Origin of the sequence: Parafilimonas terrae, from assembly GCF_900115755.1 — a bacterium.
GTDB classification, from domain to species: domain Bacteria; phylum Bacteroidota; class Bacteroidia; order Chitinophagales; family Chitinophagaceae; genus Parafilimonas; species Parafilimonas terrae.
In genome coordinates this window covers 57,672-115,342 of record NZ_FOXQ01000012.1, presented here as the reverse complement: position 1 = coordinate 115,342, position 57,671 = coordinate 57,672, and the positions used below count along the sequence as shown (strand labels likewise).

Genomic DNA, 57,671 nt, shown 5'->3' with positions numbered 1-57,671 from the left:
TTTGCCGATCCTTACCAGGAAAGAAGGGGGCAGAATATTTTATCCCAATTTGGATATGTGGCAGAGGGCCTGTTTCAGAGCCAGAAAGAGATTGATAACTGGGCCGACCAGACAGCATTGGGCAACCCTCGTGTAGGGGATATAAAATACAAAGACCTCAATGGAGACGGTGTTGTAAATATATATGATCAAACAAAAATAAGCAGGGGCGATGTGCCAAGCCTTACCTATGGTTTTGGTGTGAATCTTAATGTTGGCCAGTTTTATATCAGCGCTTTCTTCCAGGGGGTTTCAGGCGCTTACCGTACACTTGACGGTATTGCCAGGGTACCTCTCTCCGCCAGTGGTAATGATGGTAATTCTTATTCCAATGTTGTTGACCGGTGGACAGAAGAAAATCATGCCGAACACCCGTTTTATCCGCGTCTTGGCGTAGGAACAACCGTTAATAACAACAATCAGCCCAGCACCTGGTGGGTGAAGGATATTAGCTTCATAAGGTTTAAAACACTTGATATAGGATACAATTTGCCAAGCGGTTCATTTAAAAGCATAGGGCTGAAAAATGCACGCATTTACCTGTCAGGCGTTAATTTATTGTATTGGAGCCCCTTTAAATTATGGGACCCGGAAATGAACACCGGCAATGGCAATACTTATCCCAATACAAGAAATCTCTCTATAGGCCTGCAAATGAATTTCTAAACTGAAACTCCTAATTCAAAGCGTAATGAAAAATAAAATAATACTTGTTGCATTTATATTCAGCATTGTTTTGTTGGGTTCCTGTAAAAAGTCTTTTTTAGACCAGATACCTGATAATATTTTGCAGGAAGAAGACATATTTCAATCCCTTGCAAATACCAATGCTTACCTGGCACAGATATACACGAATATACCCGATGAATTTTCAAGCAGGTTTGCGCCCAGCCGTTATGCCGGCCCATGGACAGGCGCTTCGGATGAAGCCAATTACTGGTCTTTATCCTGGGTTATGTCAAATAGCCTCAATCAAAGCACATGGGACAATAATGCAGGTGGAACTTATTGGACAAACTGGTACAAGCCGGTAAGAACAGCCACCGATTTTATTAGTAAAATAGACAACGCAAACCCTGATGAAGTTTCTGCGTTGCTCAGGATGCATTACAAAGGCGAGGCAAGGGCTTTACGTGCCATATTTTATTATTGGATGATGCGTTTGTACGGGCCTGTAATTATTCTTAAAGATGTGGTGCCGGTAAATGGAACAGGCGATGAAATATTCTTTCCCCGCACCTCATTCGATTCCTGCGTGTTGTATGTAACAACCCAGTTAGACAGCGCTTATAATGAAATAAAACAGTCTGTTGCCGGCAGCCCGCAGTCTCCTGCCATGCCTTTGGATAATGAATGGGGCCGCATAACCACCGGTGTTTGTAAAGCTTACAAATTTCAAACATTAATGCTGGCTGCAAGCCCTTTGTTTAATGGTAATACAGAATTATCAACACTTAAAAATAAAGATGGCCAGCAACTTATCAACCAGACATACGATCCTAACAAATGGAAACTTGCCGTGCAGGCCGGTAAAGATTTTTTAGATGAATTTGTTGACGGCGGCACTTACGGTTTATATACAGAAAGTGATGCTGATCCTTATGTGGCGGCTTATAAATCTTGCAAAAATGTTATAACAAACGATTGGAACAAAGAATGGATATGGGGCAAGGCCATGTGTGATGGCGTTGGCGATTATCAATATGATATTACACCTAAGCTCGTTGGTTACGGTAGTTCTGTTTCAAAAGGCGCAGGCTTTCTTGCCGTAAACCAGTCTATGGTAGATGCTTATTTTATGAGGAATGGTTATCCTATAACCAATCCAAATTCAGATTATCAAAGTTCAGGTTTTTCCGATTTTAAATCTCCCTCTGATGTAAAAGAAAGATCAACCTTTAACCAGTGGACAAACAGGGAAGCACGTTTTTACGTTGGTGTTACTTACAACAAAAGTTACTGGCAAAACCAGGGGCAGAGCGCAGATGAAGTAATTCCTGTTTTTGAACAAAGTGGTAATTCAGGAAGAATACAAAGCACATGGGATGTAACCTCTACTGGTTATATAATCCGCAAACAACTTACAAATGATGGCAGCAGGAGAGGCTGGGTTTATTTAAGGCTTGCGCAAATTTACCTCGACTATGCAGAAGCTTTAAATGAAACAGACCCCGGCAATCCCGATATTTTGAAATATGTAAACCTGATAAGGCAAAGGGCTGGTATTCCGGTTTATGGCGGTGGTACGGGTGAAATTCCGGTACCAACAACCCAAACTGGTATAAGGGATATAATCAGGCATGAACGCCAGGTGGAACTTGCCTTTGAGAATGTACGTTATTTTGATTTGCGCAGGTGGAAAATAGCACCGCAAACAATGGGACAGGATGTTTATGGTATGAATGTATTTGCCAATGGGGATGATTTTTATGAAAAAACCCTGATTCAAAAAAGGCGCTTTTTACAAAGGGATTATTTGTGGCCCATACCTAACAATGAAATATTAAAAGACCAATACCTCGTGCAAAACCCGGGATGGTAAATTCTTGAAATAATATTTTGTTCAATCACAAATAAAAAAACAGATACATGAGTTGTTTAAACAAACAGGAAAAGTTGCCACGCAACTTTTCCTTCAATACAATTATATTTCTCCTTTTTGCACTGGTTATGGCAAGCTGTGTAAAAAATGACGACCTGGTTTCGCCGCAGGAAGGCACTATTTATATGCCGCAGGCCTACCAGGACAGGGCCACTATGACAATATATAAAGTTGATTCAATACAGGGAATAACTTTTGGAGCAGCTTATTCAGGATTTAAATCCGCTTCAACTGATATTACAGTAGAGTTTCGGGTTGATACCTCGCTGGTTACAGCATACAATGCAAGCAATGCTGCTTATTTAGGATACAGCTATCATGCAATACCGGCAGATGCCTATACCGTTACTTCCACCACCGGTATTATTCCTGCGGGCAAAACCAGCACCGATTCCATGCAAATAATGATTGATGGCAGCAAGCTCTCATTTGGTGTACGCTATTTGCTGCCTGTGCGCCTGGTTAGCGCATCTTCAGGTGCAATAGATTCATCCTTATCCATTGCTTATTTTAAGCTTGATACATTGTTAACCCGGTCGAGAGATCTTACATCAACCGGCACATTAACGGTGAGCGATGAAAACTCCGGTGGTGCAGATGCCGGTGAAGGTTCCAAAAAATTGGTAGATAATGATTATGGAACCAAGTTTTTATCATTCGATTATAATCCAAATTTCTGGACACAATTGCACCTGTCTTCTGCCCAGAAATTGGATGCTTACACAATTACATCCGGCAACGATGCGCCGGAAAGAGATCCTAAAACCTGGCAGTTTCAGGGCTCTAATGATGGTGTAAACTGGACAACTTTGGATACGCGGACAAACGAAAGTTTTTCTGACAGGTTACTGACGCGCCGGTTTGATTTCAGTACAACCGAAGCCTATTCTTATTACAGGTTATACATCACCGAAAACGGTGGTTCTGGCCTTATCCAGATAACAGAATGGAGATTGCTTCAGTATTATTAGCAGAAACTTTTTACACCTAAACAAATAGCAGTTTGGTTAAATATTTTAATAAGGTCAGCAGTCATACATCAACCCTGCCCTTTTTTATAATAGCTTTCTACAGTTTAGTATGAAGCCAAACTTGATAAGCAGCTTAATACACCGGAGATAAACAGATGAGTGCCATCCGGCAAATAAAAAATCAAAGAATATTTGGATGAAAAGAATATACATATTAATTGGTTGCATCGTTACTGTTTCATCATTAATGGCGCAATCATATAATCCGGCAAAAGAAAATCCAAGACAAAAAACAACCTTTCAAACAGCGCATGTTTGGATACCGGAAATAGATGTGCGGGCAGATGCGGCTATTGTTTATGGTGTGAGTGAAACAAACCAGGCGCCTTTTGAAGAACGTGTAAAATCGTGGAAAGAAAGAGGCTACCAGGTTGATTTTATGACGGGCATTGCATGGGGACAATACTTCGATTATTTCCTGGGCAAATGGGATGGACAAAATCATCTCGGCGTGGGCCAGGTAACCATAAAAGGTGATACCATCATGCACGGTCGTAACATGCCGTATGTGGTACCGGTGCAGTCATTTATTGATTACATGAAAGAGAAAGTTATTAAGCGTGTTATTGATGCAGGCATTACCAACATTTTTTTGGAAGAACCTGAATTCTGGGCGCGTGCCGGTTACAGCCAGCCATTTAAAGAAGAGTGGAAGAAATATTATGGTTTCGACTGGCGCCCGCAAGATGCATCGCCGGAGAATACCTATCTCTCCAATAAATTAAAATACCATTTGTTTTATAATGCTATAGACCAGGTTTCGGTGTATGCAAAGCAATATGGCAAAAGCAAGGGTAAAGAGGTGAAAGTATATATACCAACACATTCGCTGGTTAACTATTCATCGTGGCAGATTGTAAGTCCTGAAGCAAGCCTTGCATCATTGCCCGGCATTGATGGTTATATCGCACAGGTTTGGACGGGCACTTCGCGGGAGCCCGTTTATTTTAATGGAAAAAAAAGAGAGCGTGTTTTTGAAAATGCCTTCCTCGAGTATGGTTCTATGCTTTCCATGACGGCGCCTACAAAAAGAAAATTATTTTTCTTAACTGATCCTATTGAAGACTGGCCAAGAGATTGGGCAGATTATAAAAAGAATTACCAGGCCACATTCACGGCACAAATATTATATCCCACTGTTGATAATTACGAAGTGATGCCCTGGCCCGAAAGAATATATACACGTCCATATAAATTAGCTAACAGCGATTCTGCTGTGCTGATACCAAAATATTATTCAACGCAAATGCAGGTGATGATAAATGTGCTGAACAAAATGCCGTTATCATCCAACAAAATAAATGGCGTAAATGATATAGGTGTATTGATGAGCAATTCATTAATGTTTCAGCGTTTTCCAACGCATAACAGTTATGAAGACCCGCAGTTTTCTAATTTCTACGGTCAGACTTTACCGCTTGTTAAACGCGGTATTGCCGTGCAAACCGTGCATGCGGAAAACCTTGCTTATCCTGCTACGCTCAGCCAGATAAAAGTATTGGTGATGAGTTACAGTAATATGAAACCTGATAAGCCTGAAGTGCATCAGCATATTACAGACTGGGTAAAGAAAGGCGGCGTATTAATTTATGTTGGTAAAGATGATGACCCTTATCAATCTGTAATGGAATGGTGGAATACAAAAGACAATCAATACAAAACACCGTCAGCGCACTTGTTTAAGTTATTGAATATTGACCCATTATCTGGCAAAGAAAAATTTACAGTTGGTAAGGGAACGGTGTATGTGATAAAAGAAAATCCAAAAGAATTTGTGTTGAAGCAAAACAACGACACTGCTTATATGAATATTATTCAACAGGCTTATGAAGCAGATGCAAAAGCAGGAAAGCTTATAACAAAAAATAATTTTTATTTAGAGCGTGGTCCTTACGATATTATTTCGGTGATGGATGAAAATGCGGATGCAAAACCCTATCATATTAACGGTCCTGTAATTGATCTTTTCGATCCAAAATTGCCGGTGCTTGCATCCAAAGATGTGCAGCCCGGTGAGCAATCTTTGTTATTTGATATTAATCGCATTGCAGATAAAAGCAAGCCGCAGGTGCTGGCTTCCGCATCAAGAAATTACGATGAGAAGATTGAAGGAAGATCGTATTCATTCATCGCAAAAAGCCCTGTTAATACAAACAACGTAATGCGCATTTTGTTGCCGGAGAATGCAAAGCAAATTATTGTTACAGACAATAAAGGTAAGGTGATAAACAATGCTCAATCTTCGTGGGATGAAAGCTCCAAAACATTATTCCTTCAATTTGACAACAACCCTGATGGCGTAAAAGTTCAGCTGAAGTGGTAACACAAAATTTAAATGCAAGCTATGGTAAAGAAGATTTTGTTTATTGTTCTATGTTTTACTGCTGTGCAAACCTTTGGTCAAAACCTGTCGAAAGATACTGTTCCCGCGGAGTTGTATGGCGAATGGTACAATAAGAAAAACGGAGATTTGTTATACGGGTTTTACAATAAAGCTGTTGTGTACCATGAACAGGTTTGGAAATATGCCGTCATTAAAAAGAATGATAAGCAAGTGCTTATTGAAATTTTTAATGATGGTGGCCAAAAGATTGCGCTGAATATTAAAATAAAAAAATCAACAATAGTAATCAACCCTTCTGATGGCGAATCAGCAGCTTGTACAAATAAATTATCCGATTGTTATGTTACACACGATCTGCCGGAATTTACTGCACCGGTTTTCAAAGAAGGCTTTATATATTTTTCCGGATTGATTGCCGATTATGATGGCGATGCAAAAAACTTCATTGTTACTTCAGATCAGTTATTTGAAGGCCAGCAGAAACTTTATCTTGTAACCATTCAGCCGGATGGTTATTTTTCTGTTGAAATACCGCAAACAAACCCAACAGTTTTACTGGCATTTACGCCTGTTCAACCGGTGTTTCCTTATGTTGTACCAGGCAGCCATCTCTTTGTTATTATAAAACCTAATCATGAAATTGCTTTTAGCGGTAACGGTGCAGCATTGGCAAGAGAAGATCAATTTCTTAGAGAAACAAAGCAGGTTTACTTGTCTGATCCGGCAGATCATTTAGAGGAGATTAAAGGAGCGCCGCCCGAACAGTATAAAAAATATTTCCTCGCAGGGCAAAGAAAAGCGGAGGCAGTGCTTGATTCTATTTATGCAACAAAAACAATTAGCCCGGCAATCTACCAGATGCATAAGCTGGATATAAAATATGCCACATATCAATACCTGCTTAGCTATAATATTTATATGAAACAAGCCAATCAGCAATTTAAATCCGTTGAATTGCCTGTTTCTTATTTTGATTTTTTACACGGGTTGCAAGACGGCGAAACGGCTTCCATAGCGCAGGCATACCCAAGTTATTTAAATGTTTTAAATGCGGATGATAACCTGAATCAATTGTTCGCGCCTCTTTTGCATGATAAGCAATTTCAGGATTCCTTAAATCGTATAGGCGGTACAATTGAGACCATTGCATTGGTTTATCATTCTTTATATAATAAGTGGAAAGATGTTAACGAGCGGCAGGCGTCGTTGTTAAAAAATATTTATGAGGAAAGAAATAATAACACGCAGCTAAAAAGTATTATTAATAATAATCAAAAAGAAGTTGATGAAATCCTGAATAAATACAAGGATATTTCAATGTGTTATATCCTGGTCCCGGTATTTACAAAATATCTTAATGATTCTTTGGGCTGGCAACGTGGTGTAGCAACCGATTTGGTAATTCCTGCAAATATTGCCCGTAAGCTTATTAATGAGAATATCAAAATACCTGATGGGTATTTCGATGTGAGAGATGCTATGTTCACAGATACTTTTGTTGCACGATACATGAAAAAGATAAACGACACGCATGTGCCCACACCAACTACGCAAACCAAACAGCCAGACTTTGTAAATGACTGGTCGTACATAAGTAAGGAAGGAATTGTCTCAAATGATACGATTCATAAAAATGGGTACACGCTGATATTTATTAATAAATATCAAACCTTCCCGGACAGCACGAAGGCAAAAATGATCGATGCTTTCTTTAAAATTTATCCTGAAGAAGTAGCCATATATAATTCCCTTGCCCCGAAGCAGGTAACATTTGTGATCGATCCCGAATATACCGGTGTAGCGGCTTCCGGAGATAGCCTTACACGTTTCAATCCAAAATGGTACGAACAAAATCCGAACGATATAGATGTGGTTACACACGAAGTCATGCATATTGTACAGGCATACAGGAACCATTCTCTACCCTCGTGGGTTACGGAAGGCATCGCTGATTTTGTGCGTTATACATTGGGTGTAAACAATGCATCAGCGAACTGGTCGTTAACGCCGTTTAATGCCGGTCAGTCTTACACAAATAGTTATCGCATCACAGCGCGTTTCTTTGTGTGGATTGTAAATAAATATGATAAGGACTTTGTAAAAAAGCTTAATGCGGCAATGCGCGATAATATTTATGACCACACTTTCTGGGAAAAAATAACCGGTAAAACAGTGGATGAATTATGGTCGCAATATGCTGCAAGCCCGGCTATTCAGGAACTTAGATAAAGCTGGTTTAAAAGAAAATTTTGAAACACGTGTCTTATTGACTTTGCAGTAAATATTAATTTTAAACAGCTTCGTATTACAGGGCGCCCGTGTCAGAGCATATCATGCAGCACAAATTTTTTTATACACTCAATTATTTTAATGAAGAGAATTTTTACCAGCCTCCTGTTCCTCTTTGCATGTAAAGCGGCAACGGCGCAGGCGATTGATAATGCCACAAGCCTTGTTGACTATGTAAACCCGCTCATGGGTACGCAATCAAATTTCCAGTTATCAAATGGCAACACTTACCCGGCAGTGGCCTTGCCTTGGGGGATGAATTTCTGGACGCCCCAAACCGGCGAGAACGGTAATGGCTGGCAATACACGTATGATGCTATTAAAATAAGAGGTTTTAAGCAAACGCATCAGCCATCGCCGTGGATGAATGATTATGGTGTATTCAGCATTATGCCGGTTACGGGAAGTATTAAAGTTGACCAGGATAAAAGGGCAAGCTGGTTTTCACATAAAACAGAAGTGTCAACGCCTTATTACTATAAAGTTTATTTGGCAGATGCTGATGTTACCACTGAAATTGTTCCAACGGAACGCAGCGCACAATTCAGAATTACATTTCCGTCAGGCGATAGTTCAACCCTTGTAATTGATGCTTTTGATAAAGGTTCTTATATCAAAATAATTCCCGGTGAAAGAAAGATTATCGGCTATTCCACAAAATATGCAAGAGGGCCTTTAAAAAATTTCAGGAATTATTTTGTTATGTATGTTGATAAACCCATCACCATTGCACAAACCTATAATGATAGCGTTTTAAATAAGGGCCTTGAAACAACAACCAATCACGCATTAGGTGTTGTTGGATTTAAAACAAACAAAGATGAAGTGATACATGTAAAAATAGCATCATCATTCATAAGCTTTGAACAGGCAGAGTTAAACCTGCGGCGTGAACAGGGCAATGACGATTTTAATACGCTCAAATCAAAAGCAAAAGATATATGGAATAAAACATTGGGCCGTATACAAATAAGCGGTGGCACTATAGATGAAACAAGAACATTTTATTCCTGCCTGTACCGTATGCTCTTTTTCCCAAACAAATTGTATGAAATCAATAAAGACAACAAGATCATTCACTGGAGTCCATATACCGGTGAAACGCTTGATGGCTATATGTTTGCGGGCACTGGCTTCTGGGATACATTCCGTGCATTATATCCTTTCTTAAATTTAATGTATCCGTCTATTGTAAAAGAAATGCAGGAAGGTTTGATTAATGATTATAAAGAAGGCGGATGGCTGCCTGAATGGAGCAGCCCCGGTTATGCTGCCGTAATGGTAGGCAATAACTCTGCATCAGTTGTGGCCGAAGCTTATTTAAAAGGCTTGCGTGGTTATGATATTGAAACTTTGTTTGAAGCGCTTGTGCATGGCGCCAATGCTGAAGGCCCGAGAGCTACCGGCAGAACAGGCGTTGAATATTATAACACTTTAGGCTATGTGCCTTACGATGTGGGCATTAATGAAAATGCAGCAAGAACACTGGAATATGCTTACGATGATTTTTCTATTTATCAATTGGCAAAAGCCTTGAACAAGCCAGACTCTGTTGTTAATCTTTATAAGCAAAGAAGCATGAACTATAAAAATTTGTTTGATGCTTCATCAGGGCTGATGCGTGGCAAGAATAAAGACGGTTCTTTTCAATCGCCATTCAGCCCGTTTAAATGGGGCGATGCTTTTACCGAAGGCAATAGCTGGCATTATAGCTGGAGTGTTTTTCATGATGTGCAGGGATTGATTAATTTAATGGGCGGTGCAAAAAAGTTTACGCAAACACTTGATTCCATCTTCTCTATGCCACCGGTTTTTGATGACAGTTATTACGGCGGCGTAATACATGAAATACGTGAAATGCAGATTGCCGGCATGGGCCAGTATGCGCATGGCAACCAGCCCATTCAGCACATGATTTATTTATACAATTATGCAGGCCAGCCATGGAAAACACAATATTGGGCAAGGGAAACTATGAACAAATTATATAAGGCAACGCCTGATGGTTATTGTGGTGATGAAGACAACGGCCAAACATCTGCATGGTACGTATTTTCTGCGCTGGGTTTTTATCCTGTTTGCCCAACCAGTGCACAATATGTTATTGGTGCACCCTTGTTTAAAAAGGCAACGCTGCATCTTGAAAATGGAAAGGATGTTGTAATTAATGCACCGGCAAACAGTGCTAAAAATATGTATGTAAACAGCATTTCATTAAATGGTAAACCTTATAGCTACAACTGGTTTGATCATGCCACTTTAATGCAGGGCGGCGTTATCAATTTCAATATGCAGGCTGCACCTGATAAACAACGCGGCACACAGAAAGAAAGTTTTCCGTTTTCGTTATCGAAAGAGAAATAAAAAGATTACTCTTTATCTATTGAAAATATTTCTGATAGCTTTTTGTCCATGTCCTCAACCGTTGTATTATCATACAAAGAATATCTGCCGATTATTATTCCATCCTTATCAATTAATATCTGTGCAGGTATAGGCATAAGGTTATATAATTTTCTCAATTCTCCCTTAAAACTTGCTTCCATACTATTGTCATGAGTTTTTAAAAACTCCATGTCACTGTTTGTAAAAGCAAGAATATTGTGGAATGATTGAATGCTGTCCTGTTTAATTGCTTTATGCCAGGCATCATATTTTGCATCACAGGAAACAACAATAATCTCTAAACCTTTGGAATGATATTGTTTATAAATGTTTTTAATATGCGGTGTTTGTTTTCTGCAAGGCACGCACCAGCTTGCCCAAAAATCAAGTAATACATATTTACCTTTAAAATCAGATAAACGAAGCAGCTTGCTATTTACATCTTGTCGTATAAAGTCAGGAGCTGCATGGTTTATTCCGGAATTAATTGCATACCGGATATTTTGTTTTAATGTTTGAAATGAATATGTTTTCTTTAAAGTAGTATCAAGATTATCTAATAAATGTAAAATGGAGTCATTAGAAATCTCTACAATGTTTAAATCTGAAATGGCTTTGGCTGCAATTATTGAACGTGGATTTTCTTTAGAGAAATTAATGTGTATGTCAGCTATTTTTTTGCTGTAAAAGTTGAGCGAATCTTTTTGTTTTTCAGATAAGTTTTCAGTGGATTTATTCTTAAGAAGATAAAACCTACTGTACAATTCGTCAGTTTTCTCTGATAAAAGAAGCCAGTCATCATTTGTTTTACTTCCGGTGAGTTTAGCATTTTTAAAATCATTGGCAACAAGTGTAATTTTCATTGTCGCGGGATCCATATAAAATCCTTTATAAGCATTTTGCCTGCCGTCAATTGTTTGTTTATTATCAGTTATTGATGCCAATACCGGTTCTGATATAAACCCATTGAATTGAAATTGCCCATGTTGAATCCTGGCAGCTTCAACATTCCTTATTCCTGCATCAAAATATTTAAGGTAAATTGTTCCTGTATCTTCTCCTTTAATTTCTCCTGATAAAGAATATTTTTTTAAAGGCTGGGCTTGTAAAGAGTGAGCTATAACAAGTGTAATGAATGTGAATAGAGATACTTTCATAGCAAGCTTTTTAGGAGTCAAAACTTCTATGATGCAATTTTTTTAATAATCCATAAGCCTATTATTTTTTTTGATAATAAACTGAAATAACATGATGCTTTCAAAGCCCGGGTTTAGAAAATTGCAAATCATTTATTCAATAACATTTCAATTCTTTCTTTTATTTTTTCCACCGTTGGCAGCATGGCATTTTCAAGTACAATATTGATGGGTACTGCCGGTAAATCAAGCGCACCAAATACTTCCACAGGTGCATCGAGCCAGGTAAAACAATTATAACTGATACGATGCGCAAGCGCTTCTGCGAAAGAATTGGTTTGCTGCTCTTCAGTAAGCACAAGGCATTTACCGTGTTTTTTTACCGTTGAGAAAACGAGCGCCTCATCCATAGGATATAATGTTCTCAAATCAATTATTTCAACATTGCCTTTAAAATATAGTGCTGCAGTTTTAGCCCAGTAAACACCCATTCCGTAAGTAATAATGCAAACAGATTCGCCATTGCTTACCATTGCTTCATCAGCCTGTAAAATAATATTGCCTTTGCCAAGCGGCAGTATATAATCCTTTGCAGGTTCTATGGTTTTGGCATCTTCTGTGCCTGGCACTTTACTCCAATACAAACCTTTATGTTCAAGTATAACTACAGGATTAGGATCGTAATAAGCTGCTTTCATCAAGCCCTTCATATCCGCGGCATTAGATGGGTAGCAAACTTTAATGCCTTTAATGGAAAGCAGCGTTGATTCCACACAGCCGCTGTGATAAGGGCCGCCGCCACCATAAGCGCCAACAGGCACACGCAAAACCATGCTTACCGGGTATTTGCCATTGGTTAAATAATTGGATTTTGCAATTTCGCATACCAGTTGGTTTAAGCCGGGATAGATATAATCGCCAAACTGCACTTCAACAACAGGTTTTAAACCCACAGCGCTCATGCCTGCGGTTGAACCGATAATATAAGCTTCCTGGATTGCGGTATTAAAAACGCGGTGCATACCAAATTTATCGGCAAGTGTTGCCGTTTCGCGAAACACGCCGCCAAGCCTTTTGCCAACATCCTGGCCGTATAAAAGGCAACGTTCATCATCTTGCATTAATTCTTCAATAGCATGCAAACCTGCATCAACCATTAATATCTTTTCACCATTTGCCGGCTCACGTGTGCCGCGTTCTTCTTTAACAGGCGTTTCCGCAAAAACATTCAACGAAACGGAAGCGGGAGAGGGGTCTTCAGCCTGTTTAGCTTTTTCAAAGGCCTGTTGCACTTCTTCAAAAACTTCTTTTTCTATTTGCCCGATATGGCTTTCAACAAAATCATTTTCAAAGAGATAATTTTTAAGCTTTAAATAAGGATCATGTGCCTGGTGGCGTTCAAGGTCTTCCTTACTGCGGTAAAATTCTTTGCGTACGCCACTGGTATGATGGTTAAGCAATGGCACTTTTGCATGCACCAAAATAGGTTTGCGTTCCCTGCGCACAAAATCAATAGCGTAGTTCATAGCGCCATAAGCGTATTCAAAAACACTGCCATCAACCTTTAGCCGTTCAAGGCCTTTGTAGCCCATCGCAAAATCAAAAGCGTTCATGGCGCGGCCCTCTCTTGCCGTGGTGCTGATGCCCCACTCGTTGTCCTGCACGAGATAGATAACAGGCAAATGTTTCAGCACGGCAAACTGTAAAGCTTCACTTACTTCACCTTCTGTAATACTATAATCGCCAAAGCTGCAAACCACCACAGGGTTTTCGTTATTACTGCCTTTTTGCAAAAGATGTGGCAGGTATTGTTCAAGATGTTTAACGCCCTGTGCAATGCCGGTGGTGGGTATGGCCTGCATGCCGGTAGCGCTGCTTTGATGAATGATCTTAGGTTTATCTGCAGCATTGCTGCTGGCATGCGCATAATAAGAACGTCCCCCGGAGAAAGGGTCATCAGCCTTAGCTAACAATTGTAACATTAATTGGTATGGTGTAAAGCCAAGCGAAAGCAATAAACTGTCATCACGATAGTATGGGCTTACAAAATCACAGGACAGCAACTGCAGGCCGGTTGCAATCTGCAATGCTTCATGGCCTTTTGATGTAGAGTGAACATACTTACAAACCTGCCTGTTGGCCTCATAAATATCAGCCATACAGCGTGCAGTTACCATTAGCCTGAAGGCTTTGGCAAGAATCGCATTATCAAGCATAGCGCAAATATCAAATTACTCCGGAAAATACAGCAGGAAGAAGGCTGTTAATTATTTTATTTCAAATTCAAACACTTTTTCATCACCGAGGTGGCCAACCAGCACATCGCCAACCACGCATTCGCCCACGCCTGCAGGCGTACCGGTAAAAATAAGATCGCCTATGTTTAGGGCAAAGTATTGCGATACATCGGCAATAATACGGTTAAACGAAAACAACATATCCTTGCTGTTGCCCTGCTGAACAAGTTCATCATTCACTTTTAAAGAAAATTCAATAGGTTTCTTCAGCATATCGGTTGTTAATTCATGCATTCTGCCAACTACCGCAGAGCCGTCCCAGGCTTTAGCTTTTTCCCAGGGCAGTCCTTTCTTTTTCAATTCAGTCTGAATGTCCCTGGCTGTAAAATCTATACCTACTGAAATGCGGTCGTAATACCTTTGCGCCTGCGCTTCGGGAATATATTTGCCGTTTTTTGAAATGTATAAAACCAGTTCGGCTTCATAATGGAGCTCATTGGTAAATTCGGGATAATAAAATTGGGAACCGGGCATTAATAAAGCGCTCTTAGGTTTAAGAAAAATAACGGGTTCCGGAGGTACTTCGTTCTTTAATTCCTGGGCATGCTCTGCATAATTTCTTCCAACGCAAAAAATTTTCATAATGTTAGGTTTTGGTGTTACAGGGAGTGAATTTGTTTTAGTGATTGATGTTTGCCTGTTAAAAATAATAAAATAGATTTACTATTCTTCAATAGAGAATTTTTTTCCATTCACCAGGTTCATGGTTTTTTCAATGCCGGTGGTTGAAAAGCTTTCAATTACTTCTGTGCAATATTCTATCTTCTTCCAGATAAGCTTCAATTCTTCCGGGAACCATTTAGCCAGCACAAAATCTGCCTGCATGCCTTTGGGATAATTATTACCAATACCAAACCGCAGTTTGGGATATTTATCTGTACCCAGCATTAGCTGAATATCCCTTAAACCGTTATGGCCACCATCGCTGCCACCCGATCTTAACCGCAGGCTGTCAATCGGAATTGCCAGGTCGTCAACAATAGTGAGCGTGTTTTCCAGCGGAATTTTTTCTGCATCTAACCAATATTTAAAAGCCTTTCCGCTCAGGTTCATATAGGTGGTTGGTTTTATGCAGATAAATAATTTGCCCTTCCATTTCACCTCTGCTTTTTCTGCCAGCCGCACCGTTTGAAACATGCCATTATGTTTCAGCACAAATGCAGATACCACGTCAAAACCAATGTTATGGCGGGTATGGCGGTATTCATTGCCCGGATTGCCCAGGCCAACAATTAAAAACTTCTGCATAACTGAAAATAAATAAAAAGTCCCGCAGCAAAGGCGGGACCTGGTAGAATATTGAAAAAATTACTTTTTCTTTTCGTCTCCTTTTGGCGCCGCTTTTTCAGCAGCAGCTTCTTCCTGTTTCAACTGGCGTGTAAGTACAATAGAAGCGATAGGAATTCTGGGCGAATTCATGATCTCTATATTATCTGCCTTCACATCTTCCACGCGAATATTTTCATTCAGTTTAAGCTCGCTGATGTCAACCTCAATGTTTTCCCTTAAATGTTTGGGGAGGGTTTTTATTTTCAGCGATTTCATTTTTGTAATAAGCTTACCACCTTCTTTTACACCCACAGGCGTACCGTTGAATTTAAGCGGCAGGTTGGCTATTACTTTTTTGTTCTCAACCAGTTCCAGCAGGTCAATGTGAATCAGGTTGTCTTTAACCTTATCAAACTGCAAATCTTTTAAAATGCAGGTATAAGATTTGCCATCCACTTTTACTTCTGCCAACTGGAATTCTGATGTGTAAACAAGAGGCTTGAAAGCCTTTGCCGGAGCAGAGAAATTTACTTCCTGCGCACCCCCGTAAATTACACCAGGCACCAGTTCCTGAGAGCGAAGCTGGCGGGTGGCTTTTTTGCCAATTTCGGTCCTCAGTTGTCCTTCGATTGTAATTGTCTTCATTTTTTGAGATTTAATTATTAAAGAGCTAATGTAAAGCCATTGGCTTTGCATAAATATTTTTTGTAATCAGCTTTTGTATTTCATGGCATTCCGCCGCGGCGGATCACTCCTTTGTACTGCATATTTTCATTGCAGCTCCCAATTTCCCAATTCCTCAACCTTTCAACTTATCAACTACTTGTCCCTCATCTGCGAGTGTATAAACAGGCTGGTGATGCTTTTGTTTTCGTAAGCGTTTCTTATTGCAATGGCAAAAAGATCGGCCACAGAAATAACTTTTATTTTGGAAGAAGCATTTTCTTTAAGCTGAATCGTATCGCAAACCACCAGTTCTTCCAGCACACTGTTTTCAATGTTCTGGTAAGCATTGCCGCTTAAAACCGGGTGCGTGCATAATGCTCTCACACTTCTTGCACCATTTTCTTTTAAAAGAGCTGCGGCTTTCGCCAGTGTACCGCCGGTATCAATAATATCGTCAATTAAAACAATATCCTTATCCTGCACATCGCCTATCAGCACCATGCTGGCTATTTCATTTGCCCGTTTGCGATGCTTGTCGCAAATAACCATTTCTGCATTAAAATAGCTGGCAATTTCCCTTACACGGTTGGTACTTCCCACGTCGGGGGCGGCAAAGGTAAGGTTTGGCAGGTTAAGTTTTTCTATATAAGGTATAAAAATTGCCGAGCTGTCGAGGTGGTCAACCGGTATATCAAAGAAGCCTTGTATTTGCGGTGCATGCAAATCCATAGTGATCACACGGGTGGCGCCGGCTTTTTCCAGCAATGAAGCCACCAGTTTGGAACCTATGGCCACTCGTGGCCGGTCTTTACGGTCCTGCCTTGCATAACCATAATACGGAATAACGGCAATAATTTTATAAGCGCTGGCGCGTTTGGCGGCATCTATCATCAGCAATAATTCCATTAAATTATCTGTAGGCGCGCAGGTGCTTTGTACTAAAAACACATAATCGCCACGAATGCTTTCAAGGAATATTGGCTGAAACTCGCCGTCGCTGAACTTTTGAATAATTACTTTACCGGATGCTGCGCCAAAACACTGTGTGATTTTAGCACAAAGTGCCTGTGAACCGGTACCTGAAAAAATCTTTACTGAAGGGCCCATAGTATAGCTTAATAGGGGCGAAGATAAAAATTCAAAAAAGAAATACTAATTTGAAGTTTCATATTTTTTACAATGCCTGAATCTTCCATTAAAAACTGGGCAGTTGACGACCGTCCCCGAGAAAAACTACTGCTAAAAGGTTATCATGCATTAAGTAATGCAGAACTGATAGCCATCCTCATTAACAACGGCACAAAAGATAAAAGCGCTGTGGACGTTTCCAAAAGCTTGTTAAATGCCGTGGATAACGACTTGCAAAAGCTTGGAAAGCTCTCTGTAAAAGAAATTTTAAAATTAAAAGTAAAAGGTATTGGCGAGGCAAAAGCCATTGCTATTACTGCTGCTTTGGAACTTGGGTTGCGGCGTGATGTTGCAGCAAAGAAATTGAATATCGTTATTCATAGCCGCGATGTTGCAGCTTATCTGAGGGCGCAGTTTCAATATAAGCAACACGAAATTTTTGCTGTAGTGTATTTAAACCGCGCCAATAAAATAAAACATTCGGAAATTGTGAGCGAAGGCGGTATTACCGGTACCGTGGCCGACCCACGCATTATTTTAAAGAAAGCCCTTGAAAACGATGCCACAAGCATTATTCTCTGCCATAACCATCCCAGCGGCAGTTTAAAACCCAGCCGCGCCGATGAAGAACTGACGAAAAAAATAAATGAGGCAGCCGCTTTTTTTGATATAAAAGTATTAGACCACATTATTGTAAGCGAAGATGGTTATTACAGCTTTGCAGATGAAGGACTGCTGTGAAATGACCGCTATATTCAATAGTTATAAAATCTCCATTTTGTTATTTACCTGCAACGATTTTGCAGATATTTGCAGACTGAATATTAAACTTTTACCATGCAAAGAAAAAAGCTGAGCGGTTTAGAAAAGATAGTTTTAAGTATTGTTTTTGTGCTGATGGTTATAGGAATTATTGCTGCCTGGGTAAATAAAACATGGTTTCTCGAAACCTATGTGGTTGAAGATGGGTTTATTGAAGATGTTACTTTAATCCCGCTTGCAATCTTAACATTAACCTGCTTCATCCTTTTGTTTAGATATGCCCGCAAAAAAAACGCCTGGTTTTTTCTCACCTATCTTTTTATTGCTTTAGGCAGCTTTTTTATTTTGGGGGAAGAGATAAGCTGGGGGCAACGCATTTTTGGTTTTGAAACATCAGAATATTTCCGGGAACATAATTCACAGGACGAAGAAAATATTCATAACCTGATTATAGGCGGCGAAAAGCTTAATAAAATAATTTTTACCGATGTGCTTATTGCCGGCGTTGCCATATATCTTATTATTATCCCCTTGCTGTATAGCAAAAAACCCGGGTTTAAAAATTTTATTGACAGGGCTGCTTTTCCTGTTGCGAGGCTTTATCAAATTATCGGTTGCCTGCTGGTTTTTGGTTTATCATTTTTAACGTTCGACAGCAAGGGCGCCGAGTTGCTGGAATTTGGGGGAAGCGCTATGTTTATGCTCATTGTTTTAAATCCTTTAAACAAAGCATCCCGCTCTTTAAAGTTATAGAAAGTTTTGCTTAAACCAGTTTAATTGCTGCTGCACACCTTCCTTTAAGCTTGTTTGAGGGTTATAATTAAGTAGCCGTTTTGCTTTATCTATAATAGCTTTAGTAGTGGTTTGATCGCCGGTGCGTGGCGGTATTATTTCAAAATTTATTTTATTGCCTGTTAATGCTTCAACGGTATCAATTCCCTCCCGTGTTGTGTATTGCATGCTATTACCAATGTTTATGATTTCGTTGTTTACGGTTTCTTCTTTGCCTATGACTGCTGCAATGCCATCAATAATATCTCCAACAAAACTAAAGCTGCGTGTGTGCTGCAGGCTGCCTTCAACCAATGTAAATGGCTCGTTTGTTAATGCCGAACGGATAAGTTTAGTATAAAGTTTATCCGGCCTTTCCCTTGGCCCATAAACAGAGTAAAGCCTGAGCGAACAGGCATTCAAAGTTTTCTTTCTGCTTTCTGCCAATGCTAATTGTTCGGCAGCAAGCTTTGTAATGCCATAATAAGAAACAGGTTCCGGAATAGCGGTTTCATCTTTGGTAGCATCCAATCCATAAACAGATGAAGTGGAAATATTAACAAAAAATTTCAGATGCTTTAATTGCTTCGCAAACTCTATAAGCTCATAAGTAGCAGTTACATTATTTGAAAGATATTCAGCGAACCCAGATTTCTCGGACAAGCCCGGTTGCGCCGCAAAATGAAAAATATAATCTATGTCTGCGGGTAATAATTTGTAGTCATTATGATTAGTAAGATCAGCTTCAATAAATGCAACTTTATCCTGCATGGACTGAAGGTTGAGCATCTTGAGCTCTTTCGGGTAAAAGGAAGATAAATTATCAACACCAATTACTTCGTGCTGCATCCCGGCGAGTTTCTCAGACATGTGCGATCCTATAAATCCTGCCGCACCCGTAACAAGTATTTTCATCTTAAATAAAAACTGCAAGTTAGTTATGTTTTAATTTTGCCGGTCATAATAAAAAGTTGAATGAAACCGGGCGCAATAATTTTTCCTACATAAAGGTGTTTATGGCGCGGTTACATGAGACCATATAAAAAACAAACTTGAACGAATGAAACCGGGCGCAATAATTTTTCTTACATAAAGGTGTTTATGGCGCGGTTACATGAGACCATATAAAAAACAAACTTGAACGAATGAAACAACCGGAATTGGCTATCATCATTCCTGTATATAACGAAGCAGAAAACTTACTGCGCCTGCAACAAGTTTTCGAGGCCTATTTTCCTCTGGCAAAAATTCCATCCAAGGTACTCTTTGTAGATGATGGATCGAAAGATAACAGCCTGCAAATGATTCGTGATATATGTAATGCTAATCCTCTTTTTACTTATATATCATTTGAAAAAAACTGTGGCCTGAGCGCTGCTATTAAAGCAGGGTTTGATTGTGCCGATACAAAATGGGTGGGTTATATTGATGCCGACCTGCAAACCACGCCTGAAGACTTTAATATACTGGCAGATTACTGCAATGAATATGACCTGGTAACCGGTGTGCGCACCGGCAGAAAAGATTCTTTTGTTAAAAATGCATCTTCAAAAATTGCCAATGGCATAAGGCGCAGTTTTACGCATGATGGCATGGATGATACCGGCTGCCCTTTAAAAATTATTAAGGCAGATAAAGCAAAAGCTATTCCTATGTTCAACGGCCTGCACCGTTTTTTACCGGCGATGATCTTATTGCAAAAAGGTAAGATTATGCAAATTCCTGTGCGTGCTTTTCCAAGGGTTGCCGGCAAATCAAACTTTCATTTATGGAACAGGCTTGCCGGCCCGCTGAGTGATTGCTTTGCTTATTTATGGATGAAAAGGAAATACATTAATTATACCATTGCAGAAAAGAAGTTATGAGTAACTGGATTGTGATTGGCATTGGTGCTTTGGCACAGATATTATTTTCAAGCCGCCTTTTACTGCAATGGATATTATCTGAAAAACAAAAGAAAGTGCTAACACCGGTTTTGTTTTGGGAGTTTAGTTTGCTGGCATCTTTCCTGTTGTTTGTATATGGCTATTTAAGGGATGATTTTGCTATTATGCTTGGTCAAACCATCACATATTATATTTATATACGCAATATGCAGTTGCAGCAGCAGTGGAAGAAACTTGCAATAATCCTGCGTATTTTTATTTATTGCTTTCCTCTTTTTATTTTGATATACGGCTATAATAATGGTATTTACGACCGGCATAAATTGTTTCATAATGAAAACATTCCTGCCTGGTTATTTATACTCGGCATCGTTTCGCAATTGCTGTTTACATTCAGGTTTATTTATCAATGGATATATTCAGAAAAAAGAAAGGAGTCGCACCTGCCTTTAGGTTTCTGGATCATTAGCCTCGCCGGTTCTTTTCTTATATTGATATATGCTGTATTAAGAAAAGATATCGTTTTGTTTGTTGGGCAGCTTACGGGTTTTATTGTTTACTTCCGCAACATTGTTATTATTAAAAAACATTCATGAAACCGCGCATGATATTTTTTTCTCACACAACTTGTCCCGACAAAGCGGGATGAGAATGCAGGAGCATAGCGCGGTTACATGAGACCATATAAAAACAAACTTGAACGAATGAACTCATTTGCTGAAAAATACCCGTTAGTTGTGCTGTTGGCTGTTTCAGTGCTGATGTTGTTTGTGCATCTTGGGTTGATACAAACAAATATTATGGAGGCAAGAAACCTCATAACAGCAAGAGAAATGGTAAACGATGGCCACTGGATATTTACAACCATGAATGGTTTGCCACGTTATGAAAAGCCGCCATTGCCCACATGGCTAACTGCATTTTTTATGATGCTTGGCGGTATGCACAATATGTTTGTATTGCGCTTGCCGGTTGCGTTGGTGTGCCTGCTGCTTGTATATTTTTTTTACAAACTGGTAAAACGCCTCCAGCCTGAAAATAACCAACCATTATATGCTTCGCTTATTCTTATAACATCCTTCTATATATTTTTTTCGGGGAGGGATAACCAGTGGGATATATACACACATGCATTCATGGTGGTAAGTATTTATTTTCTGTACAAGGTTTTCAACGAAAAGGAAAATCTTTTTTTGAATATTGCACTGGCAGCATTATTTACGGGCTGTTCCTTTCTGAGCAAAGGCCCCGTTTCATTATATGGATTATTTCTTTCTTTTTTGATTGCTTATTTTATTGTTTATAAACAGAAAGTTGGTAAAAATTTATTGTTGAGTTTAATTGTTCTTGCTATTGGTTTGGCAATAGGCCTTTCATGGCCGCTGTATGTAAAATATTTTGATCCTTATGCCGGAACAGCTTTGTCGAAGCAAACACAAAACTGGGGAAATTATGAAGTAAAACCCTTTTACTATTATTGGAGCTTCTTTACTCAAAGCGGATTATGGACAATTCCATCTTTTATTTCGCTTATGTATTTCTATATGCGTAAGCGTGTAAGTAATGTGAAAGCTTATACATTTTCTTTTTTGTGGACGATGGCATCGCTGCTGCTTTTATCATTCATCCCTGAAAAAAAAGTGCGTTATATAATGCCTGTTTTAATTCCACTGGCAATGAATACAAGCTTTTATATTCAATACCTGGCACTTTCTTTTAAACAAATAACAAACAGGTATGAAAAAGCTGTTGTTTATTTCAGTTTCGGGCTGGTTGCGTTTATAGGGTTGGCCGTTCCGTTTGTTAGCTTTTTTTTATTGAAAGCGAAGCTTGAAAATTATATTGGCTGGTACATATTGCTTGTGATAATTTCTTTTACCTGTTCGTTTGTAATAATAAAAGGATTAAAACGAAAGCATTTTATACAGGTATTTTACGCCTCTGTTTTTTTTATGTGTGGTATTGTAGTTACACTTATTCCAATATCAAAAATATTTTACACAAACAGCAATTATTTTGATGCAGCTAACCTGCACAACATTGAAAAAAAATACAACATAAAAACGTTTGAAGGCGATGGTTTTGTTCCTGAAATAATATGGAGCTATGGAAACCCAATATCAAATATAGCTGATGGCAATTCGGTTAAAATGCCCGCTGATGCTGCGTTTGGATTGCTGGTTTACCCTGATAAAGCAAATAAATTAATGCACGTGTTTAATAACTACAGTTTTACGCAGCTTGCTACAGTTGATTTAAATGAAGTGCCTGCAGAAAGTAAGCAACATAATAAAAGGATTGTAAAGAATTACTACCTCGTAAAAAGATTAAAATAAAAGGCTGCCACATTATTCCGTAACGGGATAGCCTTTATTTATCCAGTCTATTTTAAGATTATCAGGCAGGTTTAAAAGATAAAAGTTTGTAAACTGCATTTCCTTTAAAACATCAATGGCAGGCCGCACATTAGGACAATGTTCATAAGGGCAGCAACCGCAGTAAACAACAATTTTGGCATCTTTCTTTAAAGCATTTAGCTGCGTTTTAAATTTATCCATGTTTTCTTTTTCACTTACCATTCCAACATTAATTGCGCCGGGTATAGTGTTAAAAGGGCCAACGCTGATGATGACAACATTACTTGTTTTGTTCTTCATAATGTCTGCCAGTTCTGATGGCTGCATCAGTTGCTTATCAGTCCAGTTTACCGGTTTCTGTGCGCTTGTATGAAATGTGCAAAATGAAGTAAGCAGCAACAGGGATATTTTTACAAACAATAATTTTTTCATTCGTTTAAGTTTATTTTTTCAATGGTCGAATGGAACCTCGCTATGCACATCCCCGTGTGAGGAAAAATTATCATGCCCGGTTTCATTGCAATAATTTATTCAACACAAATGCTTTCAATACTGCGAAGGTATTATCTCTGTTTAATTATCTGCATCTTTAATTGAAGGCCTTGTATCATCAGGATTGCGTTTTTCATATTGAATTATAAAATCATTTAACCCGGGTGTATATTTTCTTTTGCGCTTTAATTCATAACTGTAAATGGTTTGGCCAAGCTGGTAAAGAAACGGGTGGCCGATCGTTTCATAATCATATTTATTATCATTCAAAACACCATCGCTGTTAACATAAACAGTTGCGGCCAGCATAAACTCAATATTGTTTTTAAAATCTGCTATATATGAAGCATCAGTTAAAAAACCGTAAGCCCATCCTACTTTATTAAACACACGAATATTTGGCGGCATTGAATGATGAACACTATCCTGGAAGAAAAATTTTACATAACTATCGTAATACTGCGATGTATCATATTTGGGATAATTTGTTTCGGACGGGAACTGCGATAAAAATTGTTTGAGAAAAGTATAATCATCTTTTGCAAGATGGAATCGTTGTTTTTCAGGAACCGATAATGGGAATAAAATGGATTGCAATATTTGCTGCAGATCTTCTAATGGAAGATTATTTACGCTTGTAAAATCTATCGGTTCGTTTATCAAGCTATCATTGCTGTTAAGATGCGCTTTTCCAATTTTTACAGTGTGTGAATAATCAAACGAATCCGTATTGTATTGCATAGGTTGATGATAAATAACCTTTCCATCTTTATCAATAAAATTGATTGGATTGGTATGCCGGTTTTCATCATCTGTATATCCCATAAATTGCCTTGTAATTCTTGTGTGTATATAACCCTTTGCGTGCAGTTTCCGGTTAATGCTTTGCTGGCCAACAAACTGGTACATACGGTTGTAAGCATCATTGTCACTTATCAAAAAAGCTTTTCTTATAAACTGCGCAATAGATGGATAATTATTTTCTGATGTGCTGTCGTACAATTCTTTTTCCTACCGCTGATAAGCGCTGTCAAATTGCAGGGATGTAAATTTATTAATGCCCGGCATTTTTATTTCATTCAGCTTTTCTAACGATAAAGCGGCCAGTGGAAGTTTTACGGTTGATGCCGGATTAAAATAAAATAGAGAATCTACATTAAAATAGTAATTAGTAAAAGAAGGTTTGTTGTTTTTATCCCTGTTTATCTGCGTGTAGATTATTTGTAAACGATATTCATCCGGATGAGATAAAACCGCTTGAAAAAGACTATCTGTATTTTTTAATAAAATGCGCTGAAGCAGCACGTCTGTTTTATGCTGTGCATGAAGCGCACAGGAAACAGTAATGAAAATAAAAAGAAATATTTTTTTCATAATGAATAAATGTTGTTGCAACGGTCTGATGCTGTAGTCGCCTCATTGCTTTTAATATTTGAACTCAGCTTTATCTTTTTCTATTTTTTGTTTAAAGAATTTTCGAAAATTATCATCAGCGCCTATAAAAACATAAATGTAATCTCCTTTCTCCCTGGCAAATTTATTTGTGATGCTATCCGTTTTTGTAACAGATGTAAACCCCTTTGCAAAATCATGTTGTTTTTCATCCGGGTCGTCTGAAACCAATATAAAATTTTCTATCTGTAAACTTGTGGGCAACCAATATAGAAAGCTTGCATTGTCGCTGTAAGCCTCGGGTAAATTGTATTTGCGTGCATAATAATTTATAGCGCCTGCCATGCCATAATTATTACAAAATATAACCGTGTTTTGCCTCTCTGAATCATCAAGTGCATGATATGCTTTGGCTACTTTTTGCGCCATTTCTTCCCAGCCCTGCATATCTGCAAAGTCTTGTGGAAGAGAATGGTCTTTTAAATCTTCCCATTTTAAAGTACCGGTTTTTGCAATGTTCATCTTTACATATAAATCAGCAAGCGGTTGCGGCGGCAATACCGGCAATAAAATTGGTACAACAAATAAACCAAACCCAACTGCAAAAATTACAAAAGCGTAACGCAAATATTTTCTTTGTGTAGCAGTAAATTTTTCAAGTGCTGTTGCGCCAAAAGCAAATAATGGTGGATAAACACCGGCAGCATAATAACTTTTGCCATGGCCCATCAATAATAAAATGATTACAAACAAATAAGCAAGGCCAATAAAACGATATTGTTTTGATGAAAGAGCATTAAAAAGTCCTGTGAGCCAAACAAAAAAACATGGAAACATAAGCAGCAATTGGTCGGTTAAAAAACCTGCCGGGTTTATGTATTGCAGTTGCGTTTGCTGCAGTTCATTCATGTGCACAATAACAGGAAAATGATTTTGCCACTGCCAGATAATATTGGGCAGAAAAATAAGAAAGCCAATGAGCGAAGCATACCAAAAATGCTTATTAAAAAAAACAATGCGGTGTTTTGTAAACAGCAATGCAAGCAAAATGCTTACGGTATAAAATGCAACAGAATATTTACTCAGCATGCCCAGGCCAACACTAATGCCAAATACATACAACCATTTATTTTTTTCAGTTTGAACGAAGCGGATAAAACTGAATGCTATCAGCGTCCAGAAAAATATTTCGGGCGCATTTGGCTGAAACAAAAAAAACATTCTTAAATAAGCGCCAAATAAGAAAGAAAGGAATAAAAGTATTAATGCAAACGATTTGCCGCCGAGTGATTGAATAATTTTGCCTGCAACGATAAATGTTGCTGCGCCGAATAAAGAAGGCCATAGTTTTACCCAAAACATGCCGCCGCCAAAAAGGTTTGTAAGCCATGCAAAAATGGAAAGCATAGGCGGCACTTCCATAAAACCAAAAGCAAGGTGATGACCTTCCGCCAGGTATAAAAATTCATCGCGGTGCGGTTCGTAAACGGGATGTTGCAATAAATAAGGGATGATAATTCTAAGCAGTGCAAGCGTGTATAAAAGCGTATTGTTTTTTTTCATGCTGAATATAGTCTTGCTCAAAAATCGCTAATATTTTTTGAGCCGGGATACCGCTGAACAAATAAATGCCTTTATGAAGTTGCAACTTAAACACAGCGAAGCATTATGCAAATGCAGCAAACAATTTTTTATTCAAATAAAAAATTGCAGTTATAATACTAAGGGGTTTAATTCTGAATCAGCCGAAGATCCAACAGGTTTGCCGGCCAGCCAGGTTTTCAAATCGTTTTCCTGCCATTTATTTTTTGGCGCAGTAATTCTTGCATCATCAGCGAGGTAAATAACTGTCATTATCTCACGCATAATATTGGAATTGTTGCCAGGCGCATTATGAATAGTAAAACCATAATGCCATGTTGCATCGCCTGCATTCATGGTGGTGGCACGGGATATTTCAAACTTATTATCCTTCACATATTTATCAAACTCTTCTTCAGATTCATCTGATATTTCATAATCAAACACGCTGCCGTTTACATGAGAGCCGGAAGCAAACGTAAGCATGCCCATATCAACCGTTATATCCACCAGGGGCATCCACATAGTGATTGTATTGGTTGTATCAACGGGCCAGTAATATTGGTCCTGGTGCCAGGGGGTGGGGCCGCCGCCGGGTTCTTTATACAAAGCCTGGTCGTGGTAAATACGCACATTTTTAACGCCTAATAAATCGGCGGCTACTTTTGCAAAACGTTTTGACAAAACAAATTTTTTAACCGAATCATCGTTGCGCCACAAATTCATGATCTGCAAAAAAGCTTTGCCATACGTATCGCGGTCTTCCATTTTGCGCTTTTCCGTATTGTATTTTTCTGCAGCATTCCTTATCACGGCATGATAAGCTTCAACCTCTTCTTTGTTTAATAAACCTCTTGTAAGTGTATGGCCCTTTTCACGAAATTTTTTTATAGTTTCTTCAGAAATTTTTATCTCGTTATTTATATCGGGCAATGAAGTGTTTGTAAGCATATCGTTTTTTTTATCAAAAATAACAGATAACAGTTGATAGTGCCCATAACATCAGTCTATCCATTAAGCTCACTGCTTAATAATGATAATGTATGTTTTATGCGATTAATTGTTTCTTTTTTACCCAATACTTCGGCAATATTAAATACATGCGGGCCAAACTTGCCGCCCACCAACATTATACGTAAAGGAAGCAATACATCGCCCGGTTTTATCTGGCTGGCGGCTGCCAGTTCCTTAAATGAATTTTCAAGCTCCTCATGGTTCCATAATGTTGACAGCCCATACACATGGATTAATTCAGCAAAAAATTGTTGCTTGTGTTCATTCCATTTCGGCTTGATGGAATTAATATCAATTTCTTTTGGCGATTGAAAAAAGAATGAAGATTGTTGCACAAAATCGGGCAATAAAGTACAACGGTCTTTAACCAGTTCAATAGCGGTTTTTAATTTTTCATCATCATTCACTTCAACGCCTGCATTAATCAGCAAAGGTTTTAAAGTGAGTTGCAGACTATTAACTGTTGACCGTTTTATCCATTCATGGTTGAACCATTTTGCTTTTTCATAATCGAACTTGGCGCCGGCTTTATGCACCCGTTCAATAGAAAACTTTTTTATCAATTCTTCTATTGTAAAAATTTCCTGTTCCGAACCATCGTTCCAGCCTAATAGAGCGAGAAAGTTAATGAAGGCTTCGGGCAAAAAACCGCGTTCACGAAAACCGGCTGTAAGTTCACCTGTTTTAGGGTCTGTCCAGTTCATAGTAAATACGGGGAAACCTAAACGGTCGCCATCGCGTTTACTTAATTTACCCTTGCCATCGGGTTTTAATATCAATGGCAAATGCGCCCATTCAGGCATATTTTCAATCCCGAATAAATATTGCCATAATAAGATATGAACCGGCGAAGAAGGCAGCCATTCTTCACCGCGAAAAGCGTGTGTTATTTTCATTAAATAATCATCTACCACAACTGCAAGATGATATGTAGGCATGCCATCTGCTTTTAATAAGACCTTATCATCCACCTGTGATGTATTAAAATTTACAGCGCCGCGGATCATATCAACAAAACCAACAGTTTCATCATGCGGCATTTTTATGCGTGTAACATGCGGTATATTTTCAGCTAATAATTTTTGTACGGCATCTTCATCCAGCGTTAATGAATTTTTCATTTCACTGCGGGTTAACTGGCTGTATTGAAAATTGGGGACAGTTTTTCTTTTCTCTTCCAGCTCAGCAGGCGTATCAAATGCATAATAAGCTTTACCTTCTTTCACCAGTTGCTCTGCGTATTGCTTATACAATTCTTTTCTTTCGCTTTGGCGATAAGGTGCATATCCGCCGCCGTGCAAAACGCTTTCATCAGGCTCGAGCCCACACCATTTCAAGCATTCAAAAATGTACTCCTCCGCGCCTGGCACAAAACGGTTTTGGTCGGTGTCTTCAATGCGCAAAATAAAATCACCGTTATTATGTTTTGCAAAAAGATAATTGAATAACACGGTACGCATACCGCCAATGTGCAGGCCGCCTGTGGGTGAAGGCGCAAAACGCACCCTTACTTTTTTGTTCATGGCGCAAATGTACCGCACCATAAAACCCTCTCCAAAAGGGGAAAGCAAAAACTTTTATTACCCGGAGTGATACAGGAGACTTTCACCTGTAATGGGCAATACTGTCTTCTTCGAAGCGTTTTGCATTGCCTGAAAATATTACCGAAGTTTGCTGCATGATTGAGCTTAAAACATTCGGCAATCACAGTGAGATCAGCCATCCGCGCCGTGTTAGAAAATACGTGCTTATATGGTGCAATAAAGGTGGGCTTACCATTGTTGTGGATGAAAAAGAATTGCAGTTAAGCCAATATGATGTGCTCACTATTACATCAGGTCAAATTCATTACATAAAAGAATGGAAAGATGCGGATGGCTTTATTCTTGAATTTACGCTTGATTTTTTTTGCAAGACTGACAATGATATAGAACTTATTTTTCAAAATGGTTTGTTCTGCCATTTTGATATGAACGAAGTTATTACCATCCCAAATCATGCGGGCATTCAGTGGAACCTTTTACAGATACAGCAGGAACTGGAAGCGCAGCCTTTTCAATACCTCATTACCATTCATTCGCGCATTGAATTAATATTGGTGGAAATAAACCGCGCCAAGATTGAACACGGAGATGAAATATGGAAACCCGATGCGCTGTTCCTCAAATTCCTCGAACTGGTTCGCAGCAATTTCAAACATAATTATTCATTATCTGAAATTGCCCGCATGCTGGGCACTACAGAAGCAAGGTTAAATGAACAATCGAAATTGCATACAGGCAGAACGGCCCAGAATGTTATATATGGTTTAATTGCATCAGAGGCCAAACGGTTGCTTACCTATCAAAACCTCACCGTAAAAGAAGTGGCTTATGAACTGGGTTTTAATGATCCGTTTTACTTTTCTAACTTCTTTAAGAAATACGCCAATGTTTCTCCTAAGCTGTATCAGCAGCAATTCTCAATTTAAAAAATTACATGCTTTTCCCGGGATTGTCTATTCCCTGCAAATGCTTTGTGCGTGAGCTTTGCAGTGAATAAAACAATGAACATGGAATTTCAAAAAGCAACAATTATCCGGGCTGCAGATAAAGACGGTGTGAAGATGCCGCGCAGCGAATATGTATTCCATCTGTCATCTTATCCCGCACAACAAAACCTCGGCTTTTATGAAGGCTATTATCCAAATACTGCATTGGAATATAATACGCATTATCATAAAAAAATGACAGAAATATTTACAGTGCTTGAAGGAACATTTTCTTTTATGCTTAATGGTGCAGCAACAGTTTTTCATCGCGGAGATACAGCCATCATTCCGCCTATGTCGCCACATGGGTTCAAACCTTTAGAGCAGGGCAGCAGGCTGCAGTTTATTTTCACAGGTGCAGGTAACAGAGAGGATTTCTTTAAAAGCCTTGAAAGCATTGCCCATGGCAAATTGCAATTAAACCCAAGTGAACGCGAAGCATTCTTCAACAGTCACGATCAATATTTTTTCTGATCAATCTTCTTAACAATAAAACATAAACATGAAACAAAGAATTAATTTTGGCAAGGTATTACCTGCCGCTTACAATGCAATGGAACCACTGGATGCACTTACAGATAACTCATCCATTAATAGAGAATACCGGGAACTGATAAGGATACGTGCATCGCAGATAAATGGTTGTTCTTACTGCACAGATGCCCATTCGCATGATGCGTTGAAAACAAATGTGCCATTGCAAAAAGTATTATTGGTAAGCGCATGGAGAGAAGCAGGTGATGTATTTAATGAAGAAGAAAAACTGTTATTCAAAATAACGGAAGAAGTAACGCTGATACATAAGGGTGGCTTAAGCGATGAAACTTATACAAGGGCAATTGATGTATTTGGAGAGCAATTAATGGTTGAAATTATTATGGCTGTTATTACCATCAATGCATGGAACAGGATTGGTGTTGTATCACAGCTTCATCCGCCTGTAAGAAATATCAGCGCTGCATTAAACTAAATAAAATATATGTTCAACACCGCAATAACACAGGCAGAAAAGGCAAAGGCTTTGCATAGCCTGCATCACTCAGGAAAATTATTGTTGCTGCCGAATGTATGGGATGTGCTTGGCGCCAGGCTTTTGGAAGATACAGGTTATAAAGTTATAGCTACAGCCAGTGCGGCTGTAGCTTATTCCAATGGATATAACGATGGCGAACAAATTCCTTTTACGGATGTATTACGCATTCTTACAGCCATTGCAGGGAGTGTGCATGTTCCTGTAACAGCCGACATTGAAAGTGGTTATGCTGAAGACGAAAATCAGCTTGAACATAACATCAGGCAACTTATTAAAACAGGAATCGCAGGTATTAATATAGAAGATACAGATAAAAAAGCGCATACTTTATTGCAGGCAGATGTTCAATGCAGGAGAATAAAGCTTATAAAAGAAATAGCGCTTGATATGGATGTGCCTTTATTTATAAATGCAAGAACAGACACCTTTATACATGCACAAAGTTTTCATTCTTCACAGCAAATGATTGATGAAACTGTAAAAAGGGGCGGGGCTTATAAAGATGCAGGCGCAGACTGTTTTTATCCTATTCTTATACATGAACAGGCACATATAAAAACGGTTGTTGACGAATTGAAAATGCCCATAAATATTTTGATGATACCGGGTATTCCCGGTTTACAAACATTGGAACAAATGGGCGTGGCAAGGGTAAGCCTCGGCCCCGGTTATTTGAAATATGCTTTAAAAGCAATGAAAGATATTGCCTTTAAATTGTTAAGCTTTGAAGGCGTTGAAGAGATTACTGGGAACGATATTACAAGCGACTATCTCAAACACCTGGTCACAGTACGATGATTAAATATTAAGTGCTTTATTGTCCGCAAGCTGATAATGAAAGATCGCCGGCAATTGCCGGCGATCTTTCATTAAATGTATTTATAGAAAAATGCTTACCATATATAAATCCTGTCTTTTTCCGGCAGATACATTTTCTCACCCGGCTGCACATTAAAGGCATCATAAAAATGCGGATTATTCATGAGCGGGCCGTTTACACGCCACATAGGCAAAGAGTGAGGATTATTATTCACCCATAACCGCATAAATTCATCTTTCATTTTTACACGCCAGATTCTTGCAACGGAAATAAAGAACCGCTGGTCAGGTGTAAAGCCCCCGATTTTTGTTGTATCATGCCCTTCTTTCGTCATTTTAAATGCATCATAAGCAACAGCAACACCGCTTATGTCTGCTGTATTTTCGCCAACAGTCATTGCGCCTTTAATATGCACGGTATCTAAAACAGTGAAGGTGTTATACAAATCTATTACCTGTTGTGTTTTTGTTTTGAACTTATCATAGTCTTCTTCCGTCCACCAGTTTTTTACATTGCCATCTTTATCAAATTGAGCGCCCTGGTCATCAAAAGTGTGTGTCATTTCATGGCCTATTACCATACCGATGCCGCCATAGTTAAGTGCATCATCTGCGTTGTTATCAAAATAAGGCGGCTGTAAAATGGCTGCCGGAAAAACAATTTCGTTGGCTGAAGGATTATTATATGCAGTTACGGTAGATGGCGTGGTAAACCATTCTGACCTGTCAACAGGTTTATTCAATTTTGCAAGCTGGTATTGATAATTGTTGGAAGCAGCTGCAACTACATTCTCAAAGTATTTATCCTTTGCTGTTGTTACATTGCTGTAATCTCTCCATTTGTCGGGATAGCCGATCTTTTTAGTGATAACAAATAATTTTTCTTTTGCTTTTGCTTTGGTGCTGTCGCTCATCCAGTCAAGTTTATCTACCCTTGCTGAAAATGCCTGCTGTAAATTATTCACGAGTTCCAATGCACGTTTCTTTGCATCTTCACTAAAATATTTTTTTACATACAACTGCCCGAGCGCTTCACCCAAAGACTGGTCAATAACGCTGGCTATTATTTCTCCGCGTGCTTTTTGCACAGCCTGTCCTGATATGACTTTATTAAACTCAAAAGATGCATCAACAAAAGGTTTGCTTAACACATCTGCATAATTATTGAGAGAATATGCTTTCAGATAAATTTTCCAATCGTTTATGGGAATAGTTTTTAAGACTGTATTGAGCTTATCATAATAAGCAGGTTGCGATACATCGATGGAATCTGTTTTTGCGCCAAGTTCATTCAACACATCCGTCCAGCCGATATTGGGTTGCCGTTTTGCAAGCGTTGCAACAGCCATCTTGTTGTAGTTGGCATTTATATCGCGTAATTCAATATTGGTTCTATGCGATGCGGCCAGTTGTTTATCGATGTTATAAACAATATCTGCATTCCTGCTTGCTGTTGCTGCATCGCTGCCTGTAAGTTCAAATAACTTAGCAAGATATGTTTTGTAAGCCTGCTGGATAGATGTGTTTGAAGCATCTGTGTTAAAATAATAATCTCTCTCCGGCAAACCAATGCCCGTTTGATAAAGATGGGCAATATTAAGGCTGCTGTTTTTGTTATCTGCACCCACATAAAAACCTATAACAGAATTATTGTAAGCCTTTGCTTCGTTTGCAACAAACTTCAATAAAGAAGCAACATCGGTTATGCTATCAATGCGGGTAAGTATTGGTTTAACCGGATCGTAGCCACGTTTATTAATGGTATTTGTATCCATACCTGAGGCGTAAAAATCGCCGAGTTTTTGTTCAATGCTTCCTGCTGAATTGCTTGCTTTTGAAACGCTGTCTAATATGCCCTGTAAGCGTAAGCGCTGCGGATAGTTCATAAACATATAAGCGCCAACGCCCGGCTGTGAAGGCGGTATCTGTGCCGTATCATACCACTTGCGGTTTACATACATAAAAAAATTATCGCCGGGTTTAATGGAAGAGTCGATGCCCTGTATATCCACAATATTTTTATCAGGGGTATTGTTACAGGCTGCTAATGCGAATACTGTTGCAATGAGAAATAATGATCTTTTCATAAACAGATGTTTTGTGTAAAAAAAAATGGCCGGTTTAACGCGGCTTGCATTTTATTACTGCAGATAATCAAATTGATTTTATTTACCGAAGATAACTTTCAAAGTTCAATAGCGATGATATAACAAGCTGTAATATCAGTATATGAGATTAATTAAGTCGCGCAGGTATATAATTGCGATCAGCACACCAAGTAAAATGTATAAGACTTTGTTTGCCTTTTTAATATTGATGTTCATAGTTTACTTATTTTTAAAACAACGGCATACAGTTGCGTTCACTGCCTGCTAATATTTTTCCTTATCGAATGAATGTGAAATATTATTGATTGTTTTACTGCTTAAATCTTTCGATGCTACAATAATCCTGTAAACAAATTTTACTGATTGCTGCGGTGAAAGTATATAATTCAACTCTTCTTTTCCATTGCTGAATACTTTACGGCCCAAAGGGTTTAATGCAAAAAGCCCGTAACCGCGGGCATGCCAGTAAGTAGGATATCCAACATTGCCGGGATGATCGAACATGGCTATAGTAATTGGCTTTCCGTCTTTAATGCCTTTCAACATTGCCCAGGGCGCCTTGCTGCTCCATACGCTGTCGCCTTTAACACCAAAGCTGTTATAATACATGCCTGTAACAGAATTATCACCCGAAGGGTCAACTTTAGTTTCGTTGCCATGAGCATCTACAAAAACACCCGGTTCTTTCGAAGGCATTTCCAGTTCCCGCGCCACACGTATTGCAAAAAAACCATCCTTAACATCTTTAAAAACAACTTTTTCATTTAAGGCCGTTAGCGTAGTTACCCTGTCGATTATAAAAATATCATCCTCCACTTTAAAATGATAAGTTGTTTGTTCGTTTAAAAAAACAGCGCCTGCATTGTTTACCCATTTTGCGGTGGCTGTAAGCGATGCTTTATCGCCATGCGCATCGGTAGATATAATTTTTTCATGTATGATGCTTCCATATTGATCTTTTTTTTCAGCCGGTATAGCGGTGGAGTTGTTCCAGAAATCAATGCCGTTTACCGATTCGTAATTCATCCATATACCCACATGATGCGGATGATCGGTTCTTTCGCCCGGCCTCGGCGCAACAGGATAGCCACGGGTAACGGTAATGCCATCAACCGTGTTTACAGGAAACAACACGGGTTTGGCAACAGAATCATAGTGACAATAGGCCGTTAATAGTTTCCCGTTATATAAAACATCAACCTGTTTTTTTTCAGGCTGTTGTTTAAATGTAAATCCTTGCTGGGCAAAAACTGTTACTGAAAAAAAACAAAAACCAAATAGGGCAAACATGTTCTTCATTGTACAATGTTTAATTCGTCCGGTTGAAGATACATAATATAAAGTGGCACAACAAAAAGAGCAGCCGGGCTGCTCTTTTTGTTGTGCCTGTAATGTGAATGTGATTGACTATTGATGCAGGTTTGTTGTACCTGTTTCTGTTACATTACCTATTGATACCTGAACATCGTTATAAATGGTATCATTAAAATTATTGTTGCCGTCAATTGCAACATTATAACTGCCTGCTTCGAGGCCATGTATTAGAAATGCACCGGTGACAGTATCGGGCATGGCGGATGCAATTGTATCAGCGCCGTTAAGCACATATACCCAGGGTTCGGCTGCTGGTGGTAAAACAATGCCGTTTATAGAACCGGAAGCAGCCTTTGTGTAAACACGGATAACGGGTTTAAGAATATATTGATTATTGCCTGTAACAACAATTGATTTGGAAGCGTCAAAATCCGTCCATATTGCATATTCAACGCCGGGCGTTAAAGTGGCATCTACATTGAGCTTTAACCCGGATTCCTGTGCGGAAGGTGTTTTTAAAGGATAAGTTATACCATCTGCTACAACGGTATTGTTCTCGCCTAAAATAAGCCGTATTTGTGTTATTTTTTTTGAAGCGATATTTTCCCTGGCAAGAAGTGTGTCTTTGCCATTTGTGAATTTTAAAAGGTCATGCACGCCCGGAGAAACCATTTTTATATTGTGCCATGCATCGCCTGCATCATCACTGTAATGCACTTCAACACTTTGCACATCAATATTTACTTTATCATATTTACCCGGATCATCTGTAAGATAAACACTGAAATCAGTTTGCCCTGATGTGCCCGCATCATCATTATTGTTTTTAGAACAGGAGCAAAACAGAACAGCGGCAAGCAGGAACAATGAAACACTTTTCATAGAATGAATTTTTTCGGGAAATAACAATATGTATGCCAACCGTTTCACCAGATAAGAAATAGTCCACATAATATTTCTCTCAATAATATATGCCGTGATTTTACGTAACTTTAAAATGTAATTTATTATTCACTATTAAAGCTCAATCTTATGAAACTACCATCTTTACGCATTGGTAATTTTTTTAAAGTGCAATCTTTTTATGAAGATGACGAGCATCGAACACGAAGGGTTACGGAAATCAGCAGGAACCAGGTTCAGGTAGATGGGAAATGGGTTAAACCAGACCTTCTTATTCCCATCAGCATTACAAAACAAATTTTATTGCATTCAGGCTTCACGCAGTTTAGCTGGATTACAGACTCATCTGTTTTTGAATGCGATCATTTTAAATGCACCCTGGATGATAACGGCGTCAGCCTGTTTTGTGATAACTTGAAAAACCTGAGGCCGGTTAAGCATTTGCATGAATTGCAAAACCTGTACTTCGATTTAACGGGCGAAGAGCTGCAAACGAATTTTAACACGATTAAATCACCTTCTGAAAAAGAACTTGCATGAATTAAATTTACACTTGAAGAAGAGGCTGGCATCACCAGCCTCTTCTTATTTATACATACTGCATATTGGCAATTGCCTCTATTAAAAATATAAATGAGGAGTAGCTTCACTTTTCACCAAAAAATAATTTGCCTTAAATATTGGTCAACGATTGGTTTCCCTGATGCTCAAAATGAATTCATGGTGGCCTATAAATCTTACAAATAAATTTATAATGGGATTGAACAGAAGGTGATTAATTATTTATTTCAAAATTTATAGCTTTATTATACATGCTGAAGGAATAAGACTAAGCTATTGTAAACATTTCTTTGTCGAGATGGTGTTTCGAATATACCACGCAATTATCTTTTCCCTTGCCTGCCGCAATGTGCTTACAACAGGGCGTTTAAAAAGAACGGGCGATGTAAAAGAAGTTGTTTTTGCAGAAAATAATCCTGGAGTGAAAATAACATAACACAATAAATAGTGCCTGAAGTTGCCGCAAATCATTTCTTACAACCATCTTCTCACCTTATTTTTATACGCTTCGTATTCTTGCCCAAATTCAATTTCTAAATATTTTTCCTCACGCTTAATAATGTATTCCTGTACGATTATGAGCAGCAAAGGAAAAAGAATCACATTCCACCAATTTCCGATAAAGCATGTAATACCTAAATACAAAATAGCCAAACCCAGGTACATCGGGTTTCGTGTAATTGCATAAATTCCTGTAGTTTGAAGTGAGGAAGCAGGTTTAATAAGAATTACTGTGTTTTTTGTCAAAAAGAATTGTCGCAGGCTTTTGACTAAGAAAAATACTGCAACGATTAAAATAATTGTTCCCAAAATTTTTATTATCGTTGTGTGGAATAACGTGTCTGAAATGGGTAATCTTTTTTGAATAAATATAGCAGCTATAAAAATTAAGACGTAAAATAAAGGTGGCGGAATATAAACACAAGGACCTTTTGATTTGTGAATTTGAGTATTCATATTGCTTTTAGTTAAACGTAATACACAATAGTTCATGCTACAATGCCCAGCACTGCTTTTGCATACTTTTGTTGGTGGTTCGTGCTTTCTCCGATGTGTTGTCTATTTAATTGAGCAAGTGAATTGAATTCCTAATTCATGAACAAAGTCAAAGTCGTTAATCCATCGAACTCCCATGTTGTCACAAACATTTGGAATTTTAATCCTTGTCGAACTTAAAGCAGTAACTTTTTCTTCTTTTGTAACAACTGTGGCATTTTCATTTATTGCATGTGCAATCACCCAAGGATCAGCCAATGAACGAGCTTTAGTATTGTCAACCAAATTTTTATGAAGCGGGTCGTGAGTGTATATTTTTTGAAGGCAAACGGTAACCGCTTCAGTGATGTTCTGTATCGGGATTTTACTGGCTTTTAACCATTTAGATAAGTCGTCTTCTGTTCTTGTTATTTCCTCATAAACTGACTCAGGAATGAATATTTTACCTTGTTTGCCTAATTCAATAAGAATACTCCAATAGTCTGGACAAAATTTGGGGTTATAATATTTTTGCCATGCTTGAATTAACACATTGGCATCTAAACAATACTTATTTGCCAATGTGCTCATCTAAAAAGTTGTGCTTCGAGTTTTTGAAATTTATTTATTTGAACATTAAGTAGATTACTTGCCAATGTTGGTTCAATAGAACCTCCACGAAATGCATCTAAAACCGTTTGTGTAAAAAGCCTACTATTTCTGTTTAGTTGCAATAGAAAATAGTTTGGACCACCTGGGTTTTCTTTTTCTTTCTGTTTTGCCTTTTTTTCAGCTTCACGTTTTAAGTATTCAGCAAAATCTATATCAGCTTGCTTTTTTAATTTTTGATATATCGGAATAGAAATTAATCCTAGATTTAATGCTCTTACAATAAGAGCAAAAGAACTCACACCAAGAAGTCTTGCCGCCTTAAAAGCCTCTTTAGAATTTTGATAAATTTGAGTGCCAAAATTTAGCACTATATCTTTAGGCATTAAAGCGTTTGCAGCCACTTCATTACAGAATAATTCCACCGGGTGAAATTTATCTTTGTTTTTAATTTCTGGTTCTATATCATTCGATATACCAGTTTCTGAAATCCAAATATGGGCTATTTCATGAAGAAGTGTAAAAAGTTGAGGAGCATTCCAATCATCAGAGTTTACAAATACAAAAGGAGCAAAGGGGTCAGAAATTGCAAACCCCTGTAATTCTTCTGAATCCAGTTTTAAACGAGAATGTATAAAACTAGTTCTCGATACAAAAATCCCTTTTGTTTCTGCTGCGTCTATCCATTCTCTAATTGGATTTTCTGATTTGTAGTGAGTCGGATGAATATCCAATGTTTTTAAAATGTCTTGGGCAACTGTTTGTGGGTTATCATTAATAGTAAACCGTCCTACAAATGGTAATTTGATTTCATCATTGTCGGCATAGGCATCACTTATCCATGCTTGCTTTTGTTGAATTTCACGAATGATGAAAATTGAAGAAGTCGTTAATGATTTTGAACCACTCTTTCTAAAGTCTTGGAGAGGTTGGAAGTCTCTGGGTATTTCTGGGAGAAAGAATAAGGCAAAAGGTCTCTTATAAGCTTTTGCCAGAGTCTGAGCTTGCTTAATAGTTGGCTGACTCGCTCCATTTTCCCACTCTTGAAGCTTGTCAACGCTCACAGAAACCTTAGCAGCCGCAATTTCTTCGGACATTTTTGCCGATTCTCTTGCCCATTTGAGTACATTGGGAGTTATGAAAGCTTTGTCTGCCATTGGGTACCAAAAATACAATTTTATGCTTTCTGTTTAGGTATTAGATTTTATCTTCAATTATAGTACTGCTGCCCCTTAGCATGACCGCACAATACAAAGATTTACGAATATCCACGCAGTTCCAAAAAAATTGCCTCCTGATTTTTAATACTCGTCCCTTTCGTTTTTTGTATTGTCGTTACTGCAATTTATTATCATCTTACGGTGCATTCGGCCCGCTTAATAATGAATTCATCGTAAACCGTAAATCAGATATTGTGCCCTGGAAACTCTGCAGCCTGCCGCTATATGCCTCGCCCTGAATTTTTCCGCAGGTAACGTAACCGCCTTTTATTTTTGTAAGGTCCTTATCAAGCTGTTTGCTTAATACAGGTTCATGGTTAAACTGAATATTTAAATCGCCCTGTGCAGAAAGGCGCACCAGCAAATGCCCGCTGTTTGCAGGTAATACAGCGCTTTCCAATACAGTGCTGTCAGCAAGCATAATCCCTATCCTGTTTTTATAAGCATACAGTTTAAAATTATTGAAGTAATCACAAATTACACCACCGTTATTTGTTCCTTCAATCCAGGCTGTAATATAGAGCACACCAGGGTTCCATAATTTTTTGTTGAATGAAAGGTCAGCGGCGCTGTTATGTTGCCTGATGGTATAACTGTGGTCAGAAAACTCAGGCAACGGCCCTTCTTTTATCATCGTTTCTGTTTCTCCCTGCCGGTTTAATTCCTGTTTTAAAAGAAGGCGCATTGTCATCAGTTGTTTAATGTATGCTCTATTACCGGCGAGGTTTTTAAATTCAGCGCGGTCATTGTTTAAATTAAAAAGTTCTTCCGGCGGGCGGTAACTGTAACGGCTGAGCAGAAATTTCGTTTTATTATCCGATGATGCCTGCTGCACCCAGGAGTCAAAATAAAATTCATTTCTTTCTACACTGTCTATATGCGTGATAAAGCGTGTGCCCGGATGATAATTTTTAATATAATGAAAACCTTCTGCCGTAATAACGGAACGTGCCGGCGTATAGTTATACCAATAATGCGGCTCCATTGAAGTTTCAGCAAAAACATATTGGTGATGATCTTTTTTCTTATTCAGCAACACTTCTTTAAAAGAAGAACCGTCAAGCCCTTCAATTGCTTTTCCATCTGCCATGTCTATCAGCGTTGGCGTTATATCTGCCAGTGAAACCAATGCATCTGTTGTTGTGCCTGCCATTGTTTTTCCCGGCCATCTTACAATTAAAGGCACTCTCAGGCCCTGGTCATAAACCGTCCATTTAGCGGAAGGAAATTGTGCGCCCTGGTCTGATGTGAGCATTACGGCCGTATGTTCTTTTTCGCCTGCCTGGTCCAAAGCCTGCAAAACTTCGCCGAACATTTCATCAGCCACACTAATACTTTGATAATAGGCAGCAAGCGCTTGCCGGGTTTCTTTTGTATCTGCCAGGTATTCCGGTAACTTTAATTGCTGCGGATTAAAATCTTTATTAGGAAACCACGGAACATGCGGAATCCATGGAGCAACAATAAGACATAAAGGTTGGCCAGGCTTTGTTTTAAAATGTGCTTCTATCAGGTGCACGGTTTCTTTCTTCCTGTCTGTACGATTGCTTACAGGTTCATATTTCCCAAACTCTTTACCAATATGTTCAAACGGAAATTTATCTGCGGGAAATACATCAATCTTTCCTGCAATTACTACGCGATAACCCTGTTGTTGCAGGTAATAAGGCAGGCTGCTGATGCCGGGGCGCACGGTGAAATGATTCATTTGCGAGCCATTATGAAAAGGATAGAGGCCGGTAAACAATACACTGCGGGACGGTGAGCACATGGGCGATGCGGCGTAGGCTTTTGTAAAACGTAAACCTTCTGTTGCCAGCTTATCCATATTGGGCGTATGCACATCGGTGTTGCCATAACAACCCACATCCTGCTGGTTAAGGTCATCGCATAAAAAGATAATTATGTTTGGCTTTGTTTGGGCATAAGATGAATGTGTAAAGCACAGGCAGCAAATAATATTGATAATAACAATACAATTTTTGAAACAGGAATAATGCATAGCAAGCGCTGGTTTTGAATTGATAAATGCTTTTTAACGTTCGTTCAAAAATATAATTTTTATGGCCGCGGGTTTCTGTTTTAAGTTACAAGGCACAGGTGCCTGCACAGCAAAAAGTATGACGGAAGTATTAAAAGATACTTCGGAAGTACTAAAAAATACAAGCATAATTTTTTTCACTTCATACAAACAAAAATCAATTTTTTATTGAACCTTGTTTCAAATACAGGCGCTCAAGCATTGCTAATTCATTTACACCATTCAAACAAAAAATGAATACCAGCGGCATGTTAATTGGCGCTAAATATGATTTCCGTGATAAAGCTGGTAAAGCTTCGGCATTACCATAAAAACCAACTTCCCTATTTTTGCCTTTCAAATAAAGTTTATATGCAGGATGATATCCGTAACAATTGGTCAATAGAAGAGATTTACGAAATATACAATACGCCCGTTCTTGAACTTATTTTAAGGGCGGCAAACGTTCACAAAAAATATAACGATACCGCAGAGGTGCAGGTATGCACTTTGCTGAGCATTAAAACCGGTGGCTGCACAGAAGATTGTGCTTACTGTCCGCAGGCTGCACGTTATAATACCGGTGTAAATGTGCATGCGCTGATGAAAAAAGATGAAGTGCTTGCTTATGCGCAAAAAGCAAAAGATGCAGGCAGTACCCGTTTTTGTATGGGTGCAGCCTGGCGCGAAGTGCGTGATAACCGCGACTTTGACCGTGTTTTGGAAATGGTGAAAGGCGTGAATGAAATGGGTATGGAAGTTTGCTGCACGCTTGGAATGTTAAGCGAAACACAGGCACAAAAACTGGCCGATGCCGGTTTGTATGCATACAACCATAACCTTGATACTTCTTCTGAATATTATGAGCAGATTATTACAACGCGCACTTATGAAGACCGGTTGGATACTTTGGAGCATGTGCGTAAAGCCGGCGTGAGTGTTTGCTGCGGCGGCATAATTGGTTTGGGTGAAAAACATGAAGACCGCATAAAAATGCTGCATACATTATCTACTATGCCGGAGCATCCGGAAAGTGTGCCGATTAATGCATTGGTGCCGGTTGCCGGTACGCCATTGGAACATAATCAGCACGTGGATGTTTGGGATATGGTTCGCATGATCGCTACAGCGCGTATTCTTATGCCGAAGGCGATGGTGCGTTTAAGCGCAGGCCGCACAAGCATGAGCGTGAGCGAACAGGCTTTATGTTTTATGGCTGGCGCCAATTCTATTTTCGCGGGTGACAAATTATTAACCACGCCAAATCCAAGCTTTGAAGAAGATGATGCCATGTTTAATTTACTTGGCTTAAAACCGAGGGTGGCATTTAAGGAAGAGAAAGAATTTGCGGCAGAAGCTTTAGCGTGAACAGTCAATAATACGGATTTGTTTTTCGTTTACCGAAACCCGGGCACCGTGCACTCATCAGGTCCGGGTTTCTTGAATTAAGAAACGACTTGAAAGATAAAGTGAGCTCAAAACCGCCGCGTGCCTGCGATGCCACTACCAGCTTGCTTACATTCGCATCATAGCTTGCGCCGATGGTAAATTTTGCAAGCTCCAGTTGCACAACCGGTATAATGGCATCGTTCCACCTGTAAAGCAACCCGCCGGTTATAGAAGCGCTGCCATCCGATTCAAAAAAAGCATGGTTATACATTATCCCAAACTGGGCTGTATTTATACCCACCCGTTTAAAATTGCTTGTATATTGATCAAAATAATCAGCATACAAAATCAATTCATTGGCATCGCCAATGGCGTTTGATAAACCGGCATTCAACGCTAATTTTTTATTGAGCATGATCTTGCTGCCATCAAAAAAGCCAACAGAAGGATTGGTTAAATGAAACAAGCCCGCACCCACATAAAAATCTACATTTTCATTCAGGGAACTTTTATAGGTTACGCCCAGCGACAGGTCTAAATAATTAACGCTGGTTTTATTAAAAACCTGGCTGGTATAAGGCAGTACAGAAAAACTGCCATCGCTGTTACCAACAAACTGGTCGTTCAGTATAAGTTTTGAAGGATCGAATTTTTGCTGCATTAAACCTGCCATAAAGCCGCCCGACAAAAACGAATTTTCGCCTGTTCTTACGCTTATATTCCAGGCTGGTAAAATTTGCGTGGTACTAAATTCTGAAGTGCCCGCAACATCCCTGAATATTTCCAGCCCAAATGTGCCGGTAACATCATAATCCATTATCTGCATCGGGAATTTTATTTCGGAGCTTATACCAAATGTGCGATAAGGTATGGTTACGCTTTGCCATTGGTTTCTGTAAGAAGCCGTAAACCTTATATCGCCATTAAAAATGCCTGCCAGTGCCGGGTTGCGCAGCAATGGCTGGTCATAAAATTGCGAGAAGCCAATATCCTGCGCATGGCTGCCAAAGCACATCAGCATCATATAAAAAAGCAGGAATGGTTTTAATATCTTTTCCATACAACTATTGAAGTAAGGTTACGTTGCCTTTATACTGGTACGGTGTTCCGTTTTCGCATACCACATCTGCGGTATAAACATATACGCCCATATCTGCAAGCTTTCCATTTATATAGCCATCCCAGCCATAATTAGGATCATTGGGCGCAAAATTGTTTCTCTCAAAAACAAGCCTTCCCCAACGGTTAAATATCCTGAATGATTTAATTGATGCAATGCCTGAACCTCTTACCATAAACCTTGAATTGGCGGCCAGGCCCCTGGGCGTAAATGCATTTGGAATAAACACCTGGGCATTGGTGCAGAATGTATTTATACAAATGGTATCGCTGCCGCTACAGCCATAAACATTAGTTGCTTTAACGGTGTAACAAATATTATTCTTTACAATTAATGTTGGCAGGGAGCAGGCGGCATCGTTACATTGAATGTTATCCGGCGGCGTCCATTCATATTTTGCAATGGGCAGAATATTTCTGTCTGATGCGTTTGTAATAGCGGGCGTAATCTGCATGGTATAGCCGGTTGGCACATTAAAGAAATCTTTGCTGAACTTAACAATGGGGTAACCACCCACTTCAATTAAGGTATTTGCTGTTGCACTGCAACCGGTTTGCGGCGAAGTAACGGTGATGGAATATACGCCTGCATCTTCAATTGTAACCGGCGCAATGCCTGCAGTAGCATTATTTACCGGGAAGCCTGAACCCGGCCCGTTCCAAACATAGTTAAGGGTGTTATTGCCGGGAATAGAACTGGTAGCTGAAAGTGAAAGGTTGTCGCCTATGCACAAAGGCGTTTTAGTGGCAATAACCGGTTTAGCGGGCGATTGCTTTATCTCAACCGTAAAAGTTGATGGCGTGGAAATACAGTTGTTTTGAATGGCATATACAATGTAAATACCATTGTAATTAGTTTGGGCATTTGGAATGGAAACAACGGTATTTTGGGATGTATCCGGTTCGCTGCCAAAAGCAGGGCCCACCCATACATAATTTATGGTCCCAATTTGCGAACTGGTGGGCGATGATGCGGATAAATTTAAAACGGCGCCTGTACAAATGGGTGCATTATACCCTGCAATAGGCTGCGCCGGCGGCGTTGGGTCTTTCAACACAAATACATTTGGAATTTTTTGAGACGGACAACCAAATGTTTCCACATAAAAATCAGAATAGGTGCCGGCAGTAAGCGGTATTATAATTTGCCCTGCGGCATTTGTTTTGCTTTTAATGCTATATGCTGTTTGGAATTTTATATAGTGAACTGTAACCGGCAATTCAGGCATAGCGTTGCCATTAAGGTCAACAACATTTAATGTAACAGACCCGGAAGGAAGGCCGCACAATGTTGGGTTGGTATAAGAAGCGCTGGTGATTTTGGCAACCGGGTGAACCACTGCGGCAAATGCTGATGCCGGGCTTTCGCAGCCATACATGTTGGTTTGCGTAGCATAAAAAATATACTGTGCAGGATTTTGCGTGTTGATGACAGGCGGCTGGCCCAGCAAGATATTATTTTCATCATACCACTTAACCGTATTGCCTGCATCTGCATTGGCGGTTAATGCTACAGATGGCGAATGCATGCAAAATTCGGTGGTGCTGCCTTTTAGCGGGGCTGGTATTGGATTCACAGTCAGGCTAAGCTCATACGGCAGCCCGGCGCAAGGATTGGAAACCGGGTTAACCGGTATCACCTCAATCACAATAGTTTCGCTTGTTGTGCCTGAATTGGTAAACATTAAACTAATGGCTGAATTTTCGCCCGTTGTTTTACCCGCCGTTACGCCTTCCACATTTGCAGGAAGTGCGCCTTTTACTGACCAGTTGTAAACCGTTGTTGCAACTGTAGATGCCGGTTTAAAAACTGCAGTTTCGCCGGAGCATACCGATTGCTTGGAAACATCAAATGAAATGGACGGGCTTTCGTTTATCGTAACCACCGCAGTGGTTGTAAAACCCGGACAAGGAGATGAAGGTGCAATGGTATAGGTAACGGTGTATATGCCTGGTTTGCTCAGCGATGGGTTAATGGCTCCTGTGCGGGCATCAACTGATAAGCCAGGCGATGATGTGAATGTGCCTCCCTGTGTTCCGGTTAATGTAACCTGCTGAATATTATTTGATCCGGTGCAGAACGGTGCGCCGGCATAGCTGATAGTGGCAGAAGGTGTTGCACTTATAATAACCGTTGCGGAAGTGGCGAAGGCTGCGCAGCCGCCCCCGGCTTTGATGGTGTAAATAACCGTATAAGTACCCGGTGTTGCGCCGGCGGGCGTTATTGTTCCGGAATTTATATCAATTGGTAAGCCTGATGATGGGTTTATACTGTAAGTGCCTCCATGCACTCCTGTTAGAATAACATCAACCGGCGGGTTGCTGTTATTGTTATTAATTGTATTGCAGAAACTGGTTTTGCCATAACTTATATCTGCATTTGGTGCAGGTGTTATTGTAATATTTGTTGTAGTAGAAAACCCGGGGCACGGCGCTGAAGCCGCAATAGTATAGGTAACGGTATAATTGCCAGGCTTACTGTTTGCCGGTGTAATAATACCTGTTGCTGAATTGATAGCAAGGCCTTCGGAAGAACTGTAGGATCCGCCCGTTGTTCCTTTAAGCTGCGGGCTGACAGGTGCATCGGAAGAGCAGATTAACGGGTATTGTATAGTTGCCGATGGGGTGCTGCTTACAGTTACCGTAGCCGATGTTGTGAAAACAGCACACCCGCCCGAAGCCGGAATTGTATAAGTGATGGTATAATTACCTGCCTGCGCTTCCGATGGATCAAGCGTTCCATCGCTGCTCATCGGTAAACCTGATGAAGGAGATATAGAATACACGCCGCCTGTTGTACCGGTTAAATTTACGTTTACAGGCGGATTGGGCGTTTCGGCTGTACGCTTAACATTACAAAGATTGGTTGGAGCATAGCTTATGCTTGCATCCGGCGCTTTATTGATCGTAATATTTGTTTTTGCAGTAAAACCCGGGCAGGGAGAAGAGGCTGCAATGGTATAGGTGACACCGTAAGTGCCGGGTTTGCTTTCAGCCGGAGAAATTACCCCGGTTGATGCATCAATAATTAAGCCGGGCGTAGAAGTAAATACGCCGCCGTGTGTTCCGTTAATTGTTGGGCTTACTTCATCATCGGTACTACATATTAAACGGTAACTTATTTCAGCTATCGGTGTGCTGCTAATGGTTACGGAGGTTGTGGTTGAGAAGTCTGCGCAGCCACCGCTGCTCCTAATAAAATATCTTATAGTATAAGTGCCTGCTGCCGCGCCAGCCGGTGTTATTGTTCCAGATAATGGATCTATTGATAAACCGGAAGGGCTTACTGAAAATGTGCCGCCCTGCTCGCCGTTTAATGTTACGGGAACCGGTGGGTTAGGTGAATTGGCATCATCATCAGCATTACATAAAACATCCTTGGTATAACTTATGGTTGCTGACGGGCCGGGCAATACATTTACTTCAATCTTCGTTCTCTGGCTTTCGCCGCAATGGTTAGACGAGCTTACATAATAAAACGCCTTACCTGGCGTGGATGTAGAAGGCGTTGGCGCTGCGGGGTTTCCCGTACCGCCTGTGGCAACTGTGTACCATAGCAAACCTGTACCGTTTGCCATTAAAGGCGAGGATAGTTGATTCTGACAATAACTAACCGGCGAAGTTACAGTTGGTGGAGGCGGAATATCTTCTACTATAACTTCTATCATTGCCCTTGGCCCTTCGCAATTATTGGTTGTTTGGCTTACATAATAATAAACCGTACCAGTATTGCTTGTTGACGGCGTTGGCGCTGTTGCTGAACCTGTACCGCCGGTTACAGCGGTGTACCATAGCAGATTGGTGCCTGTTGCGGTTAACGGAACTGCTTGTTTACCCTTGCATAACAGCAACGGTGTATTTACTGTGGGCGCTGGTGGCAGAGCGTGCACAATTACAGTAATGGCTGTTCTCGGGCTTTCGCACTGGCCGTTTATAGTTTGGCTTACATAATAAGTTTTGGTGCCGGCTGTACTTGTAGAAGGCGTTGGCGCTGTGGTTTTGCCAATGCCACCTGTTGCTTCTTCATACCATAATAAATTAGCGCCGGTGGCTGTAAGCTGGGTTGCTGTTTCGTTTTGACAGTATGTTACTGGGGTTATAACTGTTGGAGTAGCAGAAATATCTTTAACAACAATGGTTTCTGTACTATCGTCAGTACCACAGAATGAAGTTGCAGATAACTTTAATTTATAGGTTCCTGGTTTTTTATAAGTATGACAAGCCGGATTTGTTGATTGGGATGTTTCTCCATCTCCAAAATCCCACTTGTAGCTGCTAGGGCTATTGCAATCTAAAGTTGATCCTGAATACGCTGCTGAACTAGTATTCTCAAGGCAAATTGGGTCGTTTATGCAAATAGTAGTTTGATCAACGTTGAAACTTGCAGTTGGTTTTATACCAATACCTATTGGAGACCATGACCCGTTACTTGGAACACATCCATTAGCAGCCTTAAATGTAGCGGTGAAATAACTTGCATAAGGACAAGAGGTATTTGTGTAAGTATGTGTAACGACTTGATCAGAATTGGTCGAATTTAAAGGATGCTGCAATGTTGTATCAGAATTATCCCCCCAATTAATATAATAATAAGTACCTGGTGTATTGTTATACCACTGGCCTGTTATCTTAAAAGAAATTGTGGCTGGAGCACAAAGGTTAATTGTTGGTTGATCAGAACCAAAACCACCCACCGGATTCCCGCCGCTATAAAAATTATAACTAGTAGTTTTTGTACAACCGTTTGCAGGAGTAATTGTAAATATTATTTTAAAATAACCTTGTGCCTTGTATGTATGTGTTGTTTGAGAACCTTCCTGCCAATTAGTTTGTGTAAAATGAGGTGTATTATCTCCCCAGTCAATATCGTAATCACATGAACCTCCTGCAGCCACAGAATTATTTTCAACTGTTAATGTATAGCTCACGCTTCCATTACAATTGGCAAAATCAGAAAATCTTCCCGGAGTCTGATCGGTAAGAACAGGTTGTGGTACTGGTTTTATTTCTAAAGTTTCATTGCTTGTTGCTGATTTACCTTCTTTTGTTGTTACCGAAACCTTCCCGCTTTTTAGCGGGTATGGTATAGTAGCAGTAACGGTTTTATCATTTACTGCCTTTACCTTATCTGCGGGTGAGCCGCCAACTGAGACAGATGTGACATCTTTAAGATCAGTTCCTGTTATTGTTATTTCGTCTCCCTGGCAAATTATGGTTGGGGTAAATGATGTTATGGATGGATCTTGCCCAAAAGAATTCAGCCCAAATAAAATTAGCAATACAATACCTGCAACAATGAAATACTTCTTTTTTAGGGATAGGCTCATCTGCTTTGGAAGTCAATTTTGGTAGCTGCGAAGGTAATGCAATTAGTTAAAAAACAGGTTCACATAACAGTCAAATAACAGGTTCTATAAACACAAAGCGCTCCTCAATTGAGCGCTTTGTAAAAATATATAAGCTGAATTTAATATCCCCATTTCTTCATCATAACCAGGTCTTCCTTCACTGCATCAAGCGGCGCCTGGCCCTGGTAAGATTCCTGTTCTATAATGAAATGTTTGGTGCCGCTATGTTTTTTGCCATAGTCAAGAATTTCCCTCACATTCAAAACGCCTTTACCAAGCACGGCGCTTTCATAAGGTTCACCGCCCATTTCACCTTTGGCTGCTTTTATCTCATCTTTTACGTGCATGGACTGAAAGCGGCCCGGATATTTTTTCATGATCTCAATAGCCCTGCCGCCATTGCCATACATATTGCCAATATCTATCTGCTGGATCACCAGGTTCGGATTGGTGTTTTTAATGATGAAATCATATAAATTCTCATCGCCCACTTTTGTAACAATTTCGAAATCGTGGTTATGATAACCAAACTTCATATTGTATTTGGTGCATAGTTCCCCGCTCTTGTTAAATATATCCATCATCTTTTTAAGCTTGTCCATATCTGTTCTCAAGGCTTCATCAAGCCAGGGGCTTATTACGTATTGCTGGCCAAGGGTTGCTGCATCTTCTACGGTTTGTTTCCAAACATCGGTAAAATCATTTTTTGCATCATCCCAATGTGCTGCTGTCATAACTGTGTGGCCGCTGCGCATTTTCAAACCGAGATCATCTAAAAGCTTTTTAAATTCCGGCGCCGTGTATCCATAAAACTTCCTGTTCCTGTAATTGGCATGTTCTACATATTCATAGCCCATGGCGGCCAATTGTTTTAAAGTGCCCGACGGGTCTTTGCCCATATCATCCCTTACAGAATATAACTGAACGCCTGTAATATGATCGGCCGCAAAAGCCGATGCGAAAGATTTGGTTTTTGCCAATGAAAATGCTGCCATTGTAAAAGTGCTTTGCTTTATAAAATTCCTTCTTGAATTGTTCATGGTAATTTCGTTAGATGATAAGATTTTTAAAAATAAGCAATGTTTTTATATGCAGGTAAGATTTGTATTTCTGTGATTCTTCAACTTAAAGTATTATTGCAGCCATGGCAAAGAAACTTTTATTTATCGACCGCGATGGTACATTAATTATTGAACCCAAAGGGGGCAATATTGATAGCTGGGATAAACTCCAGTTTTTTCCGTATGTATTTAAATATCTTAACCTGATTGCAACTGAACTGGATTATGAGCTGGTAGTTGTAAGCAACCAGGATGGTTTGGGCACGGAATCATTTCCATACAGCCATTTTCAGCCGATACAGGATTTTATAATGAAGAGTTTTGAAAATGAAGGCATTAATTTCAGTGCAACATATTTTGATCCGTCTTTCAAGCATGAGAAATCGCCAAACCGCAAACCGCGCATTGGTTTAATAAAGCATTACTTAGACGATCCTAATTATGATGTGCCTAATTCTTTTGTTATCGGCGACAGGATAACCGATGTTCAGTTGGCAAAAAATATGGGTTGCAAGTGTCTTTGGATACATCGTAACGAAGGCCTCGGCATGAAGGAAATAACCGATTCTGTTGAGGTATTGCGTGAAACAGCACTGGCGCTTGAAACTACTAACTGGAAAGATATTTATGAATATTTGAAGGGGCTGAATGAAAAATAGCTGAGGGTTTTTAAAGCCTTTTTCAATAGTAATGGCCGGCAATAAACTGTTGTTTTATGATGTTAGTTTTTGCCGGTTAATTTTTGTTTGTATAATTCCTCCACTTCTCAATCAGCAGCCGCATATCATCCGGCAGGGGCGCTTCAAAAAATAACTCTTTATTTGTTTTGGGATGAATGAAGCCGAGCGTGGCTGCATGTAAGGCTACACGAGGGCAAACTTCAAAACAGTTTTCAACGAATTGTTTATACTTCGTATAAATCGTTCCTTTCAAAATCTTATCGCCGCCATATTCCCGGTCGTTAAATAAAGTGTGGCCGATATGTTTCATGTGCACGCGTATCTGGTGTGTGCGGCCTGTTTCAAGCCTGCATTCAACTTCCGTTACATAATTAAACCGTTCAATCACTTTATAATGTGTAATGGCATGTTTGCCGTGATCGCCTTCAGGGTAAGCGTCAAACATTTTGCGATGCCGCAAATGCCGGCCTACATGCGCCACAACTGTTCCTTCATCGCTTTCTACATTGCCCCAAACCACAGCAGTGTATTTTCTTGAAACCGTATGGTTAAAAAACTGTTTGGCAAGATGCGCTGCAGCTTGTGCTGTTTTAGCAAGCACAATAAGGCCGGTAGTGTTTTTATCTATTCTATGAACGAGGCCATATCTTGGTAAATCATCTTCTGTTATGCCTGGCTTTTGCTGCAGCAAATAATAAGCAATGCCATTTAATAAAGTGCCGGTATAATTACCAACGCCCGGATGAACAACCATATTAGGCGGCTTGTTTAATACCATCACATCATCATCTTCATACACAATATTTAAAGGAATATTTTCCGCTTTTACTTCTGTATGATCGGGGTTTACCAGGCTCATTAAAAGAATATTATCGCCTGGTTTTACTTTATAATTGCTTTTTACAGCTTTGCCGTTAACAGTTAAGAATGCAGCATCAATTGCCTGCTGCACTTTATTACGGCTGGCATTTTCAACACGCTGCTGCACCCATCTGTCAATGCGCAAAGGTTCCTGGCCGGCATCCACTTTAAACGTTTTACGCTCATATAATTCTTCTGCGGGCTCTTCTTTTATAACCTCTTCATCATTGTTCATGGCTGCAAAAATAAGTTGCTTCATCACTTATCGTAATTTTGCGGCATGCATGAAATTATTTTGCAGGATTTAGGCCGCCGCGCTTATAAAGAAACCTGGGATTACCAGGAAGAATTGCTTCAGCAAAAAATAAAGGCAAAGCAGGAAAATTTAAACCAGCCTGATTATTTGCTGTTCGTTGAACATAATCCTGTTTATACACTTGGTAAAAATGGAAAAGAAAAAAACCTGCTCATCAATGAGCAGATGCTTGCATCAAAGGGCATTGAATATTTTCATATAAACAGGGGCGGTGACATTACTTTTCACGGGCCGGAGCAACTCGTTGGCTATCCTGTTTTAGACCTCGATAATTATAAAACTGATCTTGGCTGGTATTTGCGCAGCCTTGAAGAAGTGATTATTTTAACCATTGGTGAATATGGCCTGAAAGGAGAGAGGAGCAAAGGCGAAACGGGCGTTTGGCTTGATGCAGCCATCAAAGGAAAGGAAAGAAAAATTTGCGCAATGGGCATTCGCTGCAGCCGTTGGATAACTATGCATGGTTTTGCTTTAAACGTAAATGTGGATCTTAATTACTTTAATTTTATTACACCTTGCGGCATACAGGATAAGCAGGTAACCTCCATGCAAAAAGAACTTGGATATGCCGTTGATATGAACGAAGTGAAAGAAAAGCTGGTTAAAAATTTTGAGCGGGTATTTGAGGCCCGCATTTTAACACCGGCGGCAAAACTTTCACTATAACGCCTTTTCTTTCGCAAGTTTAGCTTTTATTATTTGTTTAAGTTTTCTTAAAGAAAATAATGGTTGTGACATTGTACGAGTATGTTCGTATGTTTGATGTACGAAAAATTTCGTTAATCAAAACCACACAAATATGAAAAAGATATTCCTGCAAATTTTTAGAATACGGTTATTCGTGCTGCCTGCAACAGCTTTGCTGCTTTGTTCCTGGGAAAACCCATGCATGTATAATTATGCTAACAGAAAGATGCCTGAAACTGTTAATAAAACCGACACGCTGCCTGAAAACAATACAAAAGATTTTGATAAGGCAATAGAAGCGCTTAACGAAAACATGGCAAAGCTTAACAAGCAAATGAAAGAGATAAAGATTGATGTGGATAAAGAAATTACCAGAGCGCTTTCCTCAATAGATTTTAAAGCAATGGAAAAACAGGTGAAGGAAAATATTGATAAAATTAATTGGGACAAGGTTCAGCAGGATGCCAATGTTTCCATACAAAAAGCGCGGGCACAAATTGCAAAAGTTGATTTTACTAAAATGCAGAAAGATATGCAGGCATTACAGGAAAAGTTTAAGCGTGAAGAATTTAAATCGCAGTTTAATGGCGAAAAATTACAGCAGCAAATTAATGATGCAATGGCCAATGCAAAAATCAGTATTGAAAAAGCAAAAGTAAAGCTGCAGCAAATGAAAGATTTTACTGATGCACTTGCAGGCGATGGTTTAATTGATAAAAAGAAGGGCTATAATATTGAATGGAAAGACGGCGATTTATATATCAATCATCAAAAGCAATCAAAAGATGTTTCTGATAAATACCGGAAATATGAAAGCTCCGGCAAAATAAAAATGATGCCGGATGATGCTGAATATTTTTAGCCGGCCGTCCCGCGAAGTGGTCTGGCCAGGGAACAAGGACTATGAATAAAATCTTCCAAACCATCCATCAGACCGGCTTCGCCATGCCAATGAAAACTTGCAGCATCCGCGACAACCATAAGAAAAATTATTTTTAAGCAGCTTGTTCTTATAGCTTCAATTCCATTTTATCTCCACATCATCAATACCAGTAGAAGCCCTGCTGCCGCTGCCGGTTGTGGCGCTTAGTGTAACAATACGGATCCAGACTTTGGAATTTTGATTATCTAAAGCAGTTCCAAAATTTACCGTTACAGGCGTACTGCTGAAAACTGTGCCCGTTGTTATTGATGATGGTGATGTTGTTGCAGGGATAAAAGTATTTGGATTATCTCCAATTGCATAATCAACCTGCCAGGTGGTTGTGCGGCCAACGCCATCAGCTAAAGATTGAAGTAAAAAATTTAAACTGATATTGGTTTTGCCGGTTGTATTGTTTATTTCAAATAGAAACGCGGCGCCCGGATCGAAACCAGTGGAACCGGTTTGTTTAACACCCAATGCCCGGTTGGTTGAAGCATTCTGCTCTGTTGAACTGCTTGCTGCATTTAAGCTGGTTGCGCTTGCATAATTTTTAAAGCCGGATGACGTGTTGCTCCATGAAGACTGGTTGCCACTATAAACGCCATCAGCACCAACAGATGTGGATGAAGAAGCTGTTTTTACAAATACACCCTGTGGTAATCCTGCTGCTATGTTATCGAAGTTTAAGGTAAATGGCGATGCTGTTAATTCAATACCATCGCCATTATTGTTACCGCCGCTTGTTGTTACATCAGTTGTATTGCGGATAGTAAATTCTTTGGTATTGCCGAAAAATTTGCCAAAACCAATCCAATCGTTTTCTTCCGTTGGCAAATTATCGTTGGCAAAGCTGGCAGATGAAGATGTAAATAAAGTAATACTTCCCGAAGCATCAGTTAACGTTTTGCTGCCTGAATAAGTTGTGCCGCCGCTTGCTGTTGCATTTACAATTTTGATTAAAGTGTATTCAATATCTGGCAGGTTTGAATTGAGTTGTGCAATAGAAAGCTGTTGGGGAATAACAGTTTTACCGGTAGCAACAGGATCGGGTTTTATAGTGCCCGATGCCGTTTTAATTTCAAGTGAGCCATTATAGTTTTGCAATGAATCGCCGGTTACATCCAGCACAATTGAATCGCCAATATTATACGTTATTGTTCCGCCAAAATAAACCGATATACCTGCATTGCCATCCTGCAAAACAACATTGCCATTAGCGATGTTTTTATTAACTGCATCTGATATTACAACACCTCCAATTTTATAAGCGCCCAGTTTTATATCGTGCCCTTTATACATGCTGCGAATATTTGCAATGGATGTTTGAACGGCAGGCCCGCCGTTGCAACGTGTTCCGTTAAACTGCACATCGCTTGTATCGCGTATAAGAACCTGCCTGCTTGTATTATACACCGAATAAATGCAGGTAATATTTCCATTGCCATTGGGAACGTTAATGCCCGCAAAATTTGCAAAGCCGCTGTTGCGCAGCGTAATGCTTTTATTGCTGCAATTCTTCAATATAAAATTTACGGTGTTTTTAGAAGCCGAAGTGTCAGCATACGTTTTACCGGTGTCGGCTTCACTAAATTCCATGTTCGTTAATTGTATCAGCATGTTTTGATAGCTGTCATTCAAATCGCTTACATCAATAATTTTTGGCAAGGCCGGAACATTGTTTGCACCTTTAATTATGTATTGGTTTTTCAACGGCGCTGCAATGGCATTAATATTATTGTTTCCATCTTTGCCGGAACCAATTGCAATCAGCCTGTTATCATCGTATAATATCAAACCATTTAGTTTTATAAAAACATTTCTGCCAACAGGGTAAGATGTATATAAATTGTAATCATCAATATTTATAGCAATGCCTGCAGTTGTGTCTTCAATAATTATTTGTTTATAAAAATTGCCTGATGAATCGTTGGCAATTACAATGCCTTCAATTATATCATCTGTGGTAATGCTTTCAGAACTGCCGGTTGTGTGCATGGCTTTCAATTGTGCAATAGTTAATGTTGGTTTGAGGTTCGGCGCTGCATAAGCCGGCGGCTCGTCAAATTTTTTGTTGCAGGAAATAATTGCAAATGCAATGCAGATGAGTAAGGCTGATGTTTTCATACAAGAGTTTTTGGTGATTTTAAAAACGTAAGGCGATACTTGCGAAATAATTCAATCCATAAGCGTAATAATATTTAGGCGGAAATTTATTTATGTCTGATGTTGAATAATCATAACGCAATTGTTCATAGCCGCCTGAAATAATATCCTTGTTATTGAGCATATTGCTGATGTCGGCATACATAGCCAGATACACAGGTTTCTTGTGAAAGCCTGATCCAATGTATGCATGCGGAATGCGCCATGAATAACCGGCAAATACATCAATCGTATATTGTGCATCTAATCGTTGCTGGTCAATCACTTTATAAAAAAGCTCACTCTTTGCATCGAGGTTTTCAGTGGCCAGCGCTGTTCTTCGGAGCGGGTTAAAATCAAGCCATATATAATCAAAATAATTACCGGTTAAACTTATCATCCAAAATTTAGGTGAACGGTAAGTGACAGTAAAACTATAAGCTTCTTGCGGTGTTGACGGAATGCGGTAATTGTTTGCATAAACTGTTTCTTTATTTAAGATGGTTGCCGTATTATCAACTATCGTTATAGCCTGCTGGCGGCTATTATAATAATATCTTCCAACAGCAGCGGCGCCGCTGATTGTTATATTGCGGGCAACGGTTGCTTCAAAGCCAAACTCACTTCCAAAATATAATTTATCAATATTGCTTAAAGCATAGTTTACAAAATCCTGGTATTCGTCGTGATAAAAAGTAAGTACATTAAATGCATGTTTCATTTGTGTGTAATAACCAATCAAATGGATTTTAAACCTGGGCGCATTTAAAATATAACCACCTTCCAGTGTTTGAATGGCTTCACTTCGCAAACTATCCTGTGTAAAATCCCTTGTTCGCGGCGATATGTATGCATCTTCAAAATAAGGGGCGCGGGTAAGTATTGCGCCACTTAAATACAAATAATTCCTGCCGTTTATTTTATAAGTAAGGCCACCTTTTACAGCATAATTATAGAAAAGATTAGGTGAAGATTTTCCGTAGGAATTATCAGGGAATAATCCATTCTTTACATTGCCAATTCTTCTAAAAATTGTTTGCGAACCTTCGCCGGCAATAAAAAAATCAATGTGCGGAAACCTGAAAACAAACTGGCTCCAAACTGTGGCTTTATCAATCTTTATATTATAATTATAGCCGTATTTATCACTTGCTTTTACAATGCGGTTGGGATGGTTCAAATCATTTTGATAAGCATTGTTATCTGTCGGGAATTCCCTTTGTGCAAACTGGTTTACATTAATCCAAAAACTACCGCCTAATAAATCTTTTATACGCTGGAAATAATTATTGTTGGTTGACTGGTAACTTTCACCAGCAGTGAAATCAATATGATTACTTAAACTTGAATTTAGTACGGCATTAAAAATGATGCGCCTGCTATTGGTTACTCTTTCACCTTGTATGTAATAAGAGCGGTTACCGGTTATTGTGTTGCCTTCAATGCCATTTGCATTCTTGATTGAGACAGAATTATAACGATTGACATTGTATAGGTTATCCCAATTAATTTGCCTTGCTGCTTCATTATTTTTAAGGTTATCATAAACCTGTTGTTGCTGATAAGGATCATTTTTATAATAAGAAGGCAGGTAGCGATAATAATCAGGC

The 57,671-nt window shown here is 39.4% G+C and carries 47 protein-coding genes (2 of these 47 cut by a window edge); 20 read left to right on the top strand and 27 right to left on the bottom strand.

All coding sequences use genetic code 11. The annotated features are described in order from the left end of the window. The 6 genes from BM015_RS17145 to BM015_RS17120 all read left to right on the top strand — a co-directional run. Positions 1-705, top strand: partial view of a SusC/RagA family TonB-linked outer membrane protein gene (locus tag BM015_RS17145; RefSeq protein ID WP_090661455.1) — the 3' end only. 2,394 nt of this gene lie to the left of the window's left edge; the window shows 705 of its 3,099 coding nt (coding positions 2,395-3,099); its start codon lies off the left edge, out of view; it ends in the stop codon at positions 703-705. Between the two features lie 25 nt (positions 706-730). Beyond that, positions 731-2,581 (top strand): RagB/SusD family nutrient uptake outer membrane protein, encoded by a 1,851-nt coding sequence (locus BM015_RS17140; protein WP_090661452.1) that lies wholly within the window; start codon positions 731-733, stop codon positions 2,579-2,581. A 47-nt stretch (positions 2,582-2,628) separates the two neighbouring features. After that, positions 2,629-3,612, top strand: a complete 984-nt coding sequence (locus tag BM015_RS17135; RefSeq protein WP_090661449.1) for a BT_3987 domain-containing protein — start codon at positions 2,629-2,631, stop codon at positions 3,610-3,612. A gap of 196 nt (positions 3,613-3,808) precedes the next feature. Further along, positions 3,809-5,995: a hypothetical protein gene (locus tag BM015_RS17130; RefSeq protein WP_090661446.1), complete on the top strand. Its 2,187-nt coding sequence runs from the start codon at positions 3,809-3,811 to the stop codon at positions 5,993-5,995. A gap of 21 nt (positions 5,996-6,016) precedes the next feature. Then, positions 6,017-8,245 carry a basic secretory protein-like protein gene (locus tag BM015_RS17125; protein ID WP_177191950.1) on the top strand — a complete coding sequence of 743 codons (2,229 nt, stop codon included), beginning with the start codon at positions 6,017-6,019 and terminating at the stop codon, positions 8,243-8,245. 141 nt (positions 8,246-8,386) lie between these two features. After that, complete coding sequence (locus BM015_RS17120; RefSeq protein ID WP_090661442.1) at positions 8,387-10,669, top strand: GH92 family glycosyl hydrolase; 2,283 nt, start codon at positions 8,387-8,389, stop codon at positions 10,667-10,669. 5 nt (positions 10,670-10,674) lie between these two features. On the opposite strand, the gene BM015_RS17115 is transcribed toward BM015_RS17120, so the two are convergent. From BM015_RS17115 to BM015_RS17090, 6 genes are all read right to left on the bottom strand, one after another. After that, positions 10,675-11,868: a redoxin domain-containing protein gene (locus BM015_RS17115; protein ID WP_143075909.1), complete on the bottom strand. Its 1,194-nt coding sequence runs from the start codon at positions 11,866-11,868 to the stop codon at positions 10,675-10,677. Positions 11,869-11,975: 107 nt separating this feature from the next. Further along, positions 11,976-14,042 (bottom strand): alpha-ketoacid dehydrogenase subunit alpha/beta, encoded by a 2,067-nt coding sequence (locus BM015_RS17110; RefSeq protein ID WP_090661436.1) that lies wholly within the window; start codon positions 14,040-14,042, stop codon positions 11,976-11,978. 51 nt (positions 14,043-14,093) lie between these two features. Next, a complete protein-coding gene (locus BM015_RS17105; protein WP_090661433.1) occupies positions 14,094-14,705 on the bottom strand; it encodes a fumarylacetoacetate hydrolase family protein in 612 nt (203 codons plus the stop codon). A gap of 81 nt (positions 14,706-14,786) precedes the next feature. Further along, complete coding sequence (pth, locus tag BM015_RS17100; RefSeq protein WP_090661430.1) at positions 14,787-15,371, bottom strand: aminoacyl-tRNA hydrolase; 585 nt, start codon at positions 15,369-15,371, stop codon at positions 14,787-14,789. A 60-nt stretch (positions 15,372-15,431) separates the two neighbouring features. Continuing rightward, on the bottom strand, positions 15,432-16,037 hold the full coding sequence (locus tag BM015_RS17095; RefSeq protein WP_090661636.1) for a 50S ribosomal protein L25: 606 nt from the start codon (positions 16,035-16,037) through the stop codon (positions 15,432-15,434). A gap of 174 nt (positions 16,038-16,211) precedes the next feature. After that, positions 16,212-17,165 carry a ribose-phosphate pyrophosphokinase gene (locus tag BM015_RS17090; protein ID WP_090661427.1) on the bottom strand — a complete coding sequence of 318 codons (954 nt, stop codon included), beginning with the start codon at positions 17,163-17,165 and terminating at the stop codon, positions 16,212-16,214. Between the two features lie 72 nt (positions 17,166-17,237). Between BM015_RS17090 and radC the strand changes: the two genes are divergently transcribed. Together radC and BM015_RS17080 are read left to right on the top strand one after the other, a co-directional pair. Continuing rightward, complete coding sequence (gene radC, locus BM015_RS17085) at positions 17,238-17,927, top strand: RadC family protein (RefSeq protein WP_090661424.1); 690 nt, start codon at positions 17,238-17,240, stop codon at positions 17,925-17,927. A gap of 96 nt (positions 17,928-18,023) precedes the next feature. Next, positions 18,024-18,701, top strand: coding sequence for a hypothetical protein (locus BM015_RS17080; protein WP_090661420.1), 678 nt, complete (start codon positions 18,024-18,026; stop codon positions 18,699-18,701). Here BM015_RS17080 and BM015_RS17075 read toward each other — a convergent pair. After that, positions 18,696-19,634 carry an NAD-dependent epimerase/dehydratase family protein gene (locus BM015_RS17075; RefSeq protein ID WP_090661416.1) on the bottom strand — a complete coding sequence of 313 codons (939 nt, stop codon included), beginning with the start codon at positions 19,632-19,634 and terminating at the stop codon, positions 18,696-18,698. The two genes, BM015_RS17080 and BM015_RS17075, sit on opposite strands and share 6 nt — an antisense overlap. Before the next feature lie 230 nt (positions 19,635-19,864). Here BM015_RS17075 and BM015_RS17070 point away from each other — a divergent pair, with 230 nt between their 5' ends. The 3 genes from BM015_RS17070 to BM015_RS17060 all read left to right on the top strand — a co-directional run bounded on the left by BM015_RS17070 (position 19,865) and on the right by BM015_RS17060 (position 22,941). Further along, a complete protein-coding gene (locus tag BM015_RS17070; RefSeq protein ID WP_090661413.1) occupies positions 19,865-20,584 on the top strand; it encodes a glycosyltransferase family 2 protein in 720 nt (239 codons plus the stop codon). After that, complete coding sequence (locus tag BM015_RS17065) at positions 20,581-21,201, top strand: lipid-A-disaccharide synthase N-terminal domain-containing protein (protein ID WP_090661410.1); 621 nt, start codon at positions 20,581-20,583, stop codon at positions 21,199-21,201. Before BM015_RS17070 ends, BM015_RS17065 begins: the two co-directional genes overlap by 4 nt. A 108-nt stretch (positions 21,202-21,309) precedes the next feature. Beyond that, positions 21,310-22,941 carry an ArnT family glycosyltransferase gene (locus BM015_RS17060; protein ID WP_177191949.1) on the top strand — a complete coding sequence of 544 codons (1,632 nt, stop codon included), beginning with the start codon at positions 21,310-21,312 and terminating at the stop codon, positions 22,939-22,941. Positions 22,942-22,953: 12 nt separating this feature from the next. Here the strand turns inward: BM015_RS17060 and BM015_RS17055 are convergent, their stop codons facing one another. The 6 genes from BM015_RS17055 to gltX all read right to left on the bottom strand — a co-directional run bounded on the left by BM015_RS17055 (position 22,954) and on the right by gltX (position 28,964). After that, positions 22,954-23,394, bottom strand: a complete 441-nt coding sequence (locus tag BM015_RS17055; protein WP_090661403.1) for a rhodanese-like domain-containing protein — start codon at positions 23,392-23,394, stop codon at positions 22,954-22,956. A 141-nt stretch (positions 23,395-23,535) separates the two neighbouring features. Beyond that, entirely contained in the window at positions 23,536-24,456 is a 921-nt protein-coding gene (locus BM015_RS17050) for a serine hydrolase (RefSeq protein ID WP_245751470.1), read from the bottom strand. Positions 24,457-24,465: 9 nt separating this feature from the next. Continuing rightward, positions 24,466-24,828: a hypothetical protein gene (locus BM015_RS21905; protein WP_245751469.1), complete on the bottom strand. Its 363-nt coding sequence runs from the start codon at positions 24,826-24,828 to the stop codon at positions 24,466-24,468. A 51-nt stretch (positions 24,829-24,879) separates the two neighbouring features. Beyond that, the gene (locus BM015_RS17045) at positions 24,880-26,409 is read right to left on the bottom strand and encodes a glycosyltransferase family 39 protein (RefSeq protein WP_090661400.1); all 1,530 of its coding nucleotides are present in this window, start codon (positions 26,407-26,409) and stop codon (positions 24,880-24,882) included. Positions 26,410-26,559: 150 nt separating this feature from the next. Beyond that, positions 26,560-27,378 (bottom strand): phytanoyl-CoA dioxygenase family protein, encoded by an 819-nt coding sequence (locus tag BM015_RS17040; protein WP_090661397.1) that lies wholly within the window; start codon positions 27,376-27,378, stop codon positions 26,560-26,562. A 56-nt stretch (positions 27,379-27,434) separates the two neighbouring features. Continuing rightward, positions 27,435-28,964: a glutamate--tRNA ligase gene (gene gltX / locus BM015_RS17035; protein ID WP_090661395.1), complete on the bottom strand. Its 1,530-nt coding sequence runs from the start codon at positions 28,962-28,964 to the stop codon at positions 27,435-27,437. A 155-nt stretch (positions 28,965-29,119) separates the two neighbouring features. On the opposite strand from gltX, the gene BM015_RS17030 reads away from it, so the two are divergent. From BM015_RS17030 to BM015_RS17015, 4 genes are all read left to right on the top strand, one after another. Then, positions 29,120-29,911: a helix-turn-helix domain-containing protein gene (locus BM015_RS17030; RefSeq protein WP_090661393.1), complete on the top strand. Its 792-nt coding sequence runs from the start codon at positions 29,120-29,122 to the stop codon at positions 29,909-29,911. 81 nt (positions 29,912-29,992) lie between these two features. Next, a complete protein-coding gene (locus BM015_RS17025) occupies positions 29,993-30,445 on the top strand; it encodes a cupin domain-containing protein (RefSeq protein WP_177191948.1) in 453 nt (150 codons plus the stop codon). A 28-nt stretch (positions 30,446-30,473) separates the two neighbouring features. Then, positions 30,474-30,941 (top strand): carboxymuconolactone decarboxylase family protein, encoded by a 468-nt coding sequence (locus tag BM015_RS17020; protein ID WP_090661387.1) that lies wholly within the window; start codon positions 30,474-30,476, stop codon positions 30,939-30,941. A gap of 9 nt (positions 30,942-30,950) precedes the next feature. Beyond that, on the top strand, positions 30,951-31,802 hold the full coding sequence (locus BM015_RS17015; RefSeq protein WP_090661384.1) for an isocitrate lyase/PEP mutase family protein: 852 nt from the start codon (positions 30,951-30,953) through the stop codon (positions 31,800-31,802). A gap of 95 nt (positions 31,803-31,897) precedes the next feature. Here the strand turns inward: BM015_RS17015 and BM015_RS17010 are convergent, their stop codons facing one another. The 3 genes from BM015_RS17010 to BM015_RS17000 all read right to left on the bottom strand — a co-directional run bounded on the left by BM015_RS17010 (position 31,898) and on the right by BM015_RS17000 (position 36,127). Continuing rightward, entirely contained in the window at positions 31,898-33,910 is a 2,013-nt protein-coding gene (locus tag BM015_RS17010; protein ID WP_090661381.1) for a M13 family metallopeptidase, read from the bottom strand. Positions 33,911-34,195: 285 nt separating this feature from the next. Then, positions 34,196-35,230: a DUF6807 domain-containing protein gene (locus tag BM015_RS17005; protein WP_090661377.1), complete on the bottom strand. Its 1,035-nt coding sequence runs from the start codon at positions 35,228-35,230 to the stop codon at positions 34,196-34,198. Between the two features lie 108 nt (positions 35,231-35,338). Continuing rightward, positions 35,339-36,127 (bottom strand): DUF4382 domain-containing protein, encoded by a 789-nt coding sequence (locus BM015_RS17000; protein ID WP_177191947.1) that lies wholly within the window; start codon positions 36,125-36,127, stop codon positions 35,339-35,341. 150 nt (positions 36,128-36,277) lie between these two features. Here BM015_RS17000 and BM015_RS16995 point away from each other — a divergent pair, with 150 nt between their 5' ends. After that, positions 36,278-36,688, top strand: a complete 411-nt coding sequence (locus BM015_RS16995; protein WP_090661371.1) for a hypothetical protein — start codon at positions 36,278-36,280, stop codon at positions 36,686-36,688. Positions 36,689-37,183: 495 nt separating this feature from the next. Here BM015_RS16995 and BM015_RS16990 read toward each other — a convergent pair whose 3' ends face one another. From BM015_RS16990 to BM015_RS16970, 5 genes are all read right to left on the bottom strand, one after another. Next, complete coding sequence (locus tag BM015_RS16990; protein WP_177191946.1) at positions 37,184-37,666, bottom strand: methyltransferase family protein; 483 nt, start codon at positions 37,664-37,666, stop codon at positions 37,184-37,186. Between the two features lie 102 nt (positions 37,667-37,768). Next, positions 37,769-38,275 carry a DUF4411 family protein gene (locus BM015_RS16985; protein ID WP_090661365.1) on the bottom strand — a complete coding sequence of 169 codons (507 nt, stop codon included), beginning with the start codon at positions 38,273-38,275 and terminating at the stop codon, positions 37,769-37,771. Next, a complete protein-coding gene (locus tag BM015_RS16980) occupies positions 38,272-39,450 on the bottom strand; it encodes an XRE family transcriptional regulator (RefSeq protein WP_090661362.1) in 1,179 nt (392 codons plus the stop codon). Before BM015_RS16980 ends, BM015_RS16985 begins: the two co-directional genes overlap by 4 nt. A gap of 199 nt (positions 39,451-39,649) precedes the next feature. Further along, a complete protein-coding gene (locus tag BM015_RS16975) occupies positions 39,650-41,515 on the bottom strand; it encodes a sulfatase family protein (RefSeq protein WP_090661359.1) in 1,866 nt (621 codons plus the stop codon). 196 nt (positions 41,516-41,711) lie between these two features. Beyond that, entirely contained in the window at positions 41,712-41,894 is a 183-nt protein-coding gene (locus BM015_RS16970; RefSeq protein ID WP_090661356.1) for a hypothetical protein, read from the bottom strand. Positions 41,895-41,905: 11 nt separating this feature from the next. Here BM015_RS16970 and bioB point away from each other — a divergent pair, with 11 nt between their 5' ends. Then, the gene (bioB, locus tag BM015_RS16965) at positions 41,906-42,901 is read left to right on the top strand and encodes a biotin synthase BioB (protein WP_090661353.1); all 996 of its coding nucleotides are present in this window, start codon (positions 41,906-41,908) and stop codon (positions 42,899-42,901) included. Positions 42,902-42,905: 4 nt separating this feature from the next. Here bioB and BM015_RS16960 read toward each other — a convergent pair whose 3' ends face one another. The 3 genes from BM015_RS16960 to BM015_RS16950 form a co-directional block, all read right to left on the bottom strand. Then, positions 42,906-43,982: a PorP/SprF family type IX secretion system membrane protein gene (locus BM015_RS16960; RefSeq protein ID WP_090661350.1), complete on the bottom strand. Its 1,077-nt coding sequence runs from the start codon at positions 43,980-43,982 to the stop codon at positions 42,906-42,908. Between the two features lie 4 nt (positions 43,983-43,986). Beyond that, positions 43,987-49,368, bottom strand: a complete 5,382-nt coding sequence (locus BM015_RS16955) for an Ig-like domain-containing protein (RefSeq protein WP_090661346.1) — start codon at positions 49,366-49,368, stop codon at positions 43,987-43,989. Between the two features lie 140 nt (positions 49,369-49,508). Continuing rightward, a complete protein-coding gene (locus tag BM015_RS16950) occupies positions 49,509-50,429 on the bottom strand; it encodes a sugar phosphate isomerase/epimerase family protein (RefSeq protein WP_090661343.1) in 921 nt (306 codons plus the stop codon). A 104-nt stretch (positions 50,430-50,533) separates the two neighbouring features. On the opposite strand from BM015_RS16950, the gene hisB reads away from it, so the two are divergent. After that, positions 50,534-51,109 carry a histidinol-phosphatase gene (gene hisB, locus BM015_RS16945; RefSeq protein ID WP_090661341.1) on the top strand — a complete coding sequence of 192 codons (576 nt, stop codon included), beginning with the start codon at positions 50,534-50,536 and terminating at the stop codon, positions 51,107-51,109. A gap of 76 nt (positions 51,110-51,185) precedes the next feature. On the opposite strand, the gene BM015_RS16940 is transcribed toward hisB, so the two are convergent. Further along, positions 51,186-52,250, bottom strand: coding sequence for an RluA family pseudouridine synthase (locus BM015_RS16940; RefSeq protein ID WP_245751468.1), 1,065 nt, complete (start codon positions 52,248-52,250; stop codon positions 51,186-51,188). Between the two features lie 21 nt (positions 52,251-52,271). On the opposite strand from BM015_RS16940, the gene lipB reads away from it, so the two are divergent. Beyond that, entirely contained in the window at positions 52,272-52,973 is a 702-nt protein-coding gene (lipB, locus tag BM015_RS16935; RefSeq protein ID WP_090661338.1) for a lipoyl(octanoyl) transferase LipB, read from the top strand. Positions 52,974-53,106: 133 nt separating this feature from the next. Then, a complete protein-coding gene (locus BM015_RS16930; protein WP_143075907.1) occupies positions 53,107-53,856 on the top strand; it encodes a hypothetical protein in 750 nt (249 codons plus the stop codon). Between the two features lie 156 nt (positions 53,857-54,012). On the opposite strand, the gene BM015_RS16925 is transcribed toward BM015_RS16930, so the two are convergent. Together BM015_RS16925 and BM015_RS16920 are read right to left on the bottom strand one after the other, a co-directional pair. Next, positions 54,013-56,043 carry a DUF5689 domain-containing protein gene (locus BM015_RS16925; protein WP_090661332.1) on the bottom strand — a complete coding sequence of 677 codons (2,031 nt, stop codon included), beginning with the start codon at positions 56,041-56,043 and terminating at the stop codon, positions 54,013-54,015. A 19-nt stretch (positions 56,044-56,062) separates the two neighbouring features. Next, on the bottom strand, positions 56,063-57,671 hold the 3' portion of the coding sequence (locus tag BM015_RS16920) for a TonB-dependent receptor (RefSeq protein ID WP_143075906.1). It continues 971 nt past the right edge of the window; only the last 1,609 of its 2,580 coding nucleotides appear in the window; its start codon lies off the right edge, out of view; the stop codon is at positions 56,063-56,065.

Excerpts from the sequence above, each read along its gene's own strand:
- BM015_RS17140 (WP_090661452.1), top strand. The coding sequence starts at position 731 with ATGAAAAATAAAATAATACTTGTTGCATTTATATTCAGCATTGTTTTG.
- BM015_RS17135 (WP_090661449.1), top strand. The coding sequence starts at position 2,629 with ATGAGTTGTTTAAACAAACAGGAAAAGTTGCCACGCAACTTTTCCTTC.
- BM015_RS17130 (WP_090661446.1), top strand. The coding sequence starts at position 3,809 with ATGAAAAGAATATACATATTAATTGGTTGCATCGTTACTGTTTCATCA.
- BM015_RS17125 (WP_177191950.1), top strand. The coding sequence starts at position 6,017 with ATGGTAAAGAAGATTTTGTTTATTGTTCTATGTTTTACTGCTGTGCAA.
- BM015_RS17120 (WP_090661442.1), top strand. The coding sequence starts at position 8,387 with ATGAAGAGAATTTTTACCAGCCTCCTGTTCCTCTTTGCATGTAAAGCG.
- BM015_RS17110 (WP_090661436.1), bottom strand. The coding sequence starts at position 14,042 with ATGCTTGATAATGCGATTCTTGCCAAAGCCTTCAGGCTAATGGTAACT.
- BM015_RS17105 (WP_090661433.1), bottom strand. The coding sequence starts at position 14,705 with ATGAAAATTTTTTGCGTTGGAAGAAATTATGCAGAGCATGCCCAGGAA.
- pth (WP_090661430.1), bottom strand. The coding sequence starts at position 15,371 with ATGCAGAAGTTTTTAATTGTTGGCCTGGGCAATCCGGGCAATGAATAC.
- BM015_RS17095 (WP_090661636.1), bottom strand. The coding sequence starts at position 16,037 with ATGAAGACAATTACAATCGAAGGACAACTGAGGACCGAAATTGGCAAA.
- BM015_RS17090 (WP_090661427.1), bottom strand. The coding sequence starts at position 17,165 with ATGGGCCCTTCAGTAAAGATTTTTTCAGGTACCGGTTCACAGGCACTT.
- radC (WP_090661424.1), top strand. The coding sequence starts at position 17,238 with ATGCCTGAATCTTCCATTAAAAACTGGGCAGTTGACGACCGTCCCCGA.
- BM015_RS17080 (WP_090661420.1), top strand. The coding sequence starts at position 18,024 with ATGCAAAGAAAAAAGCTGAGCGGTTTAGAAAAGATAGTTTTAAGTATT.
- BM015_RS17075 (WP_090661416.1), bottom strand. The coding sequence starts at position 19,634 with ATGAAAATACTTGTTACGGGTGCGGCAGGATTTATAGGATCGCACATG.
- BM015_RS17070 (WP_090661413.1), top strand. The coding sequence starts at position 19,865 with ATGAAACAACCGGAATTGGCTATCATCATTCCTGTATATAACGAAGCA.
- BM015_RS17065 (WP_090661410.1), top strand. The coding sequence starts at position 20,581 with ATGAGTAACTGGATTGTGATTGGCATTGGTGCTTTGGCACAGATATTA.
- BM015_RS17060 (WP_177191949.1), top strand. The coding sequence starts at position 21,310 with ATGAACTCATTTGCTGAAAAATACCCGTTAGTTGTGCTGTTGGCTGTT.
- BM015_RS17055 (WP_090661403.1), bottom strand. The coding sequence starts at position 23,394 with ATGAAAAAATTATTGTTTGTAAAAATATCCCTGTTGCTGCTTACTTCA.
- BM015_RS21905 (WP_245751469.1), bottom strand. The coding sequence starts at position 24,828 with ATGAAAAAAATATTTCTTTTTATTTTCATTACTGTTTCCTGTGCGCTT.
- BM015_RS17045 (WP_090661400.1), bottom strand. The coding sequence starts at position 26,409 with ATGAAAAAAAACAATACGCTTTTATACACGCTTGCACTGCTTAGAATT.
- BM015_RS17040 (WP_090661397.1), bottom strand. The coding sequence starts at position 27,378 with ATGCTTACAAACACTTCATTGCCCGATATAAATAACGAGATAAAAATT.
- gltX (WP_090661395.1), bottom strand. The coding sequence starts at position 28,964 with ATGAACAAAAAAGTAAGGGTGCGTTTTGCGCCTTCACCCACAGGCGGC.
- BM015_RS17030 (WP_090661393.1), top strand. The coding sequence starts at position 29,120 with ATGATTGAGCTTAAAACATTCGGCAATCACAGTGAGATCAGCCATCCG.
- BM015_RS17025 (WP_177191948.1), top strand. The coding sequence starts at position 29,993 with ATGGAATTTCAAAAAGCAACAATTATCCGGGCTGCAGATAAAGACGGT.
- BM015_RS17020 (WP_090661387.1), top strand. The coding sequence starts at position 30,474 with ATGAAACAAAGAATTAATTTTGGCAAGGTATTACCTGCCGCTTACAAT.
- BM015_RS17015 (WP_090661384.1), top strand. The coding sequence starts at position 30,951 with ATGTTCAACACCGCAATAACACAGGCAGAAAAGGCAAAGGCTTTGCAT.
- BM015_RS17010 (WP_090661381.1), bottom strand. The coding sequence starts at position 33,910 with ATGAAAAGATCATTATTTCTCATTGCAACAGTATTCGCATTAGCAGCC.
- BM015_RS17005 (WP_090661377.1), bottom strand. The coding sequence starts at position 35,230 with ATGAAGAACATGTTTGCCCTATTTGGTTTTTGTTTTTTTTCAGTAACA.
- BM015_RS17000 (WP_177191947.1), bottom strand. The coding sequence starts at position 36,127 with ATGAAAAGTGTTTCATTGTTCCTGCTTGCCGCTGTTCTGTTTTGCTCC.
- BM015_RS16995 (WP_090661371.1), top strand. The coding sequence starts at position 36,278 with ATGAAACTACCATCTTTACGCATTGGTAATTTTTTTAAAGTGCAATCT.
- BM015_RS16990 (WP_177191946.1), bottom strand. The coding sequence starts at position 37,666 with ATGAATACTCAAATTCACAAATCAAAAGGTCCTTGTGTTTATATTCCG.
- BM015_RS16985 (WP_090661365.1), bottom strand. The coding sequence starts at position 38,275 with ATGAGCACATTGGCAAATAAGTATTGTTTAGATGCCAATGTGTTAATT.
- BM015_RS16980 (WP_090661362.1), bottom strand. The coding sequence starts at position 39,450 with ATGGCAGACAAAGCTTTCATAACTCCCAATGTACTCAAATGGGCAAGA.
- BM015_RS16975 (WP_090661359.1), bottom strand. The coding sequence starts at position 41,515 with ATGCATTATTCCTGTTTCAAAAATTGTATTGTTATTATCAATATTATT.
- bioB (WP_090661353.1), top strand. The coding sequence starts at position 41,906 with ATGCAGGATGATATCCGTAACAATTGGTCAATAGAAGAGATTTACGAA.
- BM015_RS16960 (WP_090661350.1), bottom strand. The coding sequence starts at position 43,982 with ATGGAAAAGATATTAAAACCATTCCTGCTTTTTTATATGATGCTGATG.
- BM015_RS16955 (WP_090661346.1), bottom strand. The coding sequence starts at position 49,368 with ATGAGCCTATCCCTAAAAAAGAAGTATTTCATTGTTGCAGGTATTGTA.
- BM015_RS16950 (WP_090661343.1), bottom strand. The coding sequence starts at position 50,429 with ATGAACAATTCAAGAAGGAATTTTATAAAGCAAAGCACTTTTACAATG.
- hisB (WP_090661341.1), top strand. The coding sequence starts at position 50,534 with ATGGCAAAGAAACTTTTATTTATCGACCGCGATGGTACATTAATTATT.
- BM015_RS16940 (WP_245751468.1), bottom strand. The coding sequence starts at position 52,250 with ATGAAGCAACTTATTTTTGCAGCCATGAACAATGATGAAGAGGTTATA.
- lipB (WP_090661338.1), top strand. The coding sequence starts at position 52,272 with ATGCATGAAATTATTTTGCAGGATTTAGGCCGCCGCGCTTATAAAGAA.
- BM015_RS16930 (WP_143075907.1), top strand. The coding sequence starts at position 53,107 with ATGAAAAAGATATTCCTGCAAATTTTTAGAATACGGTTATTCGTGCTG.
- BM015_RS16925 (WP_090661332.1), bottom strand. The coding sequence starts at position 56,043 with ATGAAAACATCAGCCTTACTCATCTGCATTGCATTTGCAATTATTTCC.